The organism is uncultured Algoriphagus sp. (assembly GCF_963974365.1).
In the GTDB taxonomy this organism is placed as follows: Bacteria; Bacteroidota; Bacteroidia; order Cytophagales; family Cyclobacteriaceae; genus Algoriphagus.
Genome location: NZ_CAXBBX010000011.1, coordinates 1 through 57,671, shown reverse-complemented (window position 1 = coordinate 57,671; position 57,671 = coordinate 1). Strand labels below are relative to the sequence as shown.

At 40.9% G+C, this 57,671-nt stretch carries 52 protein-coding genes and 1 tRNA gene (1 of these 53 running past the window's edge); 27 read left to right on the top strand and 26 right to left on the bottom strand.

Annotated features, from left to right (window positions below; genetic code table 11):
* The 9 genes from AACZ87_RS15415 to AACZ87_RS15375 all read left to right on the top strand — a co-directional run.
* Nucleotides 1-324: the 3' portion of a hypothetical protein gene (locus AACZ87_RS15415; protein WP_339868517.1), read on the top strand. It extends 375 nt beyond the left edge of the window; the window shows 324 of its 699 coding nt (coding positions 376-699); its start codon lies beyond the left edge, outside the window; it ends in the stop codon at nucleotides 322-324.
* A 128-nt stretch (nucleotides 325-452) separates the two neighbouring features.
* On the top strand, nucleotides 453-1,844 hold the full coding sequence (locus AACZ87_RS15410; protein WP_339868516.1) for a mercuric reductase: 1,392 nt from the start codon (nucleotides 453-455) through the stop codon (nucleotides 1,842-1,844).
* Nucleotides 1,844-2,638 (top strand): hypothetical protein, encoded by a 795-nt coding sequence (locus AACZ87_RS15405; protein ID WP_339868514.1) that lies wholly within the window; start codon nucleotides 1,844-1,846, stop codon nucleotides 2,636-2,638. The genes AACZ87_RS15410 and AACZ87_RS15405 overlap by 1 nt, the downstream gene beginning before the upstream one ends.
* A gap of 1 nt (nucleotide 2,639) precedes the next feature.
* Nucleotides 2,640-3,191, top strand: a complete 552-nt coding sequence (locus AACZ87_RS15400; RefSeq protein ID WP_339868513.1) for a lipocalin family protein — start codon at nucleotides 2,640-2,642, stop codon at nucleotides 3,189-3,191.
* A 171-nt stretch (nucleotides 3,192-3,362) separates the two neighbouring features.
* Nucleotides 3,363-3,929, top strand: coding sequence for an NfeD family protein (locus AACZ87_RS15395; RefSeq protein WP_339868511.1), 567 nt, complete (start codon nucleotides 3,363-3,365; stop codon nucleotides 3,927-3,929).
* A 12-nt stretch (nucleotides 3,930-3,941) separates the two neighbouring features.
* A complete protein-coding gene (locus tag AACZ87_RS15390) occupies nucleotides 3,942-5,453 on the top strand; it encodes an SPFH domain-containing protein (protein WP_339868510.1) in 1,512 nt (503 codons plus the stop codon).
* Nucleotides 5,454-5,645: 192 nt separating this feature from the next.
* Nucleotides 5,646-6,290, top strand: a complete 645-nt coding sequence (upp, locus tag AACZ87_RS15385) for a uracil phosphoribosyltransferase (RefSeq protein WP_339868509.1) — start codon at nucleotides 5,646-5,648, stop codon at nucleotides 6,288-6,290.
* 7 nt (nucleotides 6,291-6,297) lie between these two features.
* On the top strand, nucleotides 6,298-7,236 hold the full coding sequence (locus AACZ87_RS15380; RefSeq protein WP_339868508.1) for a calcium/sodium antiporter: 939 nt from the start codon (nucleotides 6,298-6,300) through the stop codon (nucleotides 7,234-7,236).
* Entirely contained in the window at nucleotides 7,233-7,694 is a 462-nt protein-coding gene (locus AACZ87_RS15375) for a hypothetical protein (RefSeq protein WP_339868507.1), read from the top strand. The genes AACZ87_RS15380 and AACZ87_RS15375 overlap by 4 nt, the downstream gene beginning before the upstream one ends.
* On the opposite strand, the gene sdaAA is transcribed toward AACZ87_RS15375, so the two are convergent.
* Together sdaAA and AACZ87_RS15365 are read right to left on the bottom strand one after the other, a co-directional pair.
* Entirely contained in the window at nucleotides 7,683-8,591 is a 909-nt protein-coding gene (gene sdaAA, locus AACZ87_RS15370) for an L-serine ammonia-lyase, iron-sulfur-dependent, subunit alpha (protein ID WP_339868506.1), read from the bottom strand. The two genes, AACZ87_RS15375 and sdaAA, sit on opposite strands and share 12 nt — an antisense overlap.
* A 158-nt stretch (nucleotides 8,592-8,749) precedes the next feature.
* Nucleotides 8,750-9,154 (bottom strand): OsmC family protein, encoded by a 405-nt coding sequence (locus AACZ87_RS15365; protein WP_339868504.1) that lies wholly within the window; start codon nucleotides 9,152-9,154, stop codon nucleotides 8,750-8,752.
* Nucleotides 9,155-9,224: 70 nt separating this feature from the next.
* Here AACZ87_RS15365 and AACZ87_RS15360 point away from each other — a divergent pair, with 70 nt between their 5' ends.
* The 3 genes from AACZ87_RS15360 (at nucleotide 9,225) to AACZ87_RS15350 (ending at nucleotide 11,303) form a co-directional block, all read left to right on the top strand.
* Nucleotides 9,225-9,953: a hypothetical protein gene (locus AACZ87_RS15360; protein ID WP_339868502.1), complete on the top strand. Its 729-nt coding sequence runs from the start codon at nucleotides 9,225-9,227 to the stop codon at nucleotides 9,951-9,953.
* A gap of 54 nt (nucleotides 9,954-10,007) precedes the next feature.
* Nucleotides 10,008-10,886: a lipoyl synthase gene (gene lipA, locus AACZ87_RS15355; protein WP_339868500.1), complete on the top strand. Its 879-nt coding sequence runs from the start codon at nucleotides 10,008-10,010 to the stop codon at nucleotides 10,884-10,886.
* A gap of 102 nt (nucleotides 10,887-10,988) precedes the next feature.
* Nucleotides 10,989-11,303 (top strand): hypothetical protein, encoded by a 315-nt coding sequence (locus AACZ87_RS15350; RefSeq protein ID WP_339868499.1) that lies wholly within the window; start codon nucleotides 10,989-10,991, stop codon nucleotides 11,301-11,303.
* Between the two features lie 203 nt (nucleotides 11,304-11,506).
* On the opposite strand, the gene gcvP is transcribed toward AACZ87_RS15350, so the two are convergent.
* Nucleotides 11,507-14,395, bottom strand: coding sequence for an aminomethyl-transferring glycine dehydrogenase (gcvP, locus tag AACZ87_RS15345; RefSeq protein WP_339868497.1), 2,889 nt, complete (start codon nucleotides 14,393-14,395; stop codon nucleotides 11,507-11,509).
* 280 nt (nucleotides 14,396-14,675) lie between these two features.
* On the opposite strand from gcvP, the gene AACZ87_RS15340 reads away from it, so the two are divergent.
* From AACZ87_RS15340 to AACZ87_RS15325, 4 genes are all read left to right on the top strand, one after another.
* On the top strand, nucleotides 14,676-16,172 hold the full coding sequence (locus tag AACZ87_RS15340) for a M28 family peptidase (RefSeq protein ID WP_339868496.1): 1,497 nt from the start codon (nucleotides 14,676-14,678) through the stop codon (nucleotides 16,170-16,172).
* A 355-nt stretch (nucleotides 16,173-16,527) separates the two neighbouring features.
* A complete protein-coding gene (locus tag AACZ87_RS15335; protein WP_339868495.1) occupies nucleotides 16,528-17,568 on the top strand; it encodes a quinone-dependent dihydroorotate dehydrogenase in 1,041 nt (346 codons plus the stop codon).
* A 53-nt stretch (nucleotides 17,569-17,621) separates the two neighbouring features.
* The gene (locus tag AACZ87_RS15330) at nucleotides 17,622-20,120 is read left to right on the top strand and encodes a DNA translocase FtsK 4TM domain-containing protein (RefSeq protein WP_339868494.1); all 2,499 of its coding nucleotides are present in this window, start codon (nucleotides 17,622-17,624) and stop codon (nucleotides 20,118-20,120) included.
* A gap of 33 nt (nucleotides 20,121-20,153) precedes the next feature.
* Nucleotides 20,154-20,807: an outer membrane lipoprotein carrier protein LolA gene (locus AACZ87_RS15325; RefSeq protein ID WP_339868493.1), complete on the top strand. Its 654-nt coding sequence runs from the start codon at nucleotides 20,154-20,156 to the stop codon at nucleotides 20,805-20,807.
* Here the strand turns inward: AACZ87_RS15325 and AACZ87_RS15320 are convergent, their stop codons facing one another.
* Together AACZ87_RS15320 and AACZ87_RS15315 are read right to left on the bottom strand one after the other, a co-directional pair.
* Nucleotides 20,808-21,674 carry a VOC family protein gene (locus AACZ87_RS15320; protein ID WP_339868492.1) on the bottom strand — a complete coding sequence of 289 codons (867 nt, stop codon included), beginning with the start codon at nucleotides 21,672-21,674 and terminating at the stop codon, nucleotides 20,808-20,810.
* Complete coding sequence (locus AACZ87_RS15315) at nucleotides 21,667-22,551, bottom strand: SRPBCC family protein (protein WP_339868491.1); 885 nt, start codon at nucleotides 22,549-22,551, stop codon at nucleotides 21,667-21,669. Before AACZ87_RS15315 ends, AACZ87_RS15320 begins: the two co-directional genes overlap by 8 nt.
* 236 nt (nucleotides 22,552-22,787) lie before the next feature.
* Here AACZ87_RS15315 and AACZ87_RS15310 point away from each other — a divergent pair, with 236 nt between their 5' ends.
* The gene (locus tag AACZ87_RS15310) at nucleotides 22,788-23,768 is read left to right on the top strand and encodes a helix-turn-helix domain-containing protein (RefSeq protein WP_339868490.1); all 981 of its coding nucleotides are present in this window, start codon (nucleotides 22,788-22,790) and stop codon (nucleotides 23,766-23,768) included.
* 512 nt (nucleotides 23,769-24,280) lie between these two features.
* Here AACZ87_RS15310 and AACZ87_RS15305 read toward each other — a convergent pair.
* From AACZ87_RS15305 to AACZ87_RS15285, 5 genes are all read right to left on the bottom strand, one after another.
* The gene (locus AACZ87_RS15305; RefSeq protein WP_339868489.1) at nucleotides 24,281-25,129 is read right to left on the bottom strand and encodes a hypothetical protein; all 849 of its coding nucleotides are present in this window, start codon (nucleotides 25,127-25,129) and stop codon (nucleotides 24,281-24,283) included.
* A 69-nt stretch (nucleotides 25,130-25,198) separates the two neighbouring features.
* Nucleotides 25,199-26,749 carry a DUF1254 domain-containing protein gene (locus tag AACZ87_RS15300; protein WP_339868488.1) on the bottom strand — a complete coding sequence of 517 codons (1,551 nt, stop codon included), beginning with the start codon at nucleotides 26,747-26,749 and terminating at the stop codon, nucleotides 25,199-25,201.
* An 8-nt stretch (nucleotides 26,750-26,757) separates the two neighbouring features.
* Entirely contained in the window at nucleotides 26,758-27,927 is a 1,170-nt protein-coding gene (locus AACZ87_RS15295; protein WP_339868487.1) for a DUF1254 domain-containing protein, read from the bottom strand.
* Nucleotides 27,928-27,994: 67 nt separating this feature from the next.
* A complete protein-coding gene (locus tag AACZ87_RS15290) occupies nucleotides 27,995-29,056 on the bottom strand; it encodes a DUF1254 domain-containing protein (RefSeq protein ID WP_339868485.1) in 1,062 nt (353 codons plus the stop codon).
* 34 nt (nucleotides 29,057-29,090) lie between these two features.
* Nucleotides 29,091-30,581, bottom strand: coding sequence for a DUF1214 domain-containing protein (locus AACZ87_RS15285; protein ID WP_339868484.1), 1,491 nt, complete (start codon nucleotides 30,579-30,581; stop codon nucleotides 29,091-29,093).
* A 358-nt stretch (nucleotides 30,582-30,939) separates the two neighbouring features.
* Here AACZ87_RS15285 and AACZ87_RS15280 point away from each other — a divergent pair, with 358 nt between their 5' ends.
* Nucleotides 30,940-31,830 carry a PAS domain S-box protein gene (locus AACZ87_RS15280; protein ID WP_339868483.1) on the top strand — a complete coding sequence of 297 codons (891 nt, stop codon included), beginning with the start codon at nucleotides 30,940-30,942 and terminating at the stop codon, nucleotides 31,828-31,830.
* A gap of 830 nt (nucleotides 31,831-32,660) precedes the next feature.
* Here the strand turns inward: AACZ87_RS15280 and AACZ87_RS15275 are convergent.
* The 3 genes from AACZ87_RS15275 to AACZ87_RS15265 form a co-directional block, all read right to left on the bottom strand.
* Nucleotides 32,661-34,076 carry a sulfatase gene (locus AACZ87_RS15275; protein ID WP_339868482.1) on the bottom strand — a complete coding sequence of 472 codons (1,416 nt, stop codon included), beginning with the start codon at nucleotides 34,074-34,076 and terminating at the stop codon, nucleotides 32,661-32,663.
* A 565-nt stretch (nucleotides 34,077-34,641) separates the two neighbouring features.
* Entirely contained in the window at nucleotides 34,642-35,115 is a 474-nt protein-coding gene (locus tag AACZ87_RS15270) for a DNA starvation/stationary phase protection protein (RefSeq protein ID WP_339868480.1), read from the bottom strand.
* Nucleotides 35,116-35,584: 469 nt separating this feature from the next.
* Nucleotides 35,585-35,657, bottom strand: a tRNA-Met gene (locus tag AACZ87_RS15265).
* A 328-nt stretch (nucleotides 35,658-35,985) separates the two neighbouring features.
* Here AACZ87_RS15265 and era point away from each other — a divergent pair.
* The 4 genes from era (at nucleotide 35,986) to AACZ87_RS15245 (ending at nucleotide 39,157) form a co-directional block, all read left to right on the top strand.
* On the top strand, nucleotides 35,986-36,879 hold the full coding sequence (gene era / locus AACZ87_RS15260) for a GTPase Era (RefSeq protein ID WP_283412395.1): 894 nt from the start codon (nucleotides 35,986-35,988) through the stop codon (nucleotides 36,877-36,879).
* 2 nt (nucleotides 36,880-36,881) lie between these two features.
* A complete protein-coding gene (der, locus tag AACZ87_RS15255) occupies nucleotides 36,882-38,195 on the top strand; it encodes a ribosome biogenesis GTPase Der (RefSeq protein WP_339868478.1) in 1,314 nt (437 codons plus the stop codon).
* A gap of 77 nt (nucleotides 38,196-38,272) precedes the next feature.
* Nucleotides 38,273-38,470, top strand: a complete 198-nt coding sequence (locus tag AACZ87_RS15250) for a hypothetical protein (RefSeq protein ID WP_091692326.1) — start codon at nucleotides 38,273-38,275, stop codon at nucleotides 38,468-38,470.
* A gap of 63 nt (nucleotides 38,471-38,533) precedes the next feature.
* Nucleotides 38,534-39,157: a SprT-like domain-containing protein gene (locus AACZ87_RS15245; RefSeq protein WP_339868475.1), complete on the top strand. Its 624-nt coding sequence runs from the start codon at nucleotides 38,534-38,536 to the stop codon at nucleotides 39,155-39,157.
* On the opposite strand, the gene scpB is transcribed toward AACZ87_RS15245, so the two are convergent.
* The 4 genes from scpB to AACZ87_RS15225 all read right to left on the bottom strand — a co-directional run bounded on the left by scpB (nucleotide 39,154) and on the right by AACZ87_RS15225 (nucleotide 43,290).
* Complete coding sequence (gene scpB / locus AACZ87_RS15240; RefSeq protein WP_339868474.1) at nucleotides 39,154-39,714, bottom strand: SMC-Scp complex subunit ScpB; 561 nt, start codon at nucleotides 39,712-39,714, stop codon at nucleotides 39,154-39,156. The two genes, AACZ87_RS15245 and scpB, sit on opposite strands and share 4 nt — an antisense overlap.
* 3 nt (nucleotides 39,715-39,717) lie before the next feature.
* Nucleotides 39,718-40,101: a TraR/DksA C4-type zinc finger protein gene (locus AACZ87_RS15235; protein ID WP_283412391.1), complete on the bottom strand. Its 384-nt coding sequence runs from the start codon at nucleotides 40,099-40,101 to the stop codon at nucleotides 39,718-39,720.
* 424 nt (nucleotides 40,102-40,525) lie between these two features.
* The gene (locus tag AACZ87_RS15230) at nucleotides 40,526-40,696 is read right to left on the bottom strand and encodes a hypothetical protein (protein WP_339868473.1); all 171 of its coding nucleotides are present in this window, start codon (nucleotides 40,694-40,696) and stop codon (nucleotides 40,526-40,528) included.
* 71 nt (nucleotides 40,697-40,767) lie between these two features.
* Entirely contained in the window at nucleotides 40,768-43,290 is a 2,523-nt protein-coding gene (locus AACZ87_RS15225; protein WP_339868471.1) for a lamin tail domain-containing protein, read from the bottom strand.
* 356 nt (nucleotides 43,291-43,646) lie between these two features.
* Between AACZ87_RS15225 and AACZ87_RS15220 the strand changes: the two genes are divergently transcribed.
* Both AACZ87_RS15220 and AACZ87_RS15215 read left to right on the top strand, forming a co-directional pair.
* Entirely contained in the window at nucleotides 43,647-44,636 is a 990-nt protein-coding gene (locus AACZ87_RS15220) for an aspartate-semialdehyde dehydrogenase (RefSeq protein WP_339868469.1), read from the top strand.
* The gene (locus tag AACZ87_RS15215) at nucleotides 44,636-45,820 is read left to right on the top strand and encodes a class I SAM-dependent methyltransferase (protein WP_339868468.1); all 1,185 of its coding nucleotides are present in this window, start codon (nucleotides 44,636-44,638) and stop codon (nucleotides 45,818-45,820) included. The genes AACZ87_RS15220 and AACZ87_RS15215 overlap by 1 nt, the downstream gene beginning before the upstream one ends.
* Before the next feature lie 17 nt (nucleotides 45,821-45,837).
* On the opposite strand, the gene AACZ87_RS15210 is transcribed toward AACZ87_RS15215, so the two are convergent.
* Complete coding sequence (locus tag AACZ87_RS15210; RefSeq protein ID WP_339868467.1) at nucleotides 45,838-46,098, bottom strand: DUF4834 family protein; 261 nt, start codon at nucleotides 46,096-46,098, stop codon at nucleotides 45,838-45,840.
* 75 nt (nucleotides 46,099-46,173) lie between these two features.
* On the bottom strand, nucleotides 46,174-48,993 hold the full coding sequence (carB, locus tag AACZ87_RS15205) for a carbamoyl-phosphate synthase large subunit (RefSeq protein WP_339868466.1): 2,820 nt from the start codon (nucleotides 48,991-48,993) through the stop codon (nucleotides 46,174-46,176).
* 286 nt (nucleotides 48,994-49,279) lie between these two features.
* On the opposite strand from carB, the gene AACZ87_RS15200 reads away from it, so the two are divergent.
* Together AACZ87_RS15200 and AACZ87_RS15195 are read left to right on the top strand one after the other, a co-directional pair.
* Nucleotides 49,280-50,275: a sugar kinase gene (locus AACZ87_RS15200; RefSeq protein WP_339868464.1), complete on the top strand. Its 996-nt coding sequence runs from the start codon at nucleotides 49,280-49,282 to the stop codon at nucleotides 50,273-50,275.
* Between the two features lie 7 nt (nucleotides 50,276-50,282).
* Nucleotides 50,283-50,942 (top strand): bifunctional 4-hydroxy-2-oxoglutarate aldolase/2-dehydro-3-deoxy-phosphogluconate aldolase, encoded by a 660-nt coding sequence (locus AACZ87_RS15195; RefSeq protein WP_339868463.1) that lies wholly within the window; start codon nucleotides 50,283-50,285, stop codon nucleotides 50,940-50,942.
* A 48-nt stretch (nucleotides 50,943-50,990) separates the two neighbouring features.
* Here AACZ87_RS15195 and AACZ87_RS15190 read toward each other — a convergent pair whose 3' ends face one another.
* From AACZ87_RS15190 to AACZ87_RS15175, 4 genes are all read right to left on the bottom strand, one after another.
* Entirely contained in the window at nucleotides 50,991-51,497 is a 507-nt protein-coding gene (locus AACZ87_RS15190; RefSeq protein WP_339868461.1) for a GNAT family N-acetyltransferase, read from the bottom strand.
* Nucleotides 51,498-51,583: 86 nt separating this feature from the next.
* A complete protein-coding gene (locus tag AACZ87_RS15185; RefSeq protein WP_283412381.1) occupies nucleotides 51,584-52,021 on the bottom strand; it encodes a UPF0158 family protein in 438 nt (145 codons plus the stop codon).
* A gap of 95 nt (nucleotides 52,022-52,116) precedes the next feature.
* Nucleotides 52,117-52,764 (bottom strand): alpha/beta hydrolase, encoded by a 648-nt coding sequence (locus AACZ87_RS15180; RefSeq protein WP_339868459.1) that lies wholly within the window; start codon nucleotides 52,762-52,764, stop codon nucleotides 52,117-52,119.
* Nucleotides 52,765-52,768: 4 nt separating this feature from the next.
* A complete protein-coding gene (locus tag AACZ87_RS15175) occupies nucleotides 52,769-53,251 on the bottom strand; it encodes a cytidine deaminase (protein ID WP_339868458.1) in 483 nt (160 codons plus the stop codon).
* A 121-nt stretch (nucleotides 53,252-53,372) separates the two neighbouring features.
* Here AACZ87_RS15175 and AACZ87_RS15170 point away from each other — a divergent pair, with 121 nt between their 5' ends.
* Complete coding sequence (locus AACZ87_RS15170; RefSeq protein ID WP_339868456.1) at nucleotides 53,373-54,710, top strand: saccharopine dehydrogenase C-terminal domain-containing protein; 1,338 nt, start codon at nucleotides 53,373-53,375, stop codon at nucleotides 54,708-54,710.
* Here AACZ87_RS15170 and AACZ87_RS15165 read toward each other — a convergent pair.
* From AACZ87_RS15165 to AACZ87_RS15155, 3 genes are all read right to left on the bottom strand, one after another.
* On the bottom strand, nucleotides 54,700-55,413 hold the full coding sequence (locus tag AACZ87_RS15165; RefSeq protein WP_339868454.1) for a methyltransferase: 714 nt from the start codon (nucleotides 55,411-55,413) through the stop codon (nucleotides 54,700-54,702). The genes AACZ87_RS15170 and AACZ87_RS15165 overlap by 11 nt on opposite strands.
* Nucleotides 55,413-56,015: a DUF2179 domain-containing protein gene (locus tag AACZ87_RS15160; RefSeq protein ID WP_339868452.1), complete on the bottom strand. Its 603-nt coding sequence runs from the start codon at nucleotides 56,013-56,015 to the stop codon at nucleotides 55,413-55,415. The genes AACZ87_RS15165 and AACZ87_RS15160 overlap by 1 nt, the downstream gene beginning before the upstream one ends.
* A gap of 69 nt (nucleotides 56,016-56,084) precedes the next feature.
* Nucleotides 56,085-57,251, bottom strand: a complete 1,167-nt coding sequence (locus tag AACZ87_RS15155) for an MFS transporter (RefSeq protein ID WP_339868451.1) — start codon at nucleotides 57,249-57,251, stop codon at nucleotides 56,085-56,087.
* Nucleotides 57,252-57,671 lie beyond the last annotated feature (420 nt).

The window sequence follows — 57,671 nt, the reverse complement described above, 5'->3', positions numbered from 1 at the left end:
AGTAAAGGTGCCGTGCAAGTGGTAAGTAATTCGGACGGAGAGGTAGATCACATTCTTTTTGAGGATAAAAATCATAAAGACATCTATGATGTACAAGCAGGCATGTCCGCCAAAGAAGTAAAAAAGCTTCGTAAAGAGATGAAGCACATGGTGAAAAATGGTCAGGTTTTTTATTATACCGACGATTCGAATATCATGTATCTACTCGACACAGAGGTTCCTGAGGAAGGGGCTGTGGTGGAAGCTGATATAGAGGAAAGCGTGGTAAGTGCTGTGATCTGGAAAAACAAAAATCACAAGGATCATCCTAAGAATTCGAAATAACTTCAAATAGCTCTTAAAGTAATATGAGGCTGTCCCATGATAGATTGGGGCAGCCTCTTTTTTGTCTTTGGCTTTCGGTTTGTAACTTTTTAGTGTAATGAAATTCGTCCGCTAAACTTTTTTTGAACATGATAGAAGACAGAGTAGAAACTTTTGACGCCATTATAATTGGTTCTGGACAAGCTGGAAATCCCCTTGCATTGGCGCTGGCTAAGGAAAAATGGAAGGTTGCTCTGGTTGAGAAAGGCGCTTTGGGAGGAACCTGCGTGAACACTGGTTGCACTCCTACCAAAGCCTATGTGGCGAGTGCGAGAGCTGCTTGGACAATTTCAAACGCTCCTAAATTGGGAATCGATGTTCCCAAATCGCCCAAAGTCAATTTGAAATTTATCAAAAAAAGGAAAGATAAACTTGTCAACGAATCCAGGCTAGGAATACGAAAATCCCTTTCCGATTCCCCGCAAATTTCCCTGATCAGAGGCACTGCAACTTTTTTGGATAAAACCCGGGTAAAAGTAGGATCCAGAGTATTGAAGTCATATAAAATATTTTTGAATGTGGGCGCAAGGGCTAGAATTCCGGAGGGATTTGAGGACGTGGAATATTTCACCAATAGCTCTATACTACAGCTCGAAAAAGTGCCAGAAAATCTAATCATAGTAGGAGGAAGTTACATAGGTTTGGAATTTGCGCAGATTTTCAAGCGATTAGGGTCGAAAGTTACAGTTTTGGAGATGGGGAAATATTTGATTTCCAAAGAGGATCAGCATACTTCTGAAATGGTAAGAGAAGTTTTGGAAAATGAAGGTATAAAAGTAATCTGTGGCGCTAAATGCCTAAAAGGCAAGAACAAAAAGTCCGGGGGAATCACTGTCACTTTTCAAAAAGAAGAGAAAGACAAACAAGTCAGTGGTTCTCATTTACTTGTTGCAACAGGCAGAATGCCGAATTCTGACTTACTTAAGATTGAAAAAGCTGGCCTGGAAATTAATAAGAAAGGGTATGTTGAAGTCAATGAGAAATTGGAAACTAACATCGAAGGAATTTACGCTCTAGGTGATTGCAATGGTAAAGGTGCTTTTACCCATACGTCCTATAACGATTACGAGATCATGGAAAATCAGCTTTTCGGTGACAAGAAAAAATCGCTTGACGATAGAATTACCAATTACGCACTATACATCGATCCACCGCTAGGAAGAGCAGGCATGACACTGCATCAGGCAAAAGAATCAGGAAAAAAGTTGCTGTTTGCCAGAATGCCGATGAGTGAAATTTCCAGAGCTAAAGAAAAAGGCGAAACCCAGGGTAAGATGGAAGTCATAGTAGATGCTGATTCTGAACAAATCTTGGGAGCGGCAGTTTTCGGTACAGGTGGAGATGAAATCATAGGCTCATTTCTCACGGCTATGTATGGGAAGTTGAGCTACAAAACACTCATGAATTCCGTACAAACTCATCCAACTGTCACCGAACTCATTCCAACGTTATTGCAGCAGCTTAAACCGATTAAGAACTAATGAAAAAATCACATAAAGCCTACGCAATTTTGAATTTGATCGTCCTGCTGGCAATCATCTTTTGGAACTATTGGGTAAATGCAAAAGGCCTTAATGGCAATACTGTAAGTTCACTAAGTGCAGACTATGAGAATCTCTTCACTCCAGCAGGTTATGCATTTTCCATCTGGGGATTGATCTTTTTAGCCTTGCTTGCACAGGCTATTTTCTTTATTCGGAGAGCTTTTAATGATGAAAAAGACTCTGACTTTCTCTCCCAACTTGGCCCCTATCTCATCATGGCAAACATTGGAAATGGACTTTGGATCTACATGTGGCTGATGGAACACACGGGAATTAGCGTGGTTGTCATGCTCGGAATTTTATTGTCCCTCGTCATTACGATTTTGAATACAAACATGGAACGATGGGATGCACCGCGTGCGATTATCTTCTGGCTTTGGTGGCCTATCGCGCTTTACAGCGGATGGATTGCCGTTGCTACTATCGCAAACATATCCGCATATCTTGCGAAAATAGGCTGGACGGGAGGAATCAACGAAATCTCTTGGGCGATAACTCTGATATTAATAGCAGTAGGATTAAACCTGTTTATGATCGCCACTAGAAACCTGCGGGAATTTGCTTCTGTCGGCGTCTGGGCATTGATTGCGATTGCTGTGAGACACTGGGGAACTATACCAAGCTTACAATGGACAGCACTTACTGGAGCAGCAGTGCTTTTCATCGCCATCAGCATACATGGCTATCAAAACAGAGCGACCGCTCCATTTAAACTTAACCAAACCAACTAGTATGAGAACCTTAAACAAAACTGAAAAATTTGCTTTGGCTATGCCAATTCTGGCAGCAGCAAGCATCCTATTTCTATCACATAATTCTCAAGCGCAAGATCTGGAGACAGTTCCTTATGTGGACCTTGAAAAATACGCAGGGGAATGGTATGAAATTGCCTCTTTCCCACAATCCTTTCAGAAAGGCTGTACGTGTACAAAAGCCATCTACACACCAAATGAGGACGGTACAATCAGTGTAGAAAATAGCTGTAACCTTCCAAACAAAGGGAAAACCAAAACCTCCACTGCCAAAGCTTTTGTGGAAGATGGATCGGGAAATGCAAAGCTAAAAGTCCAATTCTTCTGGCCTTTTAAAGGGAAATATTGGATCATAGATTTGGCAAAAGATTACTCATACGCAGTAGTTGGTCATCCAAATAGAGATTACCTCTGGATTTTATCAAGAACTCAAGAAATGGATTCCGCGACTTATGATGGAATCTTGCAGAGAGTCGAGGAAAAGGGTTTTGATCTCAGTAAACTTGAAAAAACCTTACAGTGTGAAGACTAAGCACTTTGAAATCCCAGGGTTAAATTCTCTGGGATTTTTTGTGCTAAAGAGGTGATTCTTGTTTCGATCAATTCAGTTATTCTATACCCAGCTATTTTAAAATAAAAGATTAGTATTTAGATATTTTTTGATATTTTGAGGGACTTAAATCAAGCTTAACCTCAAAATGACATGGAATTTTTAGAAGGACTAGATCCTCAACTTAAAATCTTCTGGTACATCGCGATACCAGTTTCACTGATTTTTGTGCTTCAGACAATCCTAACATTTGTGGGATCTGGAGGTTCAGATGGGTTGGAAGCCGATTTTGATGGAGATTTGGATGGTGGAGATGCGCCGTTTCAGATGTTCTCCTTTCGCAATTTGATTAACTTCCTGCTCGGTTTCAGTTGGACAGGAATTTCTTTTTACAAACTCATCCCAAATACCACACTACTCATATTACTTAGTTTAATAGTAGGATTTGCTTTTGTTTATTTCTTTTTCCTCATCATTAAGCAAATCCAAAAGCTCGGCGAAGACAATACTTTTCGCTTAGAAAAAACACTGGACAAAATCGCAGATGTCTATCTGGCTATCCCTGGGAGGATGCAGGGAAAAGGAAAAATCATGGTAAGTCTCAATGGGTCTGTGCGGGAAATTGATGCCATGACCGAGCAAGACAAAATTGAAACCAACGCTACCGTGAAAATCAAACGGGTAGAAAATGGTAATATCCTCATCGTAGAAAAGCTTTAACTTAATTCTTTTATGGATCCATTAATTCTCATCGTCGTCGCGACGGTTGTCACCTTTGTGACTATTCTGGCACTTGTCTCCCGCTACAAGCGCTGCCCCTCTGATAAAATACTCGTGGTTTATGGCAAGACTGGTGGTACTTCGGCTCGTTGTATTCACGGGGGTGGAGCCTTTATCTGGCCAGTGATTCAGGATTATGCATACCTAGATCTGAAGCCGATTTCTATCGAAGCTAATTTGACAAATGCGTTAAGCCGTCAAAATATCCGCGTAGATGTCCCATGTAGATTTACGATCGCTATTTCTACAGACACTGACACGATGAATACGGCTGCTGAGCGTCTGTTAGGCTTAGCTCATGAGCAGATTCAGGAGCTTTCTAAGGATATTCTTTTTGGACAATTGCGTTTAGTAATTGCTACAATGACCATCGAGGAAATCAACTCTGATCGGGATAAATTCTTGGAGAGCATTTCTAAGAATGTTGACAGTGAATTAAAGAAAATTGGTTTGAAACTGATCAACGTCAACGTGACAGATATCAAGGATGAATCAGGTTACATTGAAGCACTTGGAAAAGAAGCTGCCGCAAAAGCAATCAACGAAGCCAAGATCTCTGTGGCTGAGCAGGAGAAAATCGGTGAAACAGGCAAAGCCCTGGCTGATCGGGAAAAGGATGTGCAAATCGCAGACACTCAGCGTGATCGGGATGTGAAAATTGCGATTACCAATAAAAACCGAGAGGTCAGCATTGCGGAAGCTGCCAAAGACGAAAGTATCGGTAAGGCAGAAGCCCAAAGAGATACGCGTGTGAAGACTTCCGAAGCAAATGCGATTGCCATTAAAGGCGAGAACGAGGCGAAAATATCAATTGCTCAATCCGATGCCCAACGTCGTGAGAAGGAAGCGGAAGCATTAAGAATTGCATTGGCATCCGAAAAAGTACAGAGTGCACGAGCGCTCGAAGAAGCCTATTTGGCAGAGCAAAAAGCTGAAACAGCTAGAGCGGACAGAGAGCGATCCACTCAAAATGCGAACATCGTAGTCCCTGCGGAAATTGCCAAACAGCGTGCTATCATCGAGGCTCAAGCCGAAGCCGAGCGAATCAGAGAACAAGCAAAAGGTGAGGCTGATGCGATCTTTGCCAAAATGGATGCAGAAGCAAAAGGTCTTTACGAAATATTGACCAAACAAGCAGAAGGCTACCGTGAAGTAGTAAGTGCAGCAGGTGGAGATCCTACCAAGGCCTTCCAATTGCTATTGATTGAGAAACTTCCTGAGTTGGTAAAAACTCAAGTAGAGGCAGTGAAGAATATTAAAATCGATAAAATCACTGTTTGGGATTCTGGGCAGGGCGAAAATGGAAATGGCTCCACAGCTAATTTTGTCTCTGGAATGATGAAAACCGTACCGCCATTGAATGAACTCTTTAACATGGCGGGGCTTAATCTCCCTACTTATTTGAAAGGTGATGACTTAGTAGAACCTCCAAAGAAGGGGGAGCAAAAGCCTGAAGAGGAATAGTTTTAAACAAAAAGTAATTAATAATGCTAATTACCATTTAGAGGACATGGTGAAAATGCTTGCCTAGTAAAACCCTCCGTTGATGCTCGGCAATTGGCCAGAAGAGCCAGCTTTGAAGTGAAATAATGAGTATTTCTTCTTTTCAAAAAAACCCGGTTCCAAAGAGCCGGGTTTTTATTTTATCTTCGTGGCATGTTCGTTTTATCTAACACACCTTCTATTGCAAATCATTTTCTACGAGAAATGAGAGACATTCGTATTCAAAGCGACAGAATGCGATTTCGAAGAAATCTAGAGCGAATGGGCGAAATCCTGGCTTATGAAATCTCCAAATCTTTTGAATACGCATTGGAGGAAATAGATACACCCATTACCGTCACTGAGGCGCTAGCTCCAATTGGGCAGCCAGTGATCATCTCCGTGATGAGAGCTTCTTTACCCTTCTCTAATGGTTTTTTAAATTATTTCGACCAGGCAGATAGTGGATTTATTGGAGCATTTCGAGATGAAAGTGAGCCGGGAGAGATTACAGTTCAGCTGGGATATCACGCTAGTCCAAGTGTAGAAGGAAGGATACTTATACTCGCCGACCCTATGCTTGCAACTGGGAAATCATTGGTAGAGTCAATACAAACCATACTTTCTCATGGAACTCCTGCTCATATTCACATAGCAGCAATAATAGCCGCCCCGGAAGGCATCGAATACCTCAAACAGCACATCACCTGCTCATATTCTCTTTGGCTTGGAGAAATAGACCAAAAATTAAATCACCAATCCTACATCGTTCCTGGGCTAGGAGATGCTGGAGACCTAGCTTTTGGCCCAAAACTTTAATTACTACATGCTTCCATATTTCCTTTTATTTCTTGGTTTGGTTATTCTCCTATATGGAGGAAAAATCTTGGTAGACGGCGCCTCTGCAATGGCAGTAAAACTTGGTATGAGCGCAGGCTTAATCGGCATGACAGTAGTTGCCTTTGGCACCTCTGCTCCTGAATTACTAGTAAGTGTGAATGCCGCCCTCAAGGGGAATAGTGACATTTCTATCGGCAACGTGATCGGGTCAAACATTGCAAATATTGCCCTAGTTCTGGGTGTGAGTGGGATCTTTTATCCTATCCTCATCCGGAAAAGTCATATCCGGTTCGACTATTTAGTCACCTTAGTGGTATCCATACTTTTTTACGGCTTGAGTTATAATGGCTTGATTAGTTTTTGGGAAGGCATCCTACTCTTCGGATTATTCATAGGTTTTAATATCTACCTCTTCAAAAGTCCTGCTTCAGATTTAGTGGACAACACAGAGGTAGAAGAGGAAATAGAGCAAGTGAAAAACTACTCTTGGTTTGCTGCTGTTGGTCTATTTGTAGGCGGGGTACTGGGCCTTTATCTTGGCTCTGAACTCCTGGTCAATAATGCCGTAAAAATCTCCAGAGAGTTCGGAGTATCGGAGCGAATCATTGGAGTAACTATCATTGCGATCGGAACAAGCTTACCGGAGCTAATTACTTCTATTATAGCTGCTTTATCTAAAAGAACAGATTTAGCATTAGGAAATATTCTTGGCAGTAACATCATGAATATTCTGTCCATCATCGGTCTTACAGCGATCATAAAACCGATTGGTGTCTCCCAGGAATTTATCGATTCAGATTTCTTGTGGATGCTTGGAATTACCCTCTTTTTATTCGTGTTGATGCGAACTAAGATGCGGGTTTCGAAAGTGGAAGGTTCTTTACTCTTACTTAGCTACTTTGCCTATTTGTTCTTCCTCTTATGATGGACCAAATTCTAACCTTACTTGGAATTTACTTTCTATGTTGGTTTAAATTTATTGCTGGACCTGTTTTAGGTTCCGCGGCAGGCTACACTGTATTAGAAAAAGCCTTGGTCACCATCGCTGGAATGATGACTAGTGTAATCATTTTTACTCTTCTTGGCTCCAAGATAAAAGCGCTTTTTGAAGGAATTTTCCAACGGAAATCAAGGTTGATTTTTTCAAAAAAAAATAGACGGATAGTTCATCTGTGGAAAAATTACGGAGAAATAGGAATTGCGTTCTTTACCCCACTTTTACTTACACCTATCGGTGGCACACTGATTATGGTGTCTTTTGGAGTCAAAAAAAGACATATTTACATGCATATGCTGTGGAGCGCTTGTCTATGGTCAGTTGTGCTCAGCATGAGTATTGAAAAATTATTAGCTATTCCTTTTATCAAGAATTTATTCCTCTGATTCATTGTCAGGTAATATTTCTATATCCTTGATCAGAACCCGTTCAGAAATAGCCTGTCCTGTCAGCGTTGCCGCCAAACCACCCATTGCAGTTTCCTTATAACGACTTTCCATCGAAGCTCCAACTTCCCCCATCGCCTCCACACACTCATCCACGGGGATGACTGCACTTACATTGGCTAGGGCAATCTGAGCAGAACTGAACGCAATTGCAGCCGCACTGGCATTTCGTACTACACAAGGAACTTCCACCAATCCAGCAACTGGATCACAAATCAGCCCCAACATGCATTGAATTGTGATGGCAACTGCATTGAAAATCTGATCTGTACTCCCTCCTAGGCAATAAACAATCGCTCCTGAAGCCATGGCCGCAGCCGAGCCTGTTTCTGCTTGACATCCGCCAACTGCACCAGCTAAACTGGCTTTCTCTTCAATAATCAATGCTATTCCTGCTCCTACCAAAAGTCCCTCAACAATCTGCTCATCACTTAATCCGTGGATTTCCTGAAGCGTAACTAGAGTGCCTGGCAGAATTCCACTTGCTCCAGCTGTAGGTGCTGCCACTACTCTTCCCATACAAGAATTGACCTCCTTGGCTGCTAAGGCCCTGGATATTAATTTTTGAAATTCAGGAGAAAGTACAGAAAGTGGGTGATTATAAACCTTCTTCGCTCCATTATTGATCATTCCAGAGCGGGAAGTCATTTCTTCCTCCAAACCAGTTTTCACAGCATCCTTCATTACTCCGTATGCTTGTATAAGTCCTGCTTTGATTTGATCATTTGAGCCATTTTTCTGATCAACTTCATATTCGATTACTGATTCTGGCAAAGAAATTTCTTTCTCATCGCAATAGCTTTTCCAGCCTTTGAAAGACTCAAATAAGTAACTCATAATCGGGTGGGTTTATATACTTTCAAATTTCTACTAACTCGAGATTGAACTATTCGTACGCTTCCTCACAATTTCTACTGACAGAAGCAAAAGACAGAAGTAGCATGTTCTAGAGAGTTTAATGCTTCTTGAATAGCCTTCGACTTTTACTTTTTCACTCAGAAATTGAACTTTAAAGTCTGCTTAATTTCAGAATCTAAGCTTAAAGCAACCGGACAAGTCTTGGCTGCATTTTTCAACTTCTGGAGCATCGCTTCATCTTCTACAGGATTTTCCCAATGAAATTCAACTATTATTTCACTTATTTTCCGGGGTGATGACTGCATGATTTTGGTCACTTCCCAAGTTAGTCCATCCAAAGAAACCGAATCTCGGTTTGCTACAATCCCCATAATGGTGACCATACAACTCCCTAAAGCACTAGCAACCAGATCCGTAGGAGAAAACTTTTCTCCTTTCCCGTTATTATCAACAGGAGCATCGGTAAGTAATTGAGTTCCTGACTGAAGGTGCTCAGATTCAGTTCTCAAATTCCCCAAATAGGAACTTTTTATAGTGGGCATAAACTCTTATTTTTAAAATCAGTTAAAATACTAACACCCAAAAATAGGGCTATATTTTCGACCAACCCGAATGAACAAGCTGAAATTCATAATACCTCTTTTATTACTTTCCTTTTCGATTGATTCTTTTGCCCAAAGAGAAGACATAGGCAATTACGAATACGATAAGGAATACATGTTCGGCATCAACAAAAACACAAATGGAGGATTGATTGGTGGATTTGTATTTAAGGCAGGAACACGGATTGACGACACTCAATTTAGCTTTTTGGCGTTGGAATTTTCAAATGTGAAAAACCCGAAGGAAATCAGATACCAAACTGTTTTGGGCAACAGCTATATTTTTGGAAAGTCAAACTACCTGTATTCAATCAGACCTCAATATGGTCGTGAAATAATCCTTTTCAAGAAAGCTCCCAACCAAGGTGTGCAGGTTTCTGCTTTGGCGGCTATTGGACCGACTTTCGGCCTGATCGCACCCTATTACATAGAATATGCGGTCAATCGCGTGGAAACCGTTCGCGAACAATATGATCCTGAGGTCCACCAAAGCCGGCTCAATATTTTAGGCACAGGCCGCCTATTCGAAGGGCTAGGACAGTCCGAATTTGCATTCGGAGCAAATCTTAAAGCCGCGCTTTCCTTTGAATTCGGGGTTTTCAGATCAAATGCAACAGGTTTGGAACTAGGATATATGCTGGAGGGTTTTACCAAAGAAATTCCTCTGATCCCGACTACAGAAAATCGGCAGTTGTTCCAGTCGGTGTACTTCACCTTTTTCTATGGGTTCAGACAGTAAGTCAACTTGGGTTTTGCCCTTTGCTGACTTACCTTTGCATCAAATCAGAAATCAATGATCGAATTACCTGTAATTTCCGAAGAAGCAACACGCCGAAAAAAGCCAGATTGGCTTAGAGTGAAACTTCCCGTAGGAAAAGAATACGCCAAAGTCCGCAAGCTAGTAGATGAGCATAAGCTTCACACGATCTGCGAAAGCGGCAATTGCCCGAACATGGGTGAATGCTGGGGAGCCGGTACAGCTACCTTTATGATTTTGGGAAATGTATGTACACGTTCTTGCTCCTTTTGCGCTGTAGCTACTGGCCGACCGCCTGAATATGATGTGGATGAACCGAGAAGAGTAGCAGAAGCAATCAAGCTAATGGGCGTAAAACATGCTGTTTTGACCTCTGTAAATAGAGATGAATTGAAAGATAAAGGTGCTGAAATATGGTATCAAACCGTGATTCAGACCAAAAAACTGTCACCAGCAACAACAATTGAGACACTTATTCCAGATGTGAAGTCAAACTGGGATGCTTTATATAGAATGATTTCTGGTGGTCAGGAAGTAGTTTCTCATAATATGGAAACTGTGGAAAGCCTTTATAGAAGAGTTCGTCCTCAGGCAAAATATGCCCGTTCTCTAGAGCAAACCAAATTGACCAAAGAATTCGGCAAAAGAACTAAAACCGGCATCATGCTAGGATTAGGTGAGAAAAAAGAAGAGGTTTTCAAAGCAATGGATGATCTAGCCGAGCATGGCTGCGATATCCTGACGTTGGGACAATACCTTCAGCCTACCAAAATGCACATTGAAGTAGCTGAGTTTATCCATCCGGATCTTTTTGCAGAATATAGAGAAGAAGGACTAGCAAGAGGATTGAAGTACGTAGAGTCAGGACCTTTGGTGAGGTCATCTTACCATGCTGAGCGCCACGTGAACGTCTAAACTTCCTAAATGATTTTTAAAGCACACTTTCGGGTGTGCTTTTTTTATGCCTAATTTTTTAATATTTTCAAAAGGTATATCTCACATTAAACTTTTAACCAAATGGTAAAAATTGAAAAAATCGGGGTGGCTTCGGCTGCCAAAATCTATGGATTGACACTTGGAGCACTTGGCTTTGTAATAGGAATCTTTTACGCCCTATTTTTAACTGCATTCACCGGACTCTTTGGTGATGAAATATCTTCATTTGGAGCAGGTGGGTTGGGGATAGTGATGGTCATCGTATTCCCAATTATGTACGGAATTATGGGGTTTATTTTTGGAGCTTTAGGAGCAATAGTGTATAATTTTGTAGCCTCAAAAATTGGAGGACTTGAAATTACCCTTTCGAAGGATGATGAAATTCCGATGATGTAAAGATCAACATACCAAACCATTCCCTCAAAGAATAACTAAGGGGCACCAAAGGTTCAGCTTCTGGAGAAGCTGGGCAACGATGAAAATAAACTTCGCTCAGCCTAGCAGTTGCGCTCTCCGCGTGAACTTGGCGATCTCCGCGGTTAAAAAAAGTAAAGGGCTATCAAATCGACAGCCCTTTCTGTATTTATCTTTAAGCTAACTTAAGCTTCTTCGCTTGCGTAATCTTCCACTGGAATACAGCTACAGATCAAGTTTCTGTCTCCGAAAGCAGAATCAATTCTTCTTACACTTGGCCAGAACTTATTTGCTTTCACATATTCAAGAGGATAAACTGCTTTCTCTCTAGAGTAAGGCAAGTTCCAGTCATCAGTAAGAACCATCATCGCTGTGTGAGGTGCATTTTTCAACACGTTCTCTACTTTATCAGCTTTTCCATCTTCGATCTCTTGGATCTCCGCACGGATAGAAAGCAAGGCATCACAGAACTTATCCAGCTCAGCCTTAGTCTCCGACTCAGTTGGCTCGATCATCAACGTACCAGCAACCGGGAAGGAAACTGTAGGCGCATGGTAGCCATAATCCATCAATCGTTTCGCGATATCTTCTACTTCCACACCCACTTCCTTGAAACCTCTGCAATCCACGATCATTTCGTGAGCAGCTCTTCCTTGCGTACCTGTGTAAAGAATAGGGAAATGATCTTTTAATCTTTCTTTGATGTAGTTAGCATTTAAGATTGCCATTTTCGTAGCATTCTTCAAGCCATCACCACCCATCATAGCAATGTAAGCGTAAGAGATTGGTAAAATGCTCGCACTACCATAAGGTGCTGCTGAGATAGAAGAAACCGCCTGCTCTCCGCCTGCTTTCACTACTGGGTTGCCAGGAAGGAATGGCGCCAAATGACTTGCTACGCAAATTGGGCCCATACCAGGTCCGCCACCACCGTGAGGGATACAGAAAGTCTTGTGAAGATTCAAGTGACAAACGTCAGCCCCAATTCTGCCCGGGCTAGTCAATCCAACCTGTGCATTCATATTAGCTCCATCCATGTAAACCTGCCCACCATTGTCGTGAATAATCTGGCAGATTTCCTGAATGGCTACTTCGAATACACCGTGTGTAGAAGGATAAGTTACTAAAAGCGAAGAAAGCTCATTAGCATTTGCTTCCGCCTTCGCTCTTAAATCCTCGATATCAATATTTCCTTTTTCATCACATTTTACCAAAACCACTTTCATTCCAGCCATAACAGCGGAAGCAGGGTTGGTGCCATGCGCAGAAGTTGGGATCAAGGCTACATTTCTGTGGTGATCTCCTCGGCTTTGGTGATAAGCACGAATGACCATCAATCCAGCAAACTCACCTTGCGCACCAGAATTTGGCTGAAGGGAAGTATCTGCAAAACCGGTTATTTCATTCAACCAATGTCTCAAATTTGCAAAAAGCTCTTGGTAACCTGCAGTCTGATCCGTTGGTGCAAATGGGTGCATTTGACCGAACTCAGGCCAAGTCACAGGTATCATTTCCGCCGTAGCGTTTAGCTTCATCGTACATGACCCCAAAGAAATCATAGAGTGAACCAATGACAAATCTTTGTTCTCAAGCCTCTTGATATAGCGAAGCATCTCGTGCTCACTTTGGTACTCGTTGAAAACCGGGTGAGTCAAATATTCAGATGTTCTTACCAATTCTTCCGGAAGATCCAATTCGATCTCAGAAGCCAAAGCAGCAAGATCTGGAGCGTCTACTCCCTTTGCTTTCGCAAAAACTTCAACAACCGACGCGATATCCTCTAATGTCTTAGCCTCATCAAAAGTCAAGAATACCGTATCGTAATCGTAACGGAAATTCATTTCCGCAGAAAGTGCCAATGACTGGATTGCATTAAGCGACTTAGACTCGATTTTTACTTTGATAGTATCGAAGTAATTCTTGGAAGGCACTTCGTAACCCAATTGCTCAAGAGCCTTTGCCGTTAATTTAGCCAGTCCATGCGTTCTTAGCGCTATGTTTTTCAGACCTTTTGGGCCGTGATAAACTGCATAAAAACTAGCCATTACAGCTAGAAGAACCTGTGCAGTACAAATATTAGAAGTTGCTTTTTCTCTTTTGATATGTTGCTCACGAGTCTGCAAAGCCATTCTGTACGCTTTGTTTCCTTCACGATCCTGAGAAACACCAATAATTCTTCCCGGAATCTGACGCTTGTAAGCTTCTTTCGTAGCGAAGAAACCAGCATGTGGCCCACCATAGCCCATAGGAACACCGAATCTCTGCGAAGATCCAACAACTACATCAGCACCCATTTCTCCAGGAGCAGTCAGAAGTGTCAATGCCAAAAGATCAGCAGCAAAAGCTGTGGTTACATTGTTTTCTTTAGCGGCAGCAACGATCGCAGAGTAATCACGCGCTTCACCGTCAGCATCTGGATATTGGAATAATACTCCATAAAGATTCTCGTCCGTCAGGTCCAACGAATCAATAGATCCGTAAACCAATTCAATCCCTACCGGCTCGGCTCTAGTTTCAAGCACAGCCTTGGTCTGAGGGAAAACTTTCTCGTCTACAAAGAACTTCGTTGCGTTCTTTTTCTCTCTTGGTTTCACTGCAAAAAGCATATTCATCGCTTCAGCTGCAGCTGTTCCTTCGTCCAGAAGAGATGCATTTGCAAGCTCCATTCCTGTCAATTCCATCACAACTGTTTGGAAATTGATCAAGGCTTCCAATCGACCTTGAGCGATTTCTGCCTGATAAGGAGTGTACGCAGTGTACCATCCTGGATTTTCCAAAACGTTTCTCAAAATCACTCCTGGAACTAACGTATCGTAGTATCCCAAACCAATAAATGACTTGAAAACCTTGTTTTTAGAAGCCAGTTTTTTGAAATCCTTCAAAAACTCCGACTCTAACTTCGCCGCCGGAAGATCCAATGGGCGATCCAATTGTATAGATTTTGGTACAGTTTGGTTGATTAATTCCTCTAAAGATGAGGCACCGATTTTTTCCAGCATAGCTGAGATTTCTGTATCTGTCGGGCCATTGTGTCTGCTCTCAAATTTGACAGCATTAGAAAGATTGATCTTCATATAAGAACGTTAAGACGATGAACTATTTGGGTTTGAAATCCGCTGATTTTTCAAGGTGCAAAGGTACAATTTATTGAAAGATAATGCTTTCATGAACTCCATTATTTCGGTTGAGTTACATCAAAATTTATAAACGGTTTATTGTCGGGTAGAAAATTTCTCTAGTTTAGCGCCAGAATTACCATAAGATTGAAATCAAACACTTAGTTGACACACTGCTTGTATTGTGCACTGCAGTCTTGATTTCTTTCAAGATTCATAAAATCCAAATTATAAACACATGAATAAAAGTCTATTATTGACGGGTGCAATGGCTCTTGGCCTCGCGCTTCCGTCATTGGCGCAGGCACCTGCACAGGTGAAATACGCCAATACGATCACCGCTGAAGACCTGAAAGAGCGTCTTACTTACCTTGCTTCTGACGAAATGAAAGGCAGAGACACCGGCTCTGAAGAGCAAAAAGTAGCTGCTAATTACTTAGCGGATTTCTACAAAAAAATTGGTTTAACTGGCCCAGTAGCAGGTAGCTACCTTCAGGCAGTTGAACTTGTAAGCTCATCTTTCGGAGAAGTTTCTTTGAAAGTAGGCAAGAACAAGCTTGAAAATAACAAGGATTTTGTTTTCATCGGAGATGGGGACATGAAGAAAGCTGCTAAAACTGACCTGGTATTTCTAGGATTAGTTTCAGATGAAAACTTGGCTAAAGTTGATGTTAAAGGCAAACTAGTCGGCATCTGGGCTGTAGGTGTAAGATCTAACGATCTTTTGACTAAAGTAATGGATGCAGGTGCTGCAGGTATCGTGATTGTGAGCATGGAAGGTCAAGCAAACTTTGACAGAATTGCTGGGCGCTACCAAAGTTTAGCTGGAAAAGGAAGAGTTGGTTTTGCGAAGCCAGTTGAGCAAAAGCCTGTATTCATGGTAAGCTCTGATAAAATGGCTGAGCTTTTCGATACTCCAGTTGAGGATCTAAAAGAAGCTGCGAAAGCAAATCCAGAGTCTATCAAGTCTCAAAAAGCATCTTATCAAATCGAAAAAGATGTTAAGGAAATAGAAAGCTCTAACGTAATGGGCTACCTAGAAGGAACTGACAAAAAGGATGAATTGGTTGTAATTTCTTCTCACTACGATCACGTAGGTGTAAGCAGTACAGGTGAAGTGTTTAACGGCGCTGATGATGATGGATCAGGAACTGTTTCTGTAACTGAAATCGCTGAAGCATTTGCTACTGCGGCTAAAGACGGCATCAAGCCAAGAAGATCAATCCTTTTTCTAAACGTAACTGGTGAAGAGAAAGGCCTTTTAGGGTCTGAGTATTACTCTGAGCACCCAATATTCCCTTTGGAAAACACAGTAGTAAATTTCAACATTGACATGGTAGGTCGTATTGATTACGAATATCAAGATGCTGAAAACACTGATTTCGTCTATGTGATTGGCTCTGAAATGCTTTCTACAGATTTGAAAAAAATCTTGGAATACAACAACATCACTTACTCTGACTTGATCTTGGATTATAGATACGATGCCGAAGATGATCCAAACAGATTCTATTACAGATCAGACCATTACAATTTTGCAAAGCATAACATCCCAGTAGCATTCTTCTTCAACGGAGTTCACGACGATTATCACCAAGTAACGGATACGGTGGACAAAATTGAATTCCCTCTAATGGAAAAGAGAGCTAGATTGATTTTCCACACAGTTTGGGACGTTGCCAACAGAGAAAATAAGCCAAGAGTTGATGGCACAAACACTAGAACTGAGAGATAATTATTTAAGCTCTTAGTACTCAAAAGGCTATTGGAGAAATCCAGTAGCCTTTTTTGATATAGGGAAAACAGAGTTATTAAGGCAATCAAAAAAATGTATTTCACCCTTTCAGGGCTTATCTATTAATATTTTTAATTGTCCAGCCCCATCGAGCTGGGTTTAGATAGTTAGGGCTTTCAGCCCTTTGCAAAATAAGATACCCTTTGACACCGCTTATGTGACTCAAACGATCAAAGTCAAAACTAAACTCCTCAATACCCCCAAACGTACCAGCGAAAATAAATTGATTTCATTTTTCCAATCGTCAAATTTTATAAAACGATATCTTTGCCACACGAACGCTAATTGATATCCCGTGTATAAATCCCTACTCAAACCACTTTTTTTCTTAAAAAAACCAGAAGCTGCTCATCACTTTACTGTAGATCTGACTCGGTTCGGCTTCAATCTTCCTATTATTGGGTCGATCGTAGAATCCACTTTTAGATTAGAGGATAAAAAGCTTGAGCGGGAAGTATTTGGACTGAATTTCAAGAATCCCGTAGGCTTGGCGGCAGGATTTGACAAGGATGCGAAAGTCATCGATGAAATGGCCATGCTCGGTTTTGGTTTTATTGAAATAGGAACCTTGACTCCAAAACCTCAAGAAGGAAATCCACAACCCAGGCTTTTTAGACTTCCTCAAGACGAATCACTGATCAATCGAATGGGTTTCAATAATGGAGGCGTTTTCGAAGCGGTGGAACGATTGAAAAAACGCAAATCTAATGTTCTTGTAGGTGGGAATATCGGTAAAAACAAAGTCACACCGAATGAAAATGCTATTGACGATTATTTGATTTGTCTGGAAGCACTGCATGATCACGTGGATTATTTCGTCGTGAATGTGAGTTCTCCAAACACGCCAAATCTTCGAGATTTGCAGGAAAAAGAACCGCTTAAAGCCCTGCTTCAGGCCGTAAAAAATGCGAATGACCTCAAGACAAAGCCTAAACCAATTCTTCTAAAAATTGCTCCAGACCTTACGGACGGACAATTGGACGATATCATTGAAATCGTGAAAGAAACGAAAATTGATGGGGTAATAGCGACCAACACAACCATCGATCGTTCGCAACTGAGCACTTCCGTGGCTGAAGTACAAGCCATTGGTGCTGGAGGGGTAAGCGGAAAAGTGCTAGGCAAAAGAAGTACTGAAGTCATTCGATATCTTTCTGAAAAGTCAAATAAGGCCTTCCCTATCATTGGAGTGGGAGGAATCTTTTCGTCCGAGGATGCAATAGAAAAACTAGAGGCAGGAGCAAGCTTGATCCAAGTGTACTCGGGCATGATTTATGAGGGACCTGCCTTGATCAAAAAGATTAAAAAAGGATTGTTGGCTTATTTTTCACAGTAATTTGTCAATCTAAATTCATTAATCTTAACTTAAATCGGATTTGAATCGAATACATGGCCACCAATTCACCTAGGACCAATACTTTTAGAAAAAAAGGAGAACCCACCAAAAAGAAAGGCGCAGGCTTCAAGGCACCGAGCTTTTCCTTTGGTAAGATAAAAACAGCCAAGATCAGCTTGACGCTGGGAATTTTGCTGATGTCTACGGCTATTTTCCTGTTTATCGCATTTATCAGTTACCTCCTGAATGGCCCTGCAGATCAAAGCCTAGTCATGAATAACCCCGACGAGGCGATTCGAGATACAGCCCGAGAATCTACTAATTGGCTCGGCTACCTCGGTGCCCAAGCTGGCAACTGGATGATCTATCGCTGGTTTGGGATTGCGGCTTTCCTATTCCCTCCATTTTTGTTTTTACTCGGATTCAAATGGGCTTTCAAAATCTCATTGGTTTCTCTCACTAGATACACCACATTCGCGCTTTTTTTCACGTTTTGGTTAGGTTTACTGACTGGATACGTGGTGATTTTGATTCAAGGCTATTCCTACTGGAGTTTCCTTTCGGGCGGATTTGGCTATGAATTAGCAAAGCTTTCCGCTGATTTTCTGAGCTGGGGAACCTTTATTTTGCTGGGAGGATCCATGCTCATTTTTGTGATTTTCTTCTTTGATATTGACAAATTAGACTGGTTTAGCAGCAAAAGCTCAGATGCCGAATTGGATGAAGATGAATTAGAAATAGAGTCTGCTGCTTCAGTAAAAAACCCGTTTAAAGAAGATTTGGAAGAGGAAGAAGAAATCGATGATGACGGTAGTTCTTGGACCATCAAAGGACAAGAGGAAGATGAAGAAGCAAGTTCCCCTATAGCACTAACCCCTGAATCACCACCTAAGCCAAAGAAGGAGGAAATAGCATTTAATGTGCCTCAATTAAACATTCTCGATCCAATCGTAGAGCGTGAAGATGAGTCTAAAATTGAGGAGAAAAGCTTCTCCGTAGTGAAGCCGGCGGGAGAGGAGAAAACAGCCGAAGAAGTCGAGAATCTTGATGCTTACGATCCTACGCTTGATCTTCCCCATTACAAATATCCTACGCTAGACTTACTCAATGAATACGATGTTCAAAAAGTAACCGTAAGCCGACAGGAACTTGAAGACAACAAAAACAAGATTGTAGAAACACTTGAGAACTTCAAAATCGGGATACAAGAGATTAAAGCGACTATAGGACCTACGGTAACGCTTTATGAAATCGTCCCGGAGCCTGGAGTAAAAATCTCCAAAATCAAGAATTTGGAAGATGATATTGCCCTGAGTTTAGCGGCTTTGGGAATTAGAATTATTGCCCCAATTCCTGGAAAAGGCACCATTGGTATAGAAGTTCCAAACAAAAACAGAGAGTTGGTTCCAGCTCGGGCTGTTTTGGGCACGGAGAAATTCATGCGCTCAGACAAAGACCTTCCGATCGCGTTAGGCAAAACTATTTCCAATGAAGTTTTTGTAGTCGATTTGGCAAAAATGCCGCACCTGTTGATGGCTGGTGCCACCGGTCAAGGTAAATCGGTAGGACTGAACATGATCTTGGCTTCGCTGATTTACAAGAAACATCCTTCACAATTGAAGTTCGTTCTTGTGGATCCTAAGAAGGTAGAACTCACCCTTTTCAACAAGATTGAGAGACATTTCCTTGCCAAACTACCAGGTGCGGAAGAAGCTATCATTACTGATACCAAAAAGGTGATTTATACGCTGAATTCTCTTTGTATCGAAATGGATAATCGATACAATCTTCTGAAAGATGCCGGCACAAGGAATCTCAAGGAATACAATGCAAAGTTCGTTGCTCGTAAGCTAAATCCAGATAAAGGACATCGTTTTATGCCTTACATAGTTCTGGTGATTGATGAGTTAGCGGATTTGATGATGACAGCTGGCAAGGAAATCGAAGGTCCGATTGCACGACTGGCACAATTGGCTCGTGCTATTGGTATTCACTTGGTAGTCGCTACGCAAAGACCGTCCGTAAACGTGATCACCGGTATTATTAAAGCGAATTTCCCTGCACGTCTTTCCTTCCGTGTGACTTCAAAAATCGATAGTAGAACTATCCTAGATGCAGGTGGAGCAGATCAGTTGATCGGTATGGGAGATATGCTTTTATCCCATGGATCAGAGATGACGCGTATCCAGTGTGCATTCTTGGATACTCCTGAAGTTGATTCGATTTGTGATTGGATTGGCGAGCAAAAAGGCTATTCGGACGCTTATCTGCTTCCTGAATTTGAAGGGGAAGATTCGGATAATTCTGTTGGAGATGTTGATTTTTCAGATCTTGACCCACTTTTCAATGATGCTGCAAGACTGCTCGTGATGCATCAGCAAGGCAGTACTTCTCTGATTCAGCGCAAGCTCAAACTAGGGTACAACCGCGCGGGACGAATTATCGATCAACTGGAAGCTGCGGGAATCGTGGGAGCTTTTGAAGGCTCAAAAGCACGTGAGGTGCTTATTCAGGATGAAGCTAGTTTGGAACGGTTATTGAATAGTTTGTAATAGCTGTTCAATTAGTACCAACAGCATCATTTCATGAAAAAAATCGCCCTAGTTTATACGCTTTTTCTAGCCATTCTATTCTCCTTCCAAGCGACCGCTCAAAAAGATCCTAAAGCAAAAGTTGTTTTAGATGCGATGAGCCAAAAGTTTCAGGCAATGAATGGGTTTACTGCAAATTTTGACTTCACTTTCCAAGATGCCTCTGGCCCTGGAGATCGGCAGTCAGGAGATATTGCCGTCAAAGGCGAGCAATATCGCCTCAAACTCCCAGATCAGGAGATCTACAACGATGGCAAAACAGTTTGGACTTACATCCAATCTGATAATTATAAAGAAGTAACCATCAACGATGCTAATCAGATGGAAGGAGAACTTACTCCTTCTAACATTTATCGCATTTACGAATCAGGCTATAGCTATAAACTGCTCAGCGAAAAGCAGTTTCAAGGCAAAACAGCTCAGATAGTAGAATTGCTAGCAGAAAAAAACAATGCACCCTTCGAGCAGGTCAAATTGATGATCGATAAAAGCAATTCAAATCTACTAGGCTGGGAGATGTTTGATGGCCAGGGAGGCGTTTTTTCATATACTTTCAAAAACCTCAAAGTAGATGCTAATCTACCTTCCTCCTATTTTGTGTTTGATGCAAAACAATATCCTGGAATAGAAGTGATTGATTTGAGGTAATCAGGCATTTTTCAATTTCTCAATATCAAACTTTTTCATTTTCATAAAAGCCTGAACAACTCGCCCAGATCGCTCCGGATCAGACATTAATTCCGAAAGGATTTCAGGAACAATCTGCCAGGAAACCCCAAACTTATCCTTCAGCCAACCGCATTGGCTTTCTGCACCGCCTTTGGAAAGGCTCTCCCAGAAATAGTCGATCTGCTTTTGGTCTTTACACTCCACCACAAAAGACACCGCTTCATTAAAGTCAAAATCGTGAACTATAGCACTATCCATGACAGCGAATAATTGTCCGTTCAATTCAAACTGCGCATGATTGATTTTGCCATCTTGACCATTGGAATCATCAGGTCCATATCTAGAAATCAGCTTGGTACTTGAATCAGCAAAAATGTCGCTATAAAAATTAATCGCGCCTTCCGCCTGACCAAAGTTTGTTCCTGAAAACATCAAAGCTGGAATAAATTTCTGGCTGGAGTTTTCCGTTTTATCTAGTGTTAGCTGCCAAGTCACGCCGAATTTATCCTGCACCCAACCGTACTTTTTGCTCCATGGATAGGAGTCCATTGGCATCAATGCACGACCATTTTCTATAAGTCTATCCCAAACAGATTGAAGTTCCGCTTCATTAGGGATACTCGTGTAAAATGAAATCGCAGGAGTAAACTTAAACATTGGCCCACCATTGAGACACATAAACCTCTGTCCCTTAGACTCAAAAGTTATCACCATCGAGTTTTCATCAACAATAGAGGAATCTGAAAAGACTGCGCAGTAAAATTCTGCTGCTTCTTTGGCATTGCCATCAAACCACAAGCAAGGGTAAATGGCATTAGTTAGCGTGTTTACAGAATGACTATCCATTTCTTTCACAGATTTCTTTGAGTTTGTCCAATGCTTTTGGCCACATTCCAGTGAAATATTCATCGAACTCCATGGAAGAATCCAAGTCTACTTTCACCACTGTATTTCCTCCTTTTTCTTCGAGCGTATACTTCTCATGAGCTCCTTTCCACATTTCTACTTCTTTGCCTTCCAGAATTTCTACTCCTTCCTTTAGCTCTCCAAGATGCTCTATATCCACATGCTTGCCTGGATCATTTTTTATTATTCTACTTACCATTCCATTTTGATTCCCTTCTTCACCTTGAGCAACGAAATAGATTTTGGTCCCTTCCTCCCAGGTGCCTATATAAGTAGAGCCTGGAGAAAAAACGTCTGTCCACTCCTCATAAGTAGGCTTTTCCAGCATATTTCTATAGACCTCTTCCCGAGTATTTTGGATTAAAATCTCGAAATGTAACGTGACTAATTTTGCTCCAGATTCTGTATAGGTTTTAAAATTATCCAAGATAGCCTGCCATCCATTTTTTTGCATATCTACTGAATTATCCATTTCAGCATCGAAAATCTCAGTGAGTTTAACACCATCAGGCACTTTCTCAAACGTCACCTTTACAGTGCGCCCATCTTCCATAATATAAGAGTAATGGGAATGAGTCTCTACTTCCTGGTAGACTCCACCAAAGTCAAAACCCATGCTACCATCTTTAGCTTCCATTCGGGAAGTAAAGCTTCCGCCTGGCTGAAAATCAGATTCTGCTTTGGTCGTATGCCAGTCGGGAGAAGCAAAGTTCCAATTTACGATATGCTTTGGCAGAGTGAAATATTCCCAGACCTTTTCAAGAGTAGCATCCACAACTGTACAAACTGTAATTTTGGTTTTTTGAGTAGTATCCATGGTTTTCTTATTTAATTTCAAAAATTTACATAACAAATTTAGTAAGTCAAACTACTTTCCTTCTTGTTCAATTCAGACAAATAATGGGCGAATTGCGACAGGAAATATTAAATTCAACTTATGATAATGGAGCATGACTTCAGCATGAAAGTCTGAGTTAATTGTTAATCATACGAATTTCTCCTGAATCGAAATTAGCAAAGGCTATTTAGCCAAACGAATTCAATTAAAGACCCATGAAGAACATTGCTATTCTAGTTCCTGAACAATCAGTTTTGCAAGCAATTGCAGATCCTCAGTACTGTTTCTCTGCTGTTAATGATTTCATAGTAAAATCAGGAGGAACTTCACTTTTCAATGTAGAATTGGTCGGACTGAATCGAGAGGTTAAGTTAAACGGCAATTGCTATTCCGTTTTTCCTAATCAACTCTTAGCTAGTGCAACGAAGCCGGATTTGGTGGTGATTCCTGCACTTTTTGGAGACATGAAAGCTGCAATTGATGCGAATAAAGCATACATCCCGTGGATCAAAGCTCAATACGAAGCCGGGACCGAAATTGCTTCTTTATGTGTGGGAGCTTTTCTTCTGGGTGCAACTGGTCTCCTGAATGGGAAAAAATGTTCTACACACTGGGGATTTACAAATCAATTTCGAGAGCTCTATCCAGAAGTAGACGTTCAAGATGGGGCGATCGTAACAGAGGAAAATGGCATTTATTCCAGTGGTGGTGCTAATTCTTATTGGAATCTATTGCTTCATCTGGTGGAAAAATATGCGGATCGGGAGATAGCAATTCTGATTGCCAAATACTTCGCGATAGACATAGATCGTGATAGCCAGACTGTATTCTCCATGTTCAAAGGTCAAAAAACCCATCAAGATGAAGCTGTAAGAAAAGCTCAGGAATATATAGAGAAGAAAATCGAAGAGCGAATTACTGTGGATGTCCTTGCAGGTGAAGTTGCCGTGGGGCGAAGAAGTTTTGAAAGGAGATTTAAACGGGTGACCAATAACTCAGTACTCGAATACATCCAACGGGTAAAAATGGAAGCTGCCAAGAGAAGCTTTGAAACTACGATGAAAAACATCACCGAAGTTATGTTTGATGTAGGATATTCCGATACAAAAGCCTTCCGAACTACCTTCAAAAAAATCACTGGACTAACCCCAATTGAATACAGGAATAAGTATAATAAGTGGGCAAGGATGAATTAGGTTAAGATTTGCAGGCTTATTTGTTCACATTTAAGTTACCAAAAAGGAATTTATTTCTCCAATAGAAAAAACAATCCTGATTTTTTGTAAAAAGATAAATGACACCATTTCTAGTGTTCTTCGTAGTAATGGAAACAGTGCTACAAACCTACATTGGTTTTCAATTAATTATAAAAAAACTTGGACAAAAACTGGGACAGGTTCAGTTTGCTTTTACACTTTTAAATTTATTTGAATTGAACCATTTTGAACATCAAATACGCCCTTTTGATGTTTCTGATTTTTGAATGATCTTTTTTCTTTTTGATGTGAAATCAGAAAACGAACCTATTTTAGCTAGGGTCAAAACTAGAAAATGAACCTTTAAATTTCCTGCAAATTTGAAGGTATTTGAGTTGTCTCAGGATTGAATTGATTTAAATGGATTAGAACTTCAATTTAGTCTCGGACAATCCGTACGGTACGAGGGGTACGAGTCGTACGAGGTGTACGAATTTTTAAATTAATTTTATTTAGAATATTATTTGAAACTGTGCTACTGCCTGCCATTCACCGATTAATTCGGGTCGGATGGCATTGTAGAATAGCTGTGCTGTGGCACAATAGAACAAGTCACTTTTACCAATTTTGAAAGTTTTTCCTCCACCACCTCCGAGCGGGAGCAGCATTTTATCACCTTCTTCTGCTAGCCAATTACTGATAATACTGGCATTACTTTCCAGAAACCATCCTTGGAGCAAATTATAATAGGTGAAATACTGCAGATTGAAGCTATTGACTTTGTTTTGCCCTTCCCCTCCAAGTGACCAAAAATTTTGAATCACAAAACCGCCTGAAAAGTTATCTCCAGCATGGTTAAACAACAATGAGGGGCCGAGACTCAATCGATTACTCCCCAGAGCTGGATTGGTACGTGTAGGAATCTGAATAGCCGGCCCCAAGCCCCAGCTCACCTTGCCCTTTTTCTCCATAGAAGAAAAATAGCCATTGAATAAAATGTTACCCAATCCGGATGCCGACTGCATGGGGTCTCCTTGTGGCGGTACCGGATGGATTGGAACATTCGTCGCATCGCCCGATGCAGGTAAAGTCTGAAATGGGATGATGGTATAGGTGATCAGCTTCAGGTTATTGGAAAGCTTGACAGGCCAGACAGGCTGCACAGAAAATGACTGCGCGACCTTGTCACCTACCGGCAAAAGAATTTCCTGTAAATAGATACTTCGCAAACCGGCAACTGGATCTTGCCGCTTTTTTGCCATTTCTTCCACAGAAAGTGATTTGGTACTATCTGATTGGGCTTGACTAATTCGAGATAGGCCAAAGCAAAGTAATACCGCAAATAGTAAGCTTGATCTCATCAATTAATTGATTAAACCAAGACCCTATAGCTTTTAAGGGCATTTGGGTCTTGGTAAAAATGATGCTTCTTATTTGACTCTCTCGAAATCACCTGGCTTATAGGTTCGGTCAAAGAATGCCTGATCCGGACCATAAAAGCGATAAAGGCTAAACCAACCCTTTCCAGGCACCGATTTGATAAAGTTCTTGTAGCCATCTGGGTTTTCTGGACCTACATAAAAGGTCACGGAACCATCTTCATTGTACTCTAAGTCATTCATGGTATTGAGAGATGGATAATCCTGTCCTTCAGCATCCACTCCCGAAGCTGTTTCGGCATCGTATATAGTCAGGGAAGTAAAGAGTTTAGAAGGCATGTTAGCGGGGAAAGTGATCTTATAGGTATTTTCCCCCATCAGATAATTTCCTTCACTATCCTTATATGCATTCCCGTATTTGGCACCTAAGCCCACAATGGATGACATCATTCCAGAACTAATAGAGTAATGATTAATGTACATATGCGCTTTGGCATTCACATCTACATGGCCAGTTTTGCGATCTCTAAATTCTTCATCCAGTAAAGTATGCATGAAATCATCGAGGTCGGTATGTGCATGAGCAACCCATTTTCGGTCAGACCACCAGAGTCCATCTTTTTCCCTATCAAAATTTGCGGCTATGTTTTTAGCCATTCTCCATGCTGTTTGAGCTGCTTGCTCCAAAAGTTCCTTCTCCCTAGCGGAAGGATTGAAATCCTCCCCTTTTTTGATTCCTAAGGCCGCCATCATGCCATGCATGTAGGGATCTACCTCATCCACTTTATCACTTTGGATAAATCGGTTGAGCATTTCAAAATAAGTGAAATCATGCTCAAAAAGCGCGTAGGAATCCAATTCCGAGGCATGTTGGTAATCCATGGGCTTAGCCTCTCCTTCTAGCGGATATACTTTGATCCCTTCCACGGCATCTACACCGGGCTGCAAATCCTCGACAGATTTAAAAAAGCCTCTTTGGAAAATAAAAACGCCATTGGTCTTACTGGTATATAGGTAATAACCATTTGGAATATTTCCTTCATAGCCTTCCGGAATTATCAGGTACTTACCACCTTCGCCACGGTCGGGGCCGGGAAAACCAATATCTCCTAAAAAGTGAGATCCATCTGGCCTTTCAGGACCTTCCAGCGGTCTATGCCAAAAATCATCCAGTAATCCTTGAAGCATGGGAGGCACATCCAAAACCAATGGACCCGTTTTGCTCAAGTCAGCAAAGCCAAGTGCATAGATCACATCAGAATTCGGCGTGGTGATGACGGTATTTGGTTTCAGCCTTTTTTCAAAGACAGAAACAACGTTATATCCTTCCCCAAAAGTTTTTCCCAGCCCTTCCTTCATGGCAAACATATTCACAGCAGGAAGTGACCATAAATAAACCTGTGTGGCACGCTGGAAGTACAATTCTTCGTCCAGTGATTTTGTACTTTCTTCATTTGGGTACCCCCCGACTATGGGAAGAGTAGCTAAGGTTTCAAAATGGTCTGCATTTATATTTTGGGAGTTCTGTTGATTTTCCTGCGGTTGACAGGCGGAGAATAACACCGCAGCAGAAAAAGTAATGGTTAAGACATGTTTTTTCATATTGATGATTATTTCACAGTGAGCACTTTATGATTCTGTACAAAATCCTTTCTGTATTCTACAATTGCAGGCACAGAAGAAGGCAGATAACATCTGAATAAAGCATTCCAATTTTTAGGCACTTTGATATTGTTTATAGCATCATCCCCACCGTTGAAATTGAGCGTGATGCTACCGTCTTCATTAGGAATTGCTTTGGTGGAATTGGTATTGAACGGATCTGTCACTACCCATCCCTGTTCGTCATAGATGGTAATAGACCAATACGCTGCCCGGTCGTATTGAAGATCAGGTTTCTGAAAAGTCACGGTACTATGTTCGCCATTTTTTGCCCCTTCATCACCTGGAAGAACTACGAAATAATAGGCGTGCTTTGCCGGTAAACCCGCCCAGCCTGCAGTATTGATCAACTGGTACTGAGGGGATTTTATGTTTTTGATATCATCCACAAAACCCTCTTCGATAACTCCTTCCGTGATGGCCCTTTTGATGAGTTCCCCGCGCAACTGGTTAAAGGAAACCACATCATATTTTACTTCTGAATCATAAGGATTGGTGGAACCTGCCTCGACGGTCACTGCATCTTGCCTTTTTCGCATTTCTTCCATCCCTTTTTCATCATAGCTCCTTGGACGGGTACGCATGAAGAGGTACACATGGTCTCCATAAGTGAGATCTTCCTTGGCAAATTCTTTCGTCTCTCCAGGATATACTACGCCAATAGTCACGGAATTTTCATCCAGAACCTGCACGATCTGGTAGAGATCATATTCTGGGACAGAAATTTTAAGTCCGCCTGATACATCGTACACTGCGTAGGAATAAATCGCATCAAAATTAGATCGGATCACCGTCTGATTATTTAGGTCAATTCCATTTCGTTCGTGACGAAATTTGTTGGGACCATTGATGATCGTTTCGGCTGCCAAGTATTTTGCTGTTTCTGCTCTCACTACATTCTCCAAGGTCACCACTTCTCCCCCTTGGTCTTCAAATGCAGGGTTCACGGATGAGGCTTCCCCGTTTTTGCCTACACCAGTATCAACATCATTCATTTCGGTAGAGACTGTCTCTTCTGTCGAATCCGTGATAGTTTCTTCCTGATTGGTCTTATTTCCACTACATGCAAATGCTACTACTGAAAGCAACAGAAATAATACAATAGTTGTTTTTTTCATTTGAAATGATCTTTAGAATTAAATAAAAAGAATTGCTGACTTAACCTGCCTTGACAAAAAAGTAAGCCTATTGTAATTGAGGAAGGTTAAAGCCACCATTGATCACGGATTCACTTGGCATATATACCCTAAAGCAGATCCAGAATGGCTTGGAAGGAACCAGAACTTTGTTTTCATAAGCTGCATCTTCAAACTGATCCTGCGGCACATAATACAGATCAAAAGACTTCCCGTCAGGATTCAATTTGATCTTGTCATTGCTGATGATAGAGCCTTCGTCTGTTTTCAAATGCTGGTCTTCTCCATAGATTGTGATGGAATAAAATCCCAATTTTGGATCTCTCCTTTTCGGAACCTGGTAAGTCACTTTATAGACTTTATCTTGATCTACGTCATATTGCTCTGTAAAATACACGGCATCTTTGTCCGGCAAGAGACCTGTAGCAATTGAAACCCCACGATTATTGTCTTCGGTGGACACCGGAGCATCGATAGTCCCCATGGTACCCCTGACTCCATCTTTCTCCGCTATCTGCACATAATGATCTAACTGTTGCTTGAACTCAGCCATATTCCAGTCTGTCACTTGGAAGGACTTCGGTTGAAATCCGTTTAAGAATTCTATTTTCAGTTCATCCTGATAGCCGTTCACCTTTTTGACATCTTCTGGGTCACTGGCATCTATCTGAATGCGGACATTGGCATAGAAGAAATCGGTGGTTTTGTCAGCAGGAATAACATACCTACCGGGGCCGTAGAACACAAAAGCCGTCACATGGTTATGATTCATCACATGCAGTGACATGTACCGTCCATCCGTCTCGGGCAGCGTAATGGCCACATCTCCTCCACCATCCAATATGGCAAAGGAATAATTGGTATCCCTATTCATTAAAGGAGCTGGCTGCTCGTCCAGTGGCATGGGCTTCCGGTGATGGTTCCAGGTGTTATCAGCTCCCTGGGCAAATTCTTTCTGCATGGCCAGATCACACATGACCAGCGCAAAATTGTCTTTGGTCACACTCACCTTGGAATCCGAAACAGGAGTTTCAGCTTCCTTGCTTTCTTTATTCTGGGGCTGACACGCGACTACCATTACGGCTATCGCTAACTGGAGTGTGAATTTCATTGTTTTCATATACATGCTATTCAGAATGAGGTTTCTAATCTATCATCTCCCAATCCGGAAGCTTAAAAGTTTTGTCAAAGAAGGGTTCCAAAGGCGCATATAACCTAAAATACACAAACCACCCGTCGTCTCCTACGGTTTTTAGGTAGTTACTCTCCTTTCCGGCTGGAGCTTTTGCACCTACAAAAATATCTACAGAACCATCTTCATTATATTTTAATTGCTCGCTACGGCTTCCAAGAGTTGCGTCCTTCAGCTCCGTTCCTCCATTGTCATAAGGTCTTCGCGTGTTTTCACTGTACAGAGTCACTGACCAGAATTGTTTCACCGGAACCTCTGCAGGAACTTGTAGCCGGTAAGTTTTATCAGCTCGTAATAAATCGCCATTACTATCCCGCTTGCTGGTCATGTACACCTGACCCGCACCTACCGGCGGATTGACCATACCTTTGGAACTATATACGGCTTCATAAAACCAAGTGGTGCGCTCATCTAATTCTAATCGAGTATCTGTTTCTTGGGGAACCGAAAAATCATAACTTTTATACCAGGATGTCCCTTCCCACCAAGGGCTTGTATAACGGGGATTAACCTGAATGTTTCTAGCCATCAACTCACCCATCGCTCCACCTTTCAACAAGAGCTTCTTTTGTCTTTCATCAGGATTGAATGGACGTCCTTTTTCTATACCCAACGGCAATAACATGGCAGTCCAGGGCTTGTCGATTTCCCGAACTGGCTCATGGTTAATTATTTCCGAAAGGGTTTCCCAAAATGCAATTCCACGAGGAGCAGTACCGCTCCATTCCTGATCTTTATTTTCGATATAATTGAAAGTTTTGAGCGGTTCATCTATATGGCCCATTTTAAACTCAGATTTGAATTTCTCATAGTAGGCAGGACTTGGATCGATAATCCTTAGGGCAATGACCAAAAAGTTTGAAACACTTTGAAAGGTATAAACCCCCGGCTTCTTATATTTTTCTACATCATCTTCAGGCCCAACAATAATAAATGTACCTCCCTGCGCTTTTTCAGGACCGGTCTGGCCGATATCTGTAACAGTTCGTTGCCATATATCCACCAAACCACTTGCAGTAGCACCTGCAGGATATTCAAATACCACCGGACTTTTTTTCAGGTCAACATACCCAAACATATAAGGAGTGGTAAGGTTTCCGGTTACAATCCCCCGCTTTTCCTTTAAGGATTTTAGAACTACTATGTCGTGTTCAGAAGATAACCCATACTTATCTTCCAATCCCTTTTTCTGGGTCATAATGCTCACCATAGGCATCCCCCAAACCCATGCTTGGCTGGCTCGCTGATAATCCATTTCATCGTAGAGAAGATTGGATGATTCTGTATCAAAATAGCTGTCGATCAGCTCCACATCCCCGACCGATGTCTCTATGATTTCATCTCCTTTCAGACTGGCCTGTTCTAAAGACACTTTATTCACCTGTGCATACGTGCTAGCCAAAAACGTCAATAGGAGGAAGGTTGTTAAAACCGGTTTTTTCATAACTCAGACAAATAATAGGTAAAAATTTATTTCAGATTACTTAATAAAATTAAAATTGAAATGAGCCTTGTTCTCAAATAGTTAAAAATATGAATCAGTCATACTAAAACTCAATTTTCTGTCTAATTTAAGGAATAAATAGAACAGAAACATGATTAAAATAAACGGATATAACCGTTTGCATCAGCAATATCCCCAATACTTCCAAGGTGAGTATTGATTTATTTAGAGACATATCTTTAAAGATCTCATAGATAAAACTAAACCCATTCTTCGAAATAAAATTTACTTTATGGATGTTGTCCACCTTTTGTCCACCTCTTGTTGGATAATGTCCAATTATCTATCAATTTAGACTATGACTAGCCTGACACCTAAACACATTAGCTTCGAATCTGAAGAGGATGTTTTTGACCAAAAATTACTGGATTGCCTACCCGGGGTCTTTTATTTATATAAAATTGATTCGGATGGTTATAAGATGAAGCGGATGAACGAATATCATTTAGATGTTTTTGGCTATACGGAAGAAGAATGCCAAGATAAGTCGCCGCTATTTTTCTTAGACCCTGATTATCATTCTCAAGTTTTAGATGCAATTATGGACCTACGGGAAAAGAGAGTTCGTACGCAGGTATATGCAAATATTATCACAAAAGCAGGGCAGAGTATTCCATTTCTTTTTGAGGGTCACTTAGTGATGATTGGCGAAGAAGAATATTTTACGGGTTTGGGTCTGAATATTTCGGAGTTAATTACTGCCAAACAACAATTGCAAATCCTTGAGATGGAGAAAAAGAAAATACTCAGGGAAAAAGAGCTAAAGGACAAAGAACTATTAGCATTAGCATTAAAGGAAAACCAAAATGAAATCTTGCTGAATCGGATTTCCAAGCAACTCAAAAACATAGAAGAAAACACCAATCCTGACTTAATAGAGGAGCAACTTAAACCTATTACCAAACTTATTACAAACCATAGTAGATTTCAGGATGGATGGAGTCAGTTTCAGGAAGCATTTATAGGGATACATCAGGATTTTTTTAAAAACCTTAAAGGCATGCACCCTGAGCTTACAGAAAAGGAAATCAGATTTTGTGCCTATTTAAGGATAAAAATGAATCCTACAGACCTTTGCATGTTAATGAATATTTCAAAGGAAGGACTTAAAAAAAAGCGTTACAGAATCCGTCAAAAACTACATTTAAACCAAAATCAGGAGTTGGATGAATACATCGGACTTTTATAATAGAATTAAATAATTCAAAAATTTATAATTCAGTCAAAATCTACTTTTCAATTTAGTTGGATATATCTTTTTAAAGCAAAACTAGACAACTCAACAATCGTAAGTCTCAGCCCCCACTTATCATCGAAGCACTCACTTTTGAATTCTTATAAGATTCAAAATACAGGATAAGAAAAGTAAATGGGGGACAAAAAAGGGGACAGGTTCATTTTGCATGAGAAATTTCAATTCCATTTGAATTGTTTAAAATTTCAGCGTTATAGAAAGAGCTTTACTAGCCGTATAAGAGGTTGGGTTTTTGAATGATCTTTTTTCTTTTTGATGTGAACTCAGAAAATGAACCTGTTTTAGCTAGGGTCAAAACTAGAAAATGAACCTTTAATTTTCCTGAAAATTGAAGGTATTTGAGTTGTCTCAGGATTGAAATATATTGAATGGTTTAGAATCTCAATTCAGCCTCGTACAATTCGTACGGTACGAGGGGTACGAGCCGTACGAGGTGTACGAATTATCTTTTCAAGATACTTTTTTAGAAGCATTCTCTTTCCTGTTTTGTAATGGAAATCTAGATTATAACATCGCTTTAAAACAAAGTTTAAACGGTTTAATGACATAAAAAATGTAAAAATCACCTTATCTTTTGATCAATTTTTTAAACCAATAACAGCTTACCAATTAGATCATTTTTAAATCCCAAAGAAAGGAAATGGCATCTTAACTGTCCAAGTAGTACTAATTGAATAAAAGCCGACAGATCACAGATCCGTCGGCTTTAAACTAATAAACCCACCTATTTTAGTATATTCTTTACTTTGAGTTACGACTTAAAATTATCTGTTCATTTGAAGGTAATCTGGAGCTCTAATACTATCCTGCTTATCATACAGATAATTCCATTGGGTCATGTAATCATCTGCTGGTAAAAAGGAATCATTTGTATAATCTAACTTAGATTGAAGAACCTTTTCTAAAGTTGATTGAAGGTTTGAATAGTCAGGCAAACCAACTAGGTTTTTCTGCTGGTAGGGATCTTTTTCATTGTCATATAATAACCAAGGACCGGCCAAATCCCTGACATAAGTATATCGTTCAGTACGAATTCCTCTATATTCCCTTCCTCCATTCGAAAAATTCCATTCGTGAAAAGGAACTGGCAACATGATTAATGCACCTTCATTTTCAATATCCTTTCCACTTAACAAGGAGGAAGAAAAATCTGTACCTTCTATGCTCTTCGGCACACTGATTCCACTTAAATCCAGCAATGTAGGAAGCAAATCAGGAGTATTAATTGGTCCTTTGATTTCCCTGGCTTTACGAAGTTTATCTGGATACCTGATCAACAAAGGAACTTTGATAGATTCATCCCAAGGTCTTTGTTTGCGCAGTACACCTTTGGAAAATAACATATCCCCATGCTCTGAGGTAAATACGAATATGGTATTATCGGCTATTCCTTGCTTATCGATCGCATTTAAAAGATCGCCAACAGCTTTATCCAATGCCGTGATATGCGCATAATAATCTGCAATCACCTTCCTTGCGCTGTCCTGCAAATGCACAGGTACATTTTCTCTCAAATTTATTTTTGCGGGGTCGTACATCGCCCTATATTCTGCAGGCGCAGTATGGTAAGGATTATGCGGAGGTCCCCAAGACATCATCAACAAGAATGGATTGTCCTTGTTCTTTTTGATGTAACTGATTGCACTGTCCGTCTGGGAAAAAGCGTCATATCCTTCCCATACTTGTCTTTGATCATTTTCATCAAAGTAGAAAGAGTTATTATAATCATGTGTCACTTCTCTTACCTTCCAATAATCAAATCCTTGTCGACGGTCTTTAGTTACTGGTTTGTCCCTAGCGCTAAATGCGTCTTCTCCCCTCTTATGACCATTTAGATGCCACTTCCCTATGTAGCCTGTTTGATAGCCCTGCTCCTTATAGATTTCAGCCATTGTCAAAGCTTCTGAAGGAAGAGGTTTATCATTGTAAAAAACACCATTAGTTAGAGGGTATTGTCCAGTCAGAAAACTAGCTCTCCAAGGTGCACATACAGCCATTACAGTAACGGCATTATCAAAAACCAGACTTTCTTTGGCTAACCTGTCGAGATTTGGTGTGATCACATCGGTATTTCCAGCATATCCCACCGCGTCTGCCCGCAATTGGTCGGCGAGGATGAATATCACATTGGGTTTCTCATGTTGTGCAAAAGAAGTGGCTGAGGTCAACCAGTAGAGCAATAATAGAAGATTTAGAACCATCACATTTTTGCCGAATCTGATCCTTAACGGAAATAAATTTTTAAAATGAGACATATTAATATCCAGGGTTTTGGGTTAAACTGTTAATCAGAATTTGTTCAGCCGGTAAAGGAGCCAGTAGTTTGTGAGAATCAATTTGATATGCTCCATTGTAAAGAAATTCTTTCTGAGCTACTTCTCTTTTTCCTTATTCTTAATGAGGTTATCTATTCATCATTTAATATCAGTTGAACAGCATCCTTTTCCATCCTGTACTGTATAGGATGAGACGATTGGAATACTTAATGATAAATCTCTTTATCAATTGCCCAAGCCATATTTTATTTACTTTATAAAAGTAAAATCATACTAACAACTAGTTTAAGCATGAATTTTCTGATAAAAACTGATCTTGATTCAGAATGGATAAGGAATGAAGAAAAAACAAGGTATGCTACTATGAAAACACTTCATCTTTATTTGAGAATGACTTGAATTCTATAGGATTGCCGCTAAAGTGCACTTGGAATAAAATAGCCCAATTTTCATCCTGATCGTCAGCAAATTATCTAAAGTAAGAACGAAGCATCCAAGCCATTTCCTCGTGTTTCTCCATCACACCTGTAATGAAATCACTTGAACCATAATCTTTGAACTCTTCAGCAAATGGAACAATATTTCCTCTTATAAACTCGATGATACTTTCATGGTCAGCAAGTAGGTCTTTCATAAAACCCTGACCATCATTTGATCTTTCGCGGTACTCAGTTAAGTGGGTAAGTTCCAAATACATTTTCATAGTCGCCGGTGCATAGTGTCCAATCTTACGCATTCTTTCGGCTACACTATCTACCAGTTCATCCAATTGTTTGTAATGCTCTTCGAAGAATAAGTGTAAAGCATGAAAGTTGTTGCCAGTTACATTCCAATGTGCATTTCTGGTTTTGATGTACAATATTACCTCATCAGCAAGCAATTTTGCCAATTGAATAGAAACGGCGTCTGTGTTTTTTTGAGTAATCCCAATAGTAGTTTGCATGGTATAGAAATTAAAATTTTGATGTGCTAGCGAGCATAGCTACTCTGATAGTTACATGAAAATAGATGGAAGGGTAGACCCAATAATTTCAAATTCGGTGAACAGGCAAAATGAATCGTTGAAAATCCCTGTTGGGATTTTCAACTCCCTAGAGTGAGGAAACCCCATTACCCTGTTAGTTCCCCATATTCACCCAATAAACAGATCGGGGACAATTCATTGAAGTAATGTAAACCGAACTTCTCGGCATACATGATGGGAATTTTGTACGATACCGCATCAAGCCATCCGAATTTTCAGCAGGGAAAAAGTATAGGGATTCTTAGTACGATAAATATAAAAAAGGACACAAAGTGGGACAGAATCGGGGACAATTCGATCAAATGGAATTGATTCGAATTTACAAACCGCATCAGAAACCCTATAAAACACAAAAAGTTGACCGTAAAACGATCAACTAATTGATTAGTAGCGGGAACAGGACTCGAACCTGTGACCTTCGGGTTATGAGCCCGACGAGCTACCAACTGCTCCATCCCGCGATATATTTTTAAAGCAAAAAGCTTCTTTTTCTTATCTAAATCTGCCCTTTCGGCTAATTGTGATACAAAAGTAGGCCTTTATTTTTGAAAAGCAAACTCTTCACAAGAAAAATATTTCGATAGCCATTCTCTTAGGAATGGATTGATACACCATTCTTAGCTAGTGTATTCTACCAGCAAAACCCTCAGCTGTTTATCATTCAATCAATTACCTAAGTCATAATCATCGACATAAAAACACCATTTTAAAGCCAAATATTATTTTGCCAAACCCCCAAAAACGTAAGTAGTATCTAAAAATCAAGTACCTTTGTAAAAAATTTCTACAATGGATATACCAAAACATCAAGCAGGCTTCGTCAACATCATAGGAAAACCAAATGTGGGCAAATCTACATTGATGAATATCCTTGTAGGGGAGCGACTTTCGATCATCACCTCCAAATCTCAGACGACTCGGCACAGAATCATTGGACTGACTAACTCCGATAATTATCAGATCGTGTTTTCTGATACTCCAGGTATGCTGAAACCACAATATGAGCTTCAGAAGAACATGATGAGCTTTGTCAACATCTCGCTGGAAGATGCTGACATCATTCTTTTTGTAACCGATCTTTACGAAACAGATGCTGATATCGAGCATGTGATTGAGAAAATCAACGAATCTGGTGTTCCTGTATTGCTGGTAGTCAACAAAATCGATTTAGCCAAACCCGGTCAGTTGGAAGAAGTTACTGCTTATTGGACTTCAAGAATCAAGTCTGAGCTAGTCATTCCAATTTCTGCCGGAGAAAAATTCAATACGGATAAAATCATGCAAGAGATTCTGGATAGGCTTCCAGAACACCCTGCATTTTATGACAAAGCGGAACTTTCCGATAGATCTGAGCGGTTCTTTGCCTCTGAGATTATCCGCGAGAAAATCTTCGAAAATTATAAAAAAGAAATCCCTTACAGTTCTGAAGTTTCCATCGAAGACTTTAAGGTGAAAAAAAATATTATCAGCGTCCGGGCTATTATTTATGTAGAAAGAGATAGTCAGAAAGGAATCATCATAGGTGATAAAGGCGCTGCACTGAAAAAAGTGGGAATACAAGCCCGAGAAGAATTAGAAAAGTTCTTCGGCAAGAAAGTCTTCCTTGAAACCTTCGTGAAGGTGGAGCAAGACTGGAGAAAAAATAAATTGAAACTGAAAAAATTTGGGTACGACCCAACCTAATCATGGCAAATATAGTAGCGATAGTAGGACGCCCTAACGTGGGCAAATCCACTCTTTTCAACCGTCTGGTAGAAGAACGAAAGGCGATTGAAGATAACATGAGTGGCGTGACACGTGATCGTCATTACGGACATGCGCAATGGGCCGGAAAGTTTTTCTCAGTGATTGACACAGGAGGATATGTGACAGGCTCTGAGGATATGTATGAAGCTGAGATCCGTAAGCAGGTAAAACTTGCTATAGAAGAAGCTGATGTGATTTTATTTGTAGTTGACTGTCACACAGGACTAACAGATCTGGATAGCGAGTTCGCAAAAGAACTTCGCTCCAGCAAGAAGCCCATCTATGTCGTAGCAAACAAAGCAGATAATCAAGAAAAAAGCTTTGCGATGCACGAATTCTATGCATTAGGAGTAAGTGACTTTGAGGTCTACCCGGTTGCTTCCGCTAGTGGTAGTGGGACTGGAGAGCTTTTGGACGCAGTAATCACCCACTTTGAAGACGATGGAATAGAAGATCCTGATGCAGACACTCCAAAGATTTCAATTCTAGGGAGACCAAATGCTGGAAAATCGTCTTTCTTAAATGCTTTAATCGGTAAAGACCGCTCGATAGTAACGGATGAGGCTGGTACTACAAGAGATTCTATACATACACGCTACCAGCTTTATGGGCAGGATTTCATCATTACAGATACAGCTGGAATCAGAAAGAAATCCAAAGTAACCGAAGATGTAGAATTCTATTCTGTCATGCGTTCGTTAAGGACTTTGGAAGAATCCGACGTAGTAATGGTGATGGTGGATGCTACCAGAGGGTTGGAAGCACAAGACATGAACCTGATTTCACTCGCAATTAAGAACAACAAAGGCGTAATGATCATGGTGAATAAATGGGATTTGATCGAAAAAGATCATAAGACCATGGGCAAGATCAAGGATGATATGTTGGAGAAATTGGGAGAAAACAAATGGATCCCTATCATCTTCACCTCGGTGCTCGAAAAACAAAGAATTTTCCAAGCGATTGAGTTGGCAGTGAAAGTTTATGAAAACAAAACCCGACGCATACCTACTTCAAAATTGAACGATGTTATGCTAGCAGAGATCGAAAGATATCCTCCTCCAGCTTGGAAAGGAAAGTATATTAAAATTAAATATTCTACTCAGCTTCCTACCAAAAATCCGGTGTTTGCATTCTTTTGTAACCTCCCTCAATACATCAAATCGCCTTACACAAGATATCTGGAAAACAGGCTACGCGAAAACTTTGATTTTGAGGGGGTTCCCGTGAAAATTATTTATAAAAACAAATAAAATATATTTAAACGGTCTATTGTTTTATTGATTGAAACTGTAATACATTTGCAGTGTAATTAAGAAAACCACAAAAAATGAAAAAAGTATTTGCAATTTTCGCAATCGCTAGCATGTTCGCTGTAGCTTCATGCGGTAACAAAGAAGTTAAAGAAGAAACTGTTGAGACTATCGAGGTAGTTGAAGAGCCAGTTGTTGAGGAAGAAATCATCATCGAAGCTGATACTACAGTAGTAGTAGAAGAGACTGTTGAAGTTGTTGAGCCTGCTCAATAATTCTTCCCTTCCTAAATTTATTGAGCCCCGCATGTCGGGGCTCTTTTTTTTGTACTTTTCGAAATGAGTAGTCCTGAAAAACTTAGGCAACTTTTGTCCCAAAAGCTTCCTTCCGTAGCCCTCAACTATGCCGTTGAGCTATGGGAAAAAGAACCATTTTCCTTTCGAACAACAGCTACTCGTAAATCAAAATTAGGTGATTTCAGATATAGAAGAGACCGGGAAATCCAAACGATAACAATCAATGCGGATCTAAACCCTTATCAGTTTCTTCTGACCTATATCCATGAAGTAGCACATCTGCATGCCTTTGTGAGGTTCGGAATTGAAATTGCTCCCCATGGGGCAGAATGGAAATCAACTTTTCAGCAGTTAATGATTCCCATACTTTCCACCACATTCTTTCCGATTGATTTACTCATCCCTTTGCGCAAGCATATGAAAAATCCAAAGGCCAGCTCATCGGCTGATCTTTTTCTGATGAAAGAAATGAGTAAGTATGATGATAAAAACACAAATTCAGAGATCCTTTTTCTCTCCGACATCAAACCCGGAATTCGGTTTTTACTTTCTGGAAGAGAATTTGAAAAAGGAGAAACGCGAAGAACTCGAGTGCTATGTCAGGAAGTAGGGTCTGGTAAAAAGTATTTAATAGCCCAATTGGCTAAAGTAACACTGATCGATTAATCCCTTTCCTCGCCAATCTGGTTATCAGGCTGAGAGAAATCTTTTGGCTGTGGCAACTCCGAAAGTGCATTGATTCCAAAATACTCCATAAACTTATTGGAAGTGCCGTACAGAAGTGGTCTTCCTAGACCATCTGATTTACCTTTTATATCCACAAGCTCTTTTTCCAGAAGCTTTTGAACCGAATAATCACTGTTCACTCCTCTTATTTGTTCAATATCGCCCTTAGTTACTGGCTGCTTGTAGGCAATAATAGATAAGGTTTCTAACTGAGCAGTTGACAATCGCTTCTGGGATTGCTGACGAAGTAAAATGCTGATAGAAGTTTGATAAGCTGGCTTGGTCAAAAACTGGTAACCTCCACCCAGATGCTCCAATTGAAATGAGAACTCTTCAGACTGATATTTTTCAATCAATTCACTAATTGCCTGATTGACATGATCATCAGGAATCTCAGCCTCAAACATTTCTGAAAGGCATTTTACGATCTCTTCCTTGGGTAAAGGATCCGGAGCACAAAAAATCAATGCTTCAATATGCCTATGGAGGAAATCCAAAATTTACTTTTTAGCGAGTTTTGCTTCAATGGAATGCATGGTATGTGGCACAGCCATCAATCTTTCCTTTGCAATAAGTTTTCCAGTATCAACACAAATTCCATAGGTGCCATTTTTGATACGGATCAATGCGTTTTCAAGATTGTAGATGAATTTCTGTTGTCTTGCCGCTAATTGATTCTGACTTTCACGTTCCAGTGTATCCGCACCATCTTCTAGCAATTTCGAGGTGGATGCTGTGAAATCCGTACCACTATCATTTTTCTTACTGAGGGATTCTTTCAAAGAAAGTAATTCTTCCTTCGCGCTATCAAGCTTTTTTAAGATGATCACTTCGAATTCTTTTAATTCTTCCTGAGAATATGCGGTCTTTTCTTCCTTGCTCATAGCCAGCTAAAATTAGGTAATAGTATCGGGACGGTTGTTTTTAGAATTAGTTCTCTAAAATACATGTACGCATTGGATTTCCAAGAAATCACGAGCCTCCTTTTAATGAGAAATTAAGGCCATTTTCAAATTTGGGGCATATTTCACCATGATTCAATTAGAATAAAACAATTGAAAAACAGATAACATAAAGTACTGCCGAGATATACAGATGACCTTTAAAGACTTCAAAAAGCTGATAATCAAAACACTAGTAGTTTCCAAAAATTGTCTGACAATAAAACTTCAGCACAACTAGTATTTCACTTAATCTTAATAAAAAAATGATCTCTCAATCCAAACAAAACAGCAGCTCACCTCGAAGTGAAATCAGAAATAACCTAAAAATTAAAAACACAGATAAAATCCAGACATAAAAAAACCGTCATGCGACGGCTTTTTCTTCTTGTAGCATTTTCTGCAATCGTTTCTGCAGAACCAACTGTTCAGCATCTACCCGATATTTCAAATTTAAGTACTGAGAAACCTCCTTGAGGTCTTTTCCATTTTGCAGGTAAATTGTCTGAATGGCTTGAGTGATTAGGTCTTTTTCCATGGTTTTTGGGGTGTTAAGCCCCTTAAGATACAATTTTCTAAGATTGAAACTCAGAAATTGCCCTAATAAAATTACAATCTTGTCGCTACGACAATCGTTTTTCGAACTATTTTCACCTTTCCAGAGAGGTCATACAATTCTACGAGCAAAATGTAATAACCAGGTCTCACGATCTTCCCCTGACTATCTGTGCCTGTCCAAGTAAGCAAACCAGATACTCCTAATAGCTCATTTTGAGCTAATACATGTATCAACTGACCAGCTGTAGAGTAAACCCTAAAATTCCCGATCCAACCAGCTTGATCAAGCTCGTACCTAATTGAGGTAAATGTATTTCCATTACTCCCTTCCGGATCAAATACTTCAGGGTCAATTTGGATCAACTCACCTTCAAATTCGCCGGAAATCACCTGAGAATTCTGCCGGCCAGGTGTTGCATACTCCTCAATTGCAGATGCAGAATGCCAATTTGAAGATAAAGAAGCTGGCGACTCCGTCGAAAGTCGCTCCAAAGAAACTCCCTTTGGATCTCTCAGAAGTGGATGATGAAGATCTTCAGAGTAGGTAAATGACTCGGCAATACTCCCTGCAGAATCCAATAACACTACCGTACCTCCACCAATCGGATAGCTTGGAAGCGTGGCTAATCTCACAAACTCTCCAAATGCCGATTTGGAATAATCTATCTTTAGCATATCTGGATTTGTGGTAAATGCCAAAAAACCTCGCGGAGGAATAATGATAGAAGTTTCACTGAGCGGCTTCACTTGATCCACTTCCCCTCCTTCATCAAGATTCGCAAGTTTCCAATCGTTAATCTCCAAATAATTATCCGTCACATTAACCAGTTCCACGAATTTTGGTGAGCCTGTTTTGGGATTAAAAAGCAGCTCATTGATAAGCACATCTCCGATTTGAGCTTTGACTGGCAGTACTAGTAGCAGAGCCTCAGCTTGGATATATTCATTCCCCGAGCAATCTGTAATTCCATTTATACTGAGATGATAAATCTTGTTCAAGATGAATTCCTCCGAAACGAGAATCTGAATTTGCTTGGAAGATAAATGGAAGACAGAATCAATCCCCAAGCTTGGTTCAAATTTAAAGTTTGATTGATCAAAATCAGCCAGAATCGGTTTTGAAAATGTTAAAAGAAGACTCTTCGAAGAAGTGAATTCAAATAAATTTAGGGCAGGTAAGCTTCCGTCAGGAGATAAATCAAATACTGAATTTTGCCGACCTGGAGTTCCACGGAGTGGATCTATCGAAGCTTTCAGCAAATCACTTTGCTCACAGGCATAGAATGGATTAGCAACTTCCAAACTAAATCCACCACCAGCAAATTCGCTACCTCCCCAACTGCCCGTTGCATAAGAAATCATGTCGATTTCACTTCCTCGATCATCTTTCAACCACAATTGATCGCCTGAATTCAAAAGTGTTGGCCAATTCTTAAGTGGAATCACCCTTCCATATTCGTTCAATTGTGAAGTTTGATTTTCCGGAGCAAAAAGAAAAAACTCACTTGGCTGAATCCATGCCTCCAGCAAAACCACAGTAGATCTTGAGTTAGAAAATGACAACCCTTCAAGCCTAATAGGATATTCGCCTGCATGAAAAACTTCCACAAACTCCACATTTGGCAAGTCAAGATCTGCTTTCGGAGCAGGCATAATTTCGTTGATCACAAGCGTTTTTGAAGGAATAAAAGTCGGATCGAAAAACTGAAAAGAAATTACTGAGTCCTTTAAAAAGTTTCCTTCCAAATCTGGAACCTTGGAGACCATCAACTCATACCTTTTCCCATGCTCAAGCTTTTCATCAAAACTTAAATACACCAAAGAATCCAATTTCCTATTCACAAATGATGGTTCTATTTCATTCAGGCTATAATTAAAGGCAAACTCAGAAAACACTGGATCTACCGCTTCATCAAACTGAATTTCAATTTGTTTCTCATCATATCCACGAACCTTTGTAATCTTTGGGGGTATTTTATCCACTACAAATTCCCCAAACTCAAAGTCATCCATCAACCATTTTGCACATGAGCCAGAACCTGCGCCATACTTTATTTCCAGTTTTAAATAAACTTCTACATCCCCAGAAAAGCGATCAGGTATATCAAGTTCAAAATTCCTGAAATTCTGATCTTCATTTGCGAATTCAGCTTCTCCACCCAATAATTCTGCACTTGAATACTCACCCTCCAAACTATTACTCCAACTGAAATAAACCTGAGCAGCTCTATTACCTGTTCCGTTTTTCATAGATCTAGCCCAGAATTGCACTTGAGGATCAGAGAATTCAGATGGAGAAAGTCTGATAATAATTTCCCCATCAAAAGTAGAAATTGGCTGAACAGCCAACCCTTTGCTCCCATTTCTTCCAAAACCATTTGCCTGATAAATTCGGGAAGAAGTCGCCCTGATTTCATTGCCAAACCATCCCGGCAAGAACTCACTTGGATGATTAACGATAATAAATTCTGTTTCGAAACGCTGAATCTGATTAGTCGCAGCAGAGCCAAACACTAGCCCAACGGGGAAAACCGCTGTATAGACCAATTGCCAAATAAAAAATAAGCCAACCATAAACCAGTCAAATAAAAAATGTAGTCTAAATATAAAAAGCAAAATGATGTCAAACTATACTTTTTGTTAGCTTTTATTGCTTTTTCAGCAAAATATTTGAGCCTCATGCCTGAAAATGAATCAGTAGCTCTTACTTTTGTGCTTCAAAAATTTTCAACAACTACTTTTAAAGAGATGAGATCGAGCAAGATTAAGGATTCAATAATTGAATTGAACCAAAATTCTGCGTGATCCCATCAGACCTTTGAAAGACAAATTTCAAACTGGTGAAATCGAGCATGGATAATTTCTCACACTCCGAGATGTTATAAATTCAGCGAGATTCCATATGGCCTTTAAAAAACTATTTTAATCATATGAAATTAGCAGTGGTAGGAGCTACCGGCTTGGTAGGCTCAGAAATCCTAGAAGTGCTAGCAGAGCACAATTTCCCTTTTGACGAACTTCTATTAGTCGCCAGCGAGCGATCGGTAGGTAAACAGATTGATTATAAAGGTAAACCTTACACTGTTATTGGGCTTGAAGAAGCTGTTTCATTGAAACCTGAAGTGGCTATATTTTCAGCAGGCGGAAGCACATCTACCGAGTGGGCTCCAAAATTCGCTGAGGTAGGTACTATTGTCATCGATAATTCTTCAGCATGGAGAATGGATCCAACCAAAAAACTGATTGTTCCTGAGATCAATGCAAAGGAATTGACAAAAGAAGATAAGATCATCGCAAATCCAAATTGCTCTACCATTCAAATGGTGTTAGCTCTGGAGCCTTTGCGTAGCCGCTACGGCATCAAAAGAATCGTAGTGTCTACTTACCAGTCGGTGACCGGTACGGGCAAAGCAGCGGTAGATCAGATGATGTCAGAGCGTGCAGGAGAAAAGGCAGACATGGTCTATCCTCACAAAATTGACATGAATGTACTTCCTCACATCGATGTGTTCCAAGAAAATGGCTACACGAAGGAAGAAATGAAAATGATCAAGGAGACTAAGAAAATCTTCAGCGACGACACAATCCAAGTAACTGCCACCACAGTGAGAATCCCAACTATGGGTGGACACTCTGAAGCAGTTAACGTGGAATTCAAAGAAGACTTTGACCTGGCGGAAGTCCGTGAATTGCTGGCTGCAGCTCCTGGGGTAATCGTACAGGACGATCCAGCAAACTTCATCTATCCAATGCCGATCACAGCGCATAAAAAAGACGAGGTATTCGTAGGCCGCTTGAGAAGAGATGAGTCTCAGGCTAATACTCTAAATATGTGGATTGTAGCTGACAACCTTAGAAAAGGAGCTGCAACCAACGCCGTTCAAATCGCAGAATACGCGCTCGCAAACGACCTGATTTAATGGATTTGACCCAATATCATCGGGCTGACTTCCAACAATTTGTGCAGGATCATCTTACGGAAGATCCTGCACTTTTACTTTTTAGATATCAGGGCAAAACTGATTTCGATTTAAAAGCTGCAGTGCAACAGATCTCTGCACGACAAAAAGCAGCCAAGAAACTTTCTACATGGGCTACAAATCCTCAGGTGATTTTTCCTGCTTCCATTTCTTTGGAGCAAAGCTCATCTGAACTAACTGCCGAATTCAAAGCTAGAAACCGAGCAGGAAAACTCATGATTGACCTCACTGGTGGCTTCGGAGTAGACAGTTTTTTTCTGGGAAAAAACTTCGAGAAAGCTACATACTGTGAACAGCAAGAAGAGTTAGCTGAGATAGCTGGGCACAACCTCGAAGTGTTAGTCCCAAAGAAATTCGACATTGTTAAAGGTGATGGATTAGTATTTTTAGCTCAGTCGGAAAAGCAGTTTGATTTGATTTATGCTGATCCAGCTCGCAGGGGAAAAGGCAATCAAAAGCTTTATAAGCTTCAGGATTGCGAGCCTGACGTGGTCAGTTCCTGGGAAATGATGAAAAGTAAAGCGGATGTTATCCTCCTTAAAGTATCTCCTATGCTTGATATTTCTCAAGCAGTCTCTGAGATTCCAGACATACAAAGGGTTCAGGTGATCTCTGTAAAGAATGAAGTGAAAGAATTGCTTTTACACTGGAGTAAGGAAGGCGTAGAATCTACTTTTACAATAGAAGCAATTGATTTAGGAGCTAAAGAAACAAGTTTTTCATTTGAACCAAGCAAGGAAGAAAGTATCAATTCCGTATTTGGAGACGTGGAGAACTACCTGATTGAGCCATTTTCAGGAATATTAAAGGCTGGGGCATTTAAGACTTTCGGAGAGCGATTTGGATTGAGCAAACTTGATCCCAATAGTCAATTGTACACTTCATCGCAGGCTCCTTCCGAAATTCCAGCCAGAGTTTTCAAAGTAATTCAAGAAGTCCAGCCGAAGAAAGGGGAAATCAAAAAGCTGTTTCCATCTGGAAAGGTGAATGTGATCACTCGAAATTACGCCATCGGTTCTGAAGTATTGAAGAAAAAACTTGGGATTAAAGATGGTGGAGACGACTTTTTGATAGGAACAAAAACGCCGAGTGGGTTTAAAGTGTTCTGGTGTAGGATGCTTTAATAAAAAAAAGTGAAGGATTAATCCTTCACTTCTTCATAATCGACGTATTCTCCGCCCTTGATATCTTTTTGCCTTTTTTCAGCATATTTTTTCGGAATAACATCCACATGAATCCCGTCCTTAGAAGTCTGAGTACTTTTTCTTTGTTCTCGTTCTGCCTCTTTAGCGACTTCATTCACATGTTGCGCAAATTTCGCTAGTTTACTTCGAAGAAAATATCGGATTAGTTGGCCGAGTAGCCAACCAACTCCGAGTACTATTACAAGAAATTTCCACACAATAGGTTAATATTTTATTCTTTATTCAATTTAATGTTCCCTATTCAGCTTTTAGAATTATGACTTCAGCTCTAATTATCTACTCAAATAGAGATTTCTCTCTGCGTAGATTTTCAAGAAATAATCATCCATCAGGTCGTCGATAAAGTAAATCGCTTCACCGGTTGATTTCATTTCAGGCCCCAATTCTTTATTTACTTTCGGGAATTTATGGAAAGAGAAAACTGGCTCCTTGATAGCATAACCTTTTTTGTAAGGCTTGAATTCAAAGTCAGTCACTTTTTCCTCTCCCAACATCACCTTTACGGCATAGTTTACATAAGGTTCTCTGTAAGCCTTGCAAATAAATGGCACCGTACGGGAAGCTCTTGGGTTTGCTTCGATAATATAAACCTTGTCATTTTTGATTGCAAACTGGATGTTGATCAAGCCTACAGTTTTCAGTGCAAGGGCAATTTTCTCAGTATAAGTTTCGATCTGACGAATCACCAAATCTCCCAAGTTGTATGGAGGAAGCACAGCGTAGGAATCACCAGAGTGAATTCCAGCAGGCTCGATGTGCTGCATGATACCTATGATGTACACATTTTCACCATCACAAATCGCATCAGCTTCTGCTTCAATAGCTCCTTCTAGGAAGTGATCAAGCAAAATTTCATTGTTAGGAATATCTCTCAAGACATCCACCACATGCTGCTCAAGTTCTTTTTCGTTGATCACGATCTTCATACCCTGTCCACCTAACACGTAGCTTGGGCGAACCAAAAGAGGGAAACCAATCGTCTTACAAAGCTCAAGCGCTTCGTCTGTATTATGAACAGTTCCAAATTCAGGATAAGGAACGTCTAGGTCTTTCAATAAGCTGGAGAATCTTCCTCTATCTTCGGCCAAATCCAACGCTTCAAAGCTAGTACCGATGATTTTGATACCGTATTTCTCCATCTTCTCAGCAAGCTTCAAAGCTGTCTGACCACCCAACTGAACGATCACACCTTCAGGCTGCTCGTGTAGGATGATTTCGTAGATATGCTCCCAGAAAACTGGCTCGAAGTATAGTTTATCTGCAATGTCAAAGTCAGTCGAAACTGTCTCTGGGTTACAGTTGATCATGATGGTCTCGTAGCCACATTCTTTGGCAGCCAAAACTCCGTGTACACAAGAATAATCAAACTCGATTCCTTGACCTACTCGGTTCGGACCAGATCCAAGAACCACTACTTTTTTACGATCGGATTTTACTGACTCATTTTCAGTACCGAATGAAGAATAATAATATGGAGTCTTCGCTTCGAATTCAGCCGAGCAAGTATCAACCAACTTATAAACTCGCTTGATACCCATTTCTGTGTAGCGCTTGTCAAAAACTTCGCTTTCCAAGCAGTCAAGCAAGTGTGCGATTTGACGATCCGCATACCCTTTTCGCTTAGCGAGATCCATCAATTCCATCGGAATAGTATCCAATTTGAATTTTTCAATCTCTCTTTCCAAGTGAATCAATTCTTCGATTTGCTTCAAGAACCACTTATCGATTTTTGTCAAATCATGGATAGTTCTGAAAGAGATCCCAAGTTTGAATGCATCGTAGACATGGAAAAGTCTATTCCAGCTCGGATTAGCCAAAGAATATAAAATCTCATCCTGATTGCGCAATTCTTTGCCATCAGCTCCAAGACCATTTCTCTTGATCTCTAGTGACTGACAAGCTTTCTGTAGGGCTTCCTGGAAATTTCTTCCGATTCCCATTACCTCACCTACCGACTTCATCGATAGACCTAGTCTTCGGTCGGCCCCTTTAAATTTATCAAAGTTCCAGCGAGGAACTTTTACAATTACGTAATCTATGGAAGGCTCAAAAAATGCTGAAGTTGTTCCGGTAATAGAGTTTTTCAACTCATCCAGATTATATCCTATAGCCAGTTTAGCAGCTACTTTCGCGATTGGGTATCCAGTCGCTTTAGAAGCTAAAGCTGAAGAGCGGGAAACTCGAGGGTTGATCTCGATACCGATGATTTCAGAGTTATCAGGGCTTACAGCGAACTGTACGTTACAGCCACCTGCAAAATTCCCGATGCTGTTCATCATTGTGATCGCATAATTTCTCATGCGCTGAAACGTGGTATCAGGTAAGGTCATCGCAGGTGCCACTGTGATAGAATCACCTGTATGCACACCCATAGGATCAAAGTTCTCAATAGAACAGATCACGATCATGTTACCGATGTTGTCACGCATTACTTCCAGCTCGTATTCTTTCCATCCGAGAATACTTTGCTCGATCAATACTTCGTGAACTGGAGATGCCTGCAAACCTGCAGAAAGCGCTTGTTCAAATTCTTCTGCAGTTTCAACAAATGCACCACCTGCTCCACCTAAGGTGTAGGAAGCTCTGATGATCAATGGGAAACCAATTTCTTGTGCGATTTCTTTTCCCTGAAGAAAAGATGTAGCTGTGGAACCTTTACATACGCCCACGCCGATTTTTTCCATCAGCGCTTTGAATTTTTCACGGTTCTCGGCAGTATCAATCGCATCGATATCAACGCCGATCATTTTGACACCATATTTATCCCACACGCCACCTTTGTCGCAATCTATTGCAAGGTTCAACGCGGTCTGTCCACCCATGGTAGGAAGGACGGCATCGATGTCTGGATGATCTTTGAGGATTTGTACGATGGATTTCTTTTCCAAAGGGAGCAAATACACATTATCTGCTGTGACCGGATCGGTCATGATCGTTGCAGGATTGGAATTGATCAGCGTCACAGTGATACCTTCTTCACGAAGAGACCTGGATGCTTGGGAGCCTGCGTAATCAAATTCGCAAGCTTGACCAATAACGATGGGACCTGAACCAATGATGAGAACGTGCTTGATGCTGCTATCTTTAGGCATTAGAGAGGGAGATTGAAGAGAAAGTTTTGCTTAAGTCCAAATTGGGGCAAAATTAAAAAAATATTCTGAAGGGGCACGGTAAAACTCAAAGAAATCACTCTTTATACGAAACATCACTGACCAACCAATCCTTGAAGTTATTCTATTCCCTACAAAAAATTGAAGAGAAAAAATTGGTAAACCAATTTTTGACATTTATTATTGTCCTATAATTAATTGGCAATTAGAACATAATTTGCCTCCACAATTTTTCGGAAACTCATCATCCTTTAAACCCAGCTCACAAATGCCTCATAGAATTATCACGCTTGGCGAAATCATGCTCCGCCTTTCTACACCGGGTTACGAGAGATTCATCAATACCAGATCTTATGACGTCATTTATGGCGGTGCCGAGGCAAATGTAGCCATCTCACTAGCAAACTGGGGGGAATCTGCAGCTCATGTGACTGTATTCCCCACCAACGATATCGGCAAGGCTGCTACTAACACGTTGCAATTTGCAGGAGTAGATACCTCCCTCATCCAATTCAATGAAGGTCGGATGGGTATTTATTTTGTGGAAAATGGAGCAATGCAACGTTCTTCCAAAATAATATATGATCGTTTTGATTCCGCCTTTTCCAATTTAAATCCCGATGACTTCAACTGGGAAAAGATATTTGAGGGCGCAGATTGGTTCCATTGGACTGGAATAACTCCTGCGGTATCGCAATCCGCTGCAGACCTTTGCAAAGCTGCCGTAAACGCTGCTTCTAGACTCGGTGTAAAAATCAGCGCGGACATCAATTACCGAAGAAATCTATGGCAATATGGCAAAGGCCCTATGGATATCATGCCAGAATTGATCAAACCATCGCATCTGATCATCGCGGGTCTGACCGACTTCGAAAACTGCATGGGAATCACAGACACAGACTATTTGCAAGCGTGTGAAAAAGTTAAAACCATGTGCCCATCACTTAAATATGTTTCCACCACACATCGTGATTCCATCAGCGCATCGGCCAATGATCTGAACGGAGTTCTTTGGAATGGTGAAACCATGCTAGAGTCCAAAACCTACGAAATGACACATATCGTGGATAGAATCGGAGGTGGAGATGCATATATGGCTGGATTGATCTATGGACTATTGCATTTCGACGATCAAAATGCACTTGATTTTGCAGTTGCGGCTTCGGTGCTAAAACACTCTATCCCAGGTGATGCCAATTTCGTCTCTGTAGATGAAGTGAGCCAATTGGTGGAAGGAAAAAATGTAGGTAAACTTTTACGATAATTATAAGATGAGATTTTCAAACAGTGAAATGTTAAAAGCTATGAGCGAAACAGGGATGATTCCCGTATTCAATCATGTAGATATAGAAGTAGCAAAAGGCGTTCTTGACGCTTCCTATAATGCAGGTATTCGGGTTTTTGAATTCACCAATAGGGCAACAAACTCGCTAGAGGTTTTCAGGGAGCTTTATGCATATGCAGGAAAATATCCAGATATGGTCATGGGTATAGGCACCATTTTCACCACCGAAGATGCAAATGCTTTTATCGAAGCTGGAGCAGATTTCATCGTTTCTCCTGCCTTGATTCCAGAATTGGCTGTTTTCTGCAATTCCAAAGAAATCTTTTGGATTCCAGGTTGTGCGACCATGTCTGAGATTTTTCAGGCAAAAAGGCTTGGAGCAACCTTGGTAAAAGCATTTCCAGGAAATGTGGTAGGATCAGCATTTGTAGCTGCTGCCAAGTCCGTTTACCCTGAGCTGCATATCATGCCAACTGGAGGAGTAGAACCGACCGAAGAAAACTTGAAAGAATGGTTTGATGCTGGTGTGTATTGCGTGGGAATGGGCTCGCAACTATTCAAAAAAGAATGGATCAAAAATCAGCAATACGATCTCTTGGAGAATAAAATCAAAGAAACTTTACAAGTGATTAAGAGCATTCGGTAAGAATTAAAAGTGGTAAGAAATTTCCGAACTTCTTACCACTTACATTCTTTACTTTTTCGGATGAGTAACTAACTCATAATACTGTTCTAACAATGGCAAGCCATAATCCCTTGATTTCATTTCACTGATCTTACGGAAACCCATTCGCTCATAGAGGCTAGCCGCAGCATCCAGTCCTGCAGTGGTGTATAAATAGGCAGCATCATAGTTGCGATCCAGATAGAATTCCATCCATTCTTTCATCAACCTACTTCCGATTCCAAACCCACGAAATTCTTTTGCGAGGATAAAATACCGCAACTGAGCTCTATTTGCAGGGCGGTGCATCAGTAATACAAAGCCGACCAGCTTACCTTCACTTTCTACAACCCAGACTTTATCCCTTTTTAGATTGTAGGCGCGATAGAATTCAAGCAAACTCTCCATGACATAAGCTTCGAAACCTAGCCCGAGATCATGCTCTTCTGAATAGACTTTGCCATGTAATGCCGCCACCTGTCCAAGGTCTCCTGGCTCAAGGGTATTCCGTATTAAAAAATCAGGCAGCTTTTGCATCCAATTAAAATATGAAATATTGGCGAAATCTCACTCAGTGGAGTTATAAAAAAATAGCCGCCCAAAATTGAACGGCTATAAATGTCTTAATCTTCGGTGTAGTTGAAACTATCAACTTGCTCTTTGATCCAGTCGTAGTACTTTTCCTTTCGGAATTCTATCCATTCGGATTTGTACTTGGAATCATCGATCAAAAACTTGAAAGCGGTATTTGCCTTTGGTTTGGTCAGTGAGCTCACCAAATCATCCGCTAGATTTTTCTCTTTGACTCGACGGTCAATAAAATCCTGCATCATCTGATGCTCCTGAGCTGGCTCCATCTGGGTAAACTCGGCATAATTGTCCGGGTTTTCTTCGATTTCATCCAGTACATCCTCTTCAGCCTCAGTCAGATCATAGTTGTAATAATCCTCATCATCTGGCATCTGATGAATTCTTTTCTTGTCGATCTGATAGAAACAGATCATTCCTTTGAGTAATTGGGTTGAGATAAGGTCTATCTCCTTTTCAGTAAGCGAAAGCATTGATGGTTTACAAAATTTTCAGAAAAATAGTGAAAGTCGAATTGTGATCAAATTATAGTATTAATTAAGCAATTGAAGCGCCAATATAATGGGATTTAATTACTTGAATCAAGAATTTTTGAAAGCATTTCAATATCAATCTCGTGGCCTCCGGCAAAAGACAGCTTTTTCACCTCCTTGCCCAAACTTTTGATCAAACCCTCCTGTTTTTCAATACTTTCCGAAGTAATAAATTCATCCTGATCCCCAAGAACTAGCGTCAGTCTAGTCTTGGAAAATTTCTCACGAGCATCTTCCAAAATCAAATCTTCAGCAAATCCCCCTGCCCAAAGTACCAACTGATTTACCTGACCTGGCCATCTACTTGCCCAACGCGTGGCCGTCGCCGCACCCTGTGAGAATCCCAGCACATTGATTTTTGGTTTTTCTGAATACTTCGTGAGCAGACTTTCTATCAACAGATCCAAATACCTATGATTGTTTTCGATAGCTATTTCCCGCTCATGCTTAGTCATCCAATTGGCTCCAACTCTTCCCGCAAGGCCAGTGAGATATCCATAATTGGTAGCTTCAGGTGCAACAAAAAGCCGCTCTGAAGAATCGAAACCTTGGAATTTTCGGATAAAAAACTCTGCTAATTGCCCATAGCCGTGCAGCACCAGCCAGATCTCCTTCTCTTCGAAAGTAGGCTCATGCGTGACCGAGTAATGCGCTTGATACTGAAAATTGATACTTTTCTTCAAAACACTAAGCATTCAAATCGTCAAACTTAAAAGGCAAAAGCGTCTTAATTCCAGGAAAGCGAAGTACACTTCCATCAGGATTCTGGATTAGGATGGAGATTGGCCGATTAAATCGCATTTCCATTTCATTGATCGTCTGCCGGCAAAGCCCACAAGGCGAAACTCCAGCCCAAATCTCCTCGCCTTTTCTTCTCGCTACAATGGCGATTTGCTTAACTGCCAGATCAGGGAAATTGGCTCCAGCATACCCAAGCACCAATCGCTCGGCACAAACGCCCACAGGGAAACTCACATTTTCCTGATTGCTGGACTGAAGAATCTCTCCAGACTCAAGTCGCACAGCCGCACCTACATGAAAGTCAGAATAGGGCGCATAAGCCTTTTCTGACACTTTTCTCGCCCGCATCATCAGCTGTTGCTCTTCGATAGTCAGTTCATCCCAGCCCAGTTCTTCAAACTCAGCTTCTATTTTAATTTTCTTGCTCATCGTTGGGTAAATTGGAGTTTTCCTAACGATTAAGGTAGGGAAATGTTCCTTTTTATATTCTCTCTACAATTTTTTACCCTAAAATATATTCTCCATTTTAGCTTCAATAACCCGACATGCAATGCATACCATTCTGATTTTAGGAGGTGGAAAATCCGCCATTTTTCTGATCGATTTCTTAGCCAAAAGCTGCCTAGCCAAAGACCGCAAGTTGATTTTGGCGGATCTCCACCTAGCTTCTGCTCAGGAAAAGCTTAAAAATCAGCCAAATACTGAGGCCCGTCAGCTAGATATTGAAAATTCGCATGTTCGGCAGTCTATGATCAAAGAAGCAGATCTAGTCATTTCCATGCTTCCCGCTTTTATGCATCCTAAAGTGGCAAAAGACTGTCTGGAATTTGGAAAACACTTTTTCTCGGCATCCTATGAGTCGGAGGAAATGCGTGAAATGAAATCAGAAATCGAGGCAAAAGGACTCTTTTTCCTTAACGAATGCGGCCTTGACCCAGGAATTGACCACATGTCAGCCATGCAGATCATTGACTATGTGAAATCAAAAGGCGATGAAATCATCTCTTTCAAATCCTATTGCGGTGGACTTCTCGCGCCGGAGTCAGAAGACAATCCCTGGAAATACAAATTCACATGGAACCCCAGAAACGTGGTGCTGGCAGGTCAGGGCACTTCACGCTACATAGAAAAAGGCGATTTGAAATTTGTTCCCTACCATCAGCTTTTCAACAGGCTCGAAACTATACAGTTTCCGGGATTAGGGGATTTTGATGGCTACCCAAACAGGGATTCACTCAGCTACAGAAAGGTCTATGGATTGGAAAATATAGGAACCATGCTCAGAGGGACATTACGAAGAGATGGCTACTGCAAAGCCTGGAATGTGTTCCTGCAATTGGGAATGTGTGATGATAGTTTTCAGATGAATTTGCCGGAAGATACTACGCTGAGACAGTTCCTAAATTCATTTCTGCCTTACGACCCCGCGCTTTCGGTGGAAGAAAAGTTAGGCAATCTGATCCCTGATTTTGATTTTCCTACCTGGGAAAAAATTCAGTGGTTAGGCTTTTTCGGAAATGATTTGCTACCAAAGATAAGCGGTTCTCCGGCAGCTATTTTGCAGGCTATTCTCGAAAAGAATTGGAAGCTTTACCCGGAAGACAAGGACATGATTGTGATGCAGCACCTTTTCGAAATCAAAACTGGGGAAGGCACCAAAGAAATCCGATCAAGTTTGGTGTGCATTGGAGAAGATGCAACCTACACCGCTATGGCAAAGACAGTAGGCCTACCACTTGCGATTGCTGTTGATTTATTTTTGGATGGAAAAATCAACCTAACTGGCCTCCACGTTCCAGTACTTCCGGAAATTTATAATCCGATTTTGGCTGAGCTGAAAAGTCATGGAATTCGCTTCCGGGAAGAAGTTCGGGAGGTTAAGCCTTGAAGCCAAGCAGGAATTCTGAAACTAAGCTAGCGTAAGTTTCATGAGGCGTTTCATCTTCATTTTTGATAAAAATAGCTGATGTCTCCAACTCATTCTGACTTCTGGAAAAAGCACAAATTTCCCGTTGTATTCGCTTTCCGGGCTTGTCCTGCAGAGTGAATTTCCTTGCAGGAAACAATCCTTTCCCCTCTGCTTCCTTCTGAAAATCCTGCATTTGTCGTGGCGGAAGAATAACCCAGAACCGTCCATCTTCAGCAAGAAGTTCGGCCACTTTTCCCAATAAATCCTCAAAGGAAAGCTCATCTGTATGCAAAGCCATATTTCGCTGCGCATTGGATGATTTGAGATGATCAGGAAAATAAGGCGGATTGCTGACAATCAGATCGTATTTCTGCTGAGGCTCGAAGTCCTGAAACCTACCTTCCCAAAGCTGCATGCGATCCGAAAAAATATTTATCTGAAAATTCTCCAATGCCTGAGATGCCGCCTGAGAATCTATCTCTACAGCCTGAATTTTTGCCTCTGGAAATCGCTGCGCAAGCATCAAGGCAATTACTCCAGTTCCAGTTCCTATGTCCAATATTTGTACTGGCGATTCGGCTTCTGCCAAGGCTCCAAGCATCACAGCATCCGTGCTTATTTTCATTGCACAGAGATCCTGATTGACCCGAAACTGCTGAAACTGGAACCAGGAATTGGCCATTAAGTACGGGCTTTGCTGAAGAAACTCATATTAAATCGTGGCTTGTCATCCATCACATTTAAATCATCCTCAGATACCCGCTTCACGCTCTCGATAGTATAGAATGCTTTCTCGTCTATGCTCTGCACTTTGTCCACAAACTCCTTCAAAGAATCCCGTTTCATTACAGTAAAAAGTAGATTCACCTTTCCGAAGCGACCTTCGCCACCCACATTGGTAAAGCGAAAATCACGCTCTTTCATGTACTCGATCAATTGCGGAAGCGGCTTCGGCGTGATCACTCTCACAAGTACTCTTCCCAATGCCAATTTTTCCTCAAAATACATCCCCACGTACGTTCCAGTACCAAATCCACCTGCATAAGCCAGATAAGACAGCGGATTATCTATGTTTTGAAAAATCTGACCAATCGCCAAAAGCCAGATCAGAGCCTCAAAAAAACCCAAAAATGGCGCAATATTCTTTTTCCCATTCATCATAAACATGATTCTCAGGGTGTTGATAGAGACATCACCTACTCTTGCACAGAAGATAAGCAAAGGCATGATCAGGTAATCAAACAATTGTTCTGACACGCCTAGGGATTGAAGGAATTCTTGCATAGCAAACAGGGTCTTAATTTGAGCGCAAAATTACACCCTATTCTATCAAGGACGAAATAATAGTTGGTATTAGATTTTACGATCTCTCCCTGCTGACATACCGAAAATGGTAAATGCCAGAGCAAAGAATAACAAAAAGAAAATCAGCACATTCCAGTTGTCAAAAAGATCCAGCGACACCCCAAAAAGAAAAGGGCCAAGCGCCGCCAAATAATACCCGGAAGACTGCACCATTGCCGAAAGTTTGGCAGTGGTCTGATCCTCAGCGGTACGCAAAGCAATCAACGTATAAGCGATGCTCAAACTCGACCCCATACAAATCCCTACGATTCCCAGCGAAGCATAAGTCACCAACTCGTTTTCTATAAACAAACCCGCATATCCCAACACATAGGCTACTCCCACAGTCAATACAACCCCACTTTGCTCCCTGAGTTTGATCAGGAAATTCGGAGCGAAATAAGATCCAAGCAGAGAAATCACCTGCATCATCGAAGACACAAATCCCGCCTGAGCAGGAGTCCAACCCCGGGAAATCAACATATCCGGCAACCAGGTCACCATGGTAAAATACATCACGGACTGACAGCCCATGAAAATAGTGATCTGCCAGGCCAACTTGGATTTCCACACATTTTTTGCAGGATCGGTGACTTCAGTGAGACTTGCCTTAGGTCGCTGAAGTTGTGGAATCCATAGTATCATCGCCAAAACCATAAATACAGCCCAAAACGCCAAAGATCCCCGCCATCCGAAATCCCAATCCACCGCAATCGGCACACTCATACCTACAGCAATCGCAGCAAAAAGCGACATCATCGTAGCCAGCAAAGCTGTCATCAAGCCTAGCTTCTCCGGCAGTCTGACTTTGATTAAAGGAATCAGCAGCACATTGGCAATCACTATCCCGATCCCAGTCAGCGCTGTGCCAAAGAGCATTAACTCAATTCCTCCCAACACACGAAGGATCACGCCAGCAGTAAGAATAGCAACTCCCAAAAACACGGCTCTTCCCATTCCCAGTCGCTTTCCTATTCCTGGAGCAAAAAGCGAAAATGTCGCAAACGTCAACAGAGGAAGTGTTGTGAGAAATCCCGCCAAGCCATTGGATAAACCCAAGTCCTCCCGGATAAATGGAATCAGTGGACCAACCGACGCTATTGAGGTGCGCAAATTGATCGAAACCAAAATAATCCCGGTGATTAGGAGTGATTGAGAAGAAAGTGGTTTTGTCAAAACTGAGGTATAAAAATTAAAGGGTGTTACGATTGGATTTAGCGATTGGCTAAAGGGCAAAACTAGTGAAATTTCACTTATTAATATGCTGTAGAACTGATCGTGCCTTTGGCACTCCTAGTGATTTCGAATTGGTTTTACCCAGAATTTCGCTTCTCTGTATTCGGGGCTGTTAATGGTTGTGCCGTTGGCACAAAAAGCGCACTAGAGTCGATAAAATACTGCTTACACACGTTGATCTATTGCTATTCACATAGCTTCAATCCATCAATCATCACATTTATTGGGACTTCCAATCCCTTGCCAACGGCAAGGTCAGTAAAAGCACAGAATGCAATTCTGGGTTTAGGATGATAACGTTAACCAAAGAGAGGCTGTCTCATATTGATTTTCATAATTTAAAATAGCCTTTTCTATTCA

Excerpts from the sequence above, each read along its gene's own strand:
- AACZ87_RS15410 (WP_339868516.1), top strand. The coding sequence starts at position 453 with ATGATAGAAGACAGAGTAGAAACTTTTGACGCCATTATAATTGGTTCT.
- AACZ87_RS15405 (WP_339868514.1), top strand. The coding sequence starts at position 1,844 with ATGAAAAAATCACATAAAGCCTACGCAATTTTGAATTTGATCGTCCTG.
- AACZ87_RS15400 (WP_339868513.1), top strand. The coding sequence starts at position 2,640 with ATGAGAACCTTAAACAAAACTGAAAAATTTGCTTTGGCTATGCCAATT.
- AACZ87_RS15395 (WP_339868511.1), top strand. The coding sequence starts at position 3,363 with ATGGAATTTTTAGAAGGACTAGATCCTCAACTTAAAATCTTCTGGTAC.
- AACZ87_RS15390 (WP_339868510.1), top strand. The coding sequence starts at position 3,942 with ATGGATCCATTAATTCTCATCGTCGTCGCGACGGTTGTCACCTTTGTG.
- upp (WP_339868509.1), top strand. The coding sequence starts at position 5,646 with ATGTTCGTTTTATCTAACACACCTTCTATTGCAAATCATTTTCTACGA.
- AACZ87_RS15380 (WP_339868508.1), top strand. The coding sequence starts at position 6,298 with ATGCTTCCATATTTCCTTTTATTTCTTGGTTTGGTTATTCTCCTATAT.
- AACZ87_RS15375 (WP_339868507.1), top strand. The coding sequence starts at position 7,233 with ATGATGGACCAAATTCTAACCTTACTTGGAATTTACTTTCTATGTTGG.
- sdaAA (WP_339868506.1), bottom strand. The coding sequence starts at position 8,591 with ATGAGTTACTTATTTGAGTCTTTCAAAGGCTGGAAAAGCTATTGCGAT.
- AACZ87_RS15365 (WP_339868504.1), bottom strand. The coding sequence starts at position 9,154 with ATGCCCACTATAAAAAGTTCCTATTTGGGGAATTTGAGAACTGAATCT.
- AACZ87_RS15360 (WP_339868502.1), top strand. The coding sequence starts at position 9,225 with ATGAACAAGCTGAAATTCATAATACCTCTTTTATTACTTTCCTTTTCG.
- lipA (WP_339868500.1), top strand. The coding sequence starts at position 10,008 with ATGATCGAATTACCTGTAATTTCCGAAGAAGCAACACGCCGAAAAAAG.
- AACZ87_RS15350 (WP_339868499.1), top strand. The coding sequence starts at position 10,989 with ATGGTAAAAATTGAAAAAATCGGGGTGGCTTCGGCTGCCAAAATCTAT.
- gcvP (WP_339868497.1), bottom strand. The coding sequence starts at position 14,395 with ATGAAGATCAATCTTTCTAATGCTGTCAAATTTGAGAGCAGACACAAT.
- AACZ87_RS15340 (WP_339868496.1), top strand. The coding sequence starts at position 14,676 with ATGAATAAAAGTCTATTATTGACGGGTGCAATGGCTCTTGGCCTCGCG.
- AACZ87_RS15330 (WP_339868494.1), top strand. The coding sequence starts at position 17,622 with ATGGCCACCAATTCACCTAGGACCAATACTTTTAGAAAAAAAGGAGAA.
- AACZ87_RS15325 (WP_339868493.1), top strand. The coding sequence starts at position 20,154 with ATGAAAAAAATCGCCCTAGTTTATACGCTTTTTCTAGCCATTCTATTC.
- AACZ87_RS15320 (WP_339868492.1), bottom strand. The coding sequence starts at position 21,674 with ATGGATAGTCATTCTGTAAACACGCTAACTAATGCCATTTACCCTTGC.
- AACZ87_RS15315 (WP_339868491.1), bottom strand. The coding sequence starts at position 22,551 with ATGGATACTACTCAAAAAACCAAAATTACAGTTTGTACAGTTGTGGAT.
- AACZ87_RS15310 (WP_339868490.1), top strand. The coding sequence starts at position 22,788 with ATGAAGAACATTGCTATTCTAGTTCCTGAACAATCAGTTTTGCAAGCA.
- AACZ87_RS15305 (WP_339868489.1), bottom strand. The coding sequence starts at position 25,129 with ATGAGATCAAGCTTACTATTTGCGGTATTACTTTGCTTTGGCCTATCT.
- AACZ87_RS15300 (WP_339868488.1), bottom strand. The coding sequence starts at position 26,749 with ATGAAAAAACATGTCTTAACCATTACTTTTTCTGCTGCGGTGTTATTC.
- AACZ87_RS15295 (WP_339868487.1), bottom strand. The coding sequence starts at position 27,927 with ATGAAAAAAACAACTATTGTATTATTTCTGTTGCTTTCAGTAGTAGCA.
- AACZ87_RS15290 (WP_339868485.1), bottom strand. The coding sequence starts at position 29,056 with ATGAAATTCACACTCCAGTTAGCGATAGCCGTAATGGTAGTCGCGTGT.
- AACZ87_RS15285 (WP_339868484.1), bottom strand. The coding sequence starts at position 30,581 with ATGAAAAAACCGGTTTTAACAACCTTCCTCCTATTGACGTTTTTGGCT.
- AACZ87_RS15280 (WP_339868483.1), top strand. The coding sequence starts at position 30,940 with ATGACTAGCCTGACACCTAAACACATTAGCTTCGAATCTGAAGAGGAT.
- AACZ87_RS15270 (WP_339868480.1), bottom strand. The coding sequence starts at position 35,115 with ATGCAAACTACTATTGGGATTACTCAAAAAAACACAGACGCCGTTTCT.
- era (WP_283412395.1), top strand. The coding sequence starts at position 35,986 with ATGGATATACCAAAACATCAAGCAGGCTTCGTCAACATCATAGGAAAA.
- der (WP_339868478.1), top strand. The coding sequence starts at position 36,882 with ATGGCAAATATAGTAGCGATAGTAGGACGCCCTAACGTGGGCAAATCC.
- AACZ87_RS15250 (WP_091692326.1), top strand. The coding sequence starts at position 38,273 with ATGAAAAAAGTATTTGCAATTTTCGCAATCGCTAGCATGTTCGCTGTA.
- AACZ87_RS15245 (WP_339868475.1), top strand. The coding sequence starts at position 38,534 with ATGAGTAGTCCTGAAAAACTTAGGCAACTTTTGTCCCAAAAGCTTCCT.
- AACZ87_RS15235 (WP_283412391.1), bottom strand. The coding sequence starts at position 40,101 with ATGAGCAAGGAAGAAAAGACCGCATATTCTCAGGAAGAATTAAAAGAA.
- AACZ87_RS15230 (WP_339868473.1), bottom strand. The coding sequence starts at position 40,696 with ATGGAAAAAGACCTAATCACTCAAGCCATTCAGACAATTTACCTGCAA.
- AACZ87_RS15225 (WP_339868471.1), bottom strand. The coding sequence starts at position 43,290 with ATGGTTGGCTTATTTTTTATTTGGCAATTGGTCTATACAGCGGTTTTC.
- AACZ87_RS15220 (WP_339868469.1), top strand. The coding sequence starts at position 43,647 with ATGAAATTAGCAGTGGTAGGAGCTACCGGCTTGGTAGGCTCAGAAATC.
- AACZ87_RS15215 (WP_339868468.1), top strand. The coding sequence starts at position 44,636 with ATGGATTTGACCCAATATCATCGGGCTGACTTCCAACAATTTGTGCAG.
- carB (WP_339868466.1), bottom strand. The coding sequence starts at position 48,993 with ATGCCTAAAGATAGCAGCATCAAGCACGTTCTCATCATTGGTTCAGGT.
- AACZ87_RS15200 (WP_339868464.1), top strand. The coding sequence starts at position 49,280 with ATGCCTCATAGAATTATCACGCTTGGCGAAATCATGCTCCGCCTTTCT.
- AACZ87_RS15195 (WP_339868463.1), top strand. The coding sequence starts at position 50,283 with ATGAGATTTTCAAACAGTGAAATGTTAAAAGCTATGAGCGAAACAGGG.
- AACZ87_RS15190 (WP_339868461.1), bottom strand. The coding sequence starts at position 51,497 with ATGCAAAAGCTGCCTGATTTTTTAATACGGAATACCCTTGAGCCAGGA.
- AACZ87_RS15185 (WP_283412381.1), bottom strand. The coding sequence starts at position 52,021 with ATGCTTTCGCTTACTGAAAAGGAGATAGACCTTATCTCAACCCAATTA.
- AACZ87_RS15175 (WP_339868458.1), bottom strand. The coding sequence starts at position 53,251 with ATGAGCAAGAAAATTAAAATAGAAGCTGAGTTTGAAGAACTGGGCTGG.
- AACZ87_RS15170 (WP_339868456.1), top strand. The coding sequence starts at position 53,373 with ATGCATACCATTCTGATTTTAGGAGGTGGAAAATCCGCCATTTTTCTG.
- AACZ87_RS15165 (WP_339868454.1), bottom strand. The coding sequence starts at position 55,413 with ATGGCCAATTCCTGGTTCCAGTTTCAGCAGTTTCGGGTCAATCAGGAT.
- AACZ87_RS15160 (WP_339868452.1), bottom strand. The coding sequence starts at position 56,015 with ATGCAAGAATTCCTTCAATCCCTAGGCGTGTCAGAACAATTGTTTGAT.